This is a genomic window from Candidatus Accumulibacter sp. ACC012 (assembly GCF_907163155.1).
GTDB classification, from domain to species: Bacteria; Pseudomonadota; Gammaproteobacteria; order Burkholderiales; family Rhodocyclaceae; genus Accumulibacter; species Accumulibacter delftensis.
Genome location: NZ_CAJQUC010000019.1, coordinates 1 through 57,671, shown reverse-complemented (window position 1 = coordinate 57,671; position 57,671 = coordinate 1). Strand labels below are relative to the sequence as shown.

Below are 57,671 nucleotides of genomic sequence, written 5' to 3'. Positions count from 1 at the left end.
CTCTCCGCGGCCACGCGCAGGTCGATGTTATTGGCAATGGCCTCGGCAACGATGGCCTCGAGCAGCGGATCCTGAAAGGACTTCAGCCAGCCGTCGGCAACCGGTCCGGCCGTGCTCTCCGCCTGCCAGGCAGCGGGAATGTGCGTCGTCGCCGGCAGCGCCTGCTCGACGACCTCGGATTGCGTCAAGGGGGCCTGCAAGGCACAGCCGGCCAGGGCGACGAGTCCAAACAGCCCGCCGAGCAGGAGGATGATTGGCGCGCGCATCAGCCGTTGAAGGGGTACAGCCAGTTGAACCAGCTGTAGGCACGGATGCCGATCTTGCGCAACACGACGAAGCCGCTATCGGGGTTGGTGTAGATCGTCGCCCGGCCCTGGGTACCGATCGGAAACTTCGCTTGATCCTCGTCATCCAGGTGAATGGCCACCGCGAACTGCCCCTGTGGCACTTCGACCGGCACGTAGGAAAAATTCGGCAGCGTACCGCTCGGCAGCATCTGCCCGGCACCACTGCCCTGCCCGATGGCCGCAACCTTGCCGCGGAAGATCTGCCCGGGACAGAGATCAATCGCCGCCTCGACGATCTGGCCTGGCTTCACGTACTTGAGGTTCTCCTGGAAGAAGTTGGCCAGCAGGTAGCGATCGGCATCGCAGATGAAAGAGGCGATGGCGCCGAAACGAATCTCGCCGGCGACCATGCCCGGACGTACCTGCAGGTTGATGATGTAGCCATCCTCGGGCGCCACCATCAGCGTGTTATCGAGATAGTAGCGCGCCTGATCGAGGTCGGCCTGGATCTCGGCGACGGTCGTATTGACGCCATTGATCTCGGAGCGATAGCGCAGCCAGGCGCGCTTCTCCTCGGCCTGCGCTTCCTTGACACCGGCCGCATGGGCCGCTGCCTGGGCGCTCCATTTCTGGGCGTCTTCCTCGGGGCCGGCGCCCTGCCTGGCCAGCTTGATGGAGAGTTTTTCCTGGTATCTGGCGTACTTCAGCTCGCTACGCAACTTGACGACCTTCTCGACGCTGATCTCGATGTCGCTTTTCATCACCAGCACGTTCTGCGTGGCCTTGGCCAAGGATGCTTCGAGCTGATTGACCTTGTATTGATAGGGACGACGGTCGAACTGGAACAGCGGCTGCCCCTTCTTGATCGGCACGTTCGGAGCGACCAGCACGGCGGTCACCAGCGTCGGTTCGGGTAGCCGCGGGACCAGCTGAATGGTGTGCTGGATGAGCTTCGCCTCGGTGGCATAGGGGGCGACGAAACGCAGGCCGAGCATGAAGATGATCAACAGATGCAGGCCAACGGAGACAGACACCACCCCCCAGGCGATGTTGAACTTCATCCACTTGAACTTGAAGAACACCAGCCACACCACGAGAGCGTAGCCAAACAGCAGCACAAAACCGAATAGCATGGGGATCGCTCCTCGTCAGCTCGGCGCGCCGCTGGCGGGTGGGGGCTCGGTCCTTGCCCTGGCCGGCGCGGCGGCCGGCGTGCCGCTAAGGCGGGCGATATCCTCGTCGATGGCGCGTGCCTCTTCGCGCGGGAAGCGTCGGATGTCGATGATCTCGGTCGGTTTGAACGCCCAGATGAAGGCTTGTACCCACGGGTAGATCGTCGGCAGGAGGCCCGCCCAGCCCATCAGCTTCACCGCTTCCGCCTCGGGGTGATTGCGCGCCAGAGCAATCCGGCCGGGCAACCCGGCAAGCCAGACAAAAATCATCAGCACCGCTACACCGGCGGCAAGGGCAGTGGCGAAAGTCGCGTAATCCCAGAAATCGAGTTCGAAGCCAAGCATTCCTGATCCCTCCCAAGAGCTGTGTTCGTATCCGCAGCGGCATCATTCCTCAGTCGCAGACGCGGCTTGCACGGCAAGCCTGGGCGAATCTTGCCACGAAAAAGCCCTCGCAACCGCTACCGTCGACGCTAAGCACCGGCGCGTCATCTCTCGCCCGCTGCCTTAACGCTGGTTTCGGCAGCCTTTTCGGCACCTGGGCCGGGCAAATGCAGGTAAGCGCCCGTGCTCCGACGTCCAACAATCTCGATCGCCAACGAGTGGGCGATCTGGTGTCGAAATAATTTACACTCGCTCAAGAAATAGACAAAGAAGAAAGCGAAAACTGTTTCCATATCAATTAATTGCCGAAAAAGGCCTAAATTTTGCTTATTCCTTTCGCCGATTGTGCAACTGTCTTGAGGCTCACTCTCGGAATGACGGTGGCTGGGTTTCCGGTGCACACACCACGCCGCGGGAATTTGACGATTCAGAAGCATGCAATGATCGGTTTCACGGTGGTGACCGAGAACGCGAAACACTGCGGGACTGGTGCGCCAATCCAGCGCGATCGAATCAAACGCGTTCCTGTCAGCCGAATGGCCGAGGCATTCACAGCGTTGCCGACAGGTATCCCGTTCTCGTGTTCTCCCGACTGCCGATGGCAAGGAGTTTTTGCGATGTATAAACCGATAAATGAACAAAGCAAAGACTTGATTGGCGAGCAAGACATGCTTTCCCGCAGTGCGCTGGACGCTGCGCTGCGTGCTTATGCCGAGCAGCCCCAATTTCGCAGTGCGACCGGGGACGAGGTAATCTTCGATAACCCTTTTCACCGACCGGTTCGCGCACAGGATTTGTCTTTTCTGGATTTTTCTCGACCTGTCGATCAAGACCACGTTCATGCCTTGTGCTCACTCATGGGCAACCGCATGCTCTTCAACATCTATGAGGCGGATCTTTCCTTCGTTGGCGAGTCGCTTTCGCAGCAAGCTCACACCGACCGCGCCGCGTTCTACTCGACTGCTAACCGAGTGCTCGGCGAGCGCGTGCGCGGTGCGCTGGAGCGCCACTGTTTTGCCTGGATTGACGATGCGCTGCACGATACGGACGAAGAACCGGCGAGCCTGATCGAGCGCTCGCTCGCCGAGTTCGAGAACTCGGCGAGCGCCGTCGCCCATACGATCGAGGGATCGGCTTCCAGCACCCGCATGGCGCAACTGCTAGCGATTCAGATCTGCGGTCCGCTGCGCGCTCGCGACTTCGCACGCCAGCGCTACGTGGTCGCCGGTCTCGATGGTCACTGGAACGAGTGGATCGCCGCTGCTGCAGGGGTAGTACCCGCCTGGCGCAGAGCCTATCCGGCTTTGGCGAATGCTGCGCAGCTGAGCACAACTCCGCACGCGTATTGGCAGTTCTACCTGGGATCGCAGCTTGCCGTTGCCAACTATCTGGCTCGCACATTGAGGGCACCGAGCCGCTTCTTTGAAGCTGCGGGCGCCATCGTCGCAGATCGACTTTGCTCACTCCAACTCGCCCGCTGTTGGCGCGAGGTTTTTGTTTCGGCATTTGGCAGCGATATGTTCTGGTCGAGCGATGAGCAAGGCGGCGGCAGCGACGCTCTGTGTAGCGAAGCCCTGAAACTGCTCGAAAAAACGCCGGGAGCAGAGCAAGCGGAGTGCTTGAACGCCTTCAAGCGAGGCCTCCAGGGAATGTGCCGGGTTTGGGTCGCTGCCAACGAGGATCTCGGGCGGCAGATCGCTTGGGCGGGTCACCCCGCCGAGCATCGCGCGCTTGCCGAAGATTACATGCGCATCATCCGTGATCGGGCTTTGGCGGTAGCCATGGAAACCTACGTCGAGCCATCGAGCGAGCGATCGACAACGCACGTTCACGATACCGACCGGCTGTTGGTCATCGAATCGGGCGAGATGGATTTCTGGCACAGCTACGGCCAGCCCTTGCATTTCGAGCCCGGCGACATGATCTTCGTGCCCAAGCATCGTTTGCATGGCTCAGTCGTCACCACTGACCAGTGTGTCTATCACCAGCCGATCGTGGACGCAAAGCTGCGCGAACTCGTCGATCGACTGCGATCAACGCACTAGCGGCTTGATGCCGTGGATGCGACCCTCCTTTCGGACACTGCCGACCTGGCAACAGCGAATGCCGAACAGTGGCGGTCCAGTCCAGACTTGGCGCTAGACGCGGTATGGCTGGCAAGGCACAAGCTGCGCCCTGAGGAACTGCTGATTGCCGCATTCGGGCTCGTCGTGGCGCAGATCCACGACGCCGATTTGGTAAACCTTGGCGTCGTCCTCGATGGCTCATCAGGAACGCTGCACTCCTTACAGCTGACCACCTCGCCGTCGCAGGATCTCGTTCAGCTATGTCGCGAAATCGGGCGCCAAACTCGCCGACGCAGCAGCGACCCGGCAGCGGAAGCCTTCGACGCCCGGCTGACCATCACCCACTCGCGCCGGGCTATTCCGGCTGCCGTGCCCGCAGCATCTGGCCTTGCTCTCGAGCTTGTTCTCGATGGACTGCGCGTAAGTGAAATCGCGATTACCTACGACGATCGGATCACTGCGCCAGCGCTGCTGGAGTGGCTCGAGCGCGGATTCCTGCGCGCCATTGCCAGCATTCCGAATTGTTGCGTCAGCAAGGATATCGAGTGGCTCGCTCAGGACGAATACGATCGCATCGTCTATCAGTGGAATGCGACCAGCGCACCCTACGCCTACGAACAGTGCCTCCATTGGCTTTTCGAAGCACAGGCGCGGCGCACACCCGATGCCGTCGCACTGGAGATCGACGGGCAAGCGCTTTCCTACCACGAACTCGAGCGACGTTCGCGTCAGCTGGCCTGCGAGCTGCGTAATCGTGGCGTTGATTGCGACGTGCTCGTACCGCTGTGCGCTGAGCGCTCGCTGGCCATGGTGGTCGGAATTCTCGGGATACTACGCGCCGGTGGCGCCTACGTGCCGATCGATCCACGCTTTCCTGCCGACTACAACGCGCGCGTCGTCGAAGACAGTGCTCCGCGACTGATCGTCACCGAGTCACGATGGCAGGCCCATATGGCGAGCTTCGGGCTGCCGGTGCTGCTGATTGACGAACTTCCCGTAGCCGGCGAGCCGGCATTCTGCATGCGACTCGGGCGGCCAGAGGGGCTTGCCTGCGTGATGCATACATCGGGGTCTACAGGAGTGCCCAAAGGGACTCTCCTCGAACACCGCGCGCTTCTCAACAATCTGTTCTGGTTGCAAGAGCACTGGCCATTGAGTGCTGGCGAGGCGGTACTGCAGAAAACGCCCTTCACATTCGACGTCTCGATCAAGGAGTTCCTCTGGCCGCTTTGCTTTGGTGGGCGACTCGTCCTGGCGCAAGCGGGCAAGCATCTGGACATCCCTTATCTTGGCAAACTCATACAGCAGCACCATGTTGCCGTGGCTCACTTCGTACCATCGATCCTCCAGGCTTTCGTGGCGCTACCGGGCGTTGGCGCCTGTACCAGCCTGCGCTTGGTGATGTGTGGTGCCGAGGTGCTTCCGCCTGAATTGGTCAGCCGCTTTTTCGCCGTGCTCGAGGCCAAGCTTCTCCACCTTTACGGGCCGACCGAGGCAGCCATCTCGGTAACCGGATGGGAATGTGATCCGCGCTCAGAGCCCCTGCGCGCCGTCCCTTTGGGGCGGCCCATGGCCAATGTGCAAATCCACGTGCTCAATCGGGCGCAGCGCCCAGTTCCTCCTGGTGTCAGCGGCGAGCTTTATATTGGTGGCATCGCCCTTGCACGCGGATATTTGCGCCAGCCCGGCCTTACCGAGCAGTGCTTCGTTGTCGACCCGTTCGGCGTTCCGGGGAGTGTTGGCCGTCTCTATCGATCCGGAGACCGCGCCCGCTACACCGCTGACGGTGTCATCGAGTTTCTCGGTCGCTTCGATCAGCAAGTGAAGATCCGTGGCGCCAGAGTCGAGCCAGGAGAGATCGAGAACACGCTGCGCAAGCACCCCGCCCTGGCGCGCGTCGCGGTCACTGTGCGCGCCGACCGCAACGGACAGAAGCGCCTTGTCGCCTACGTAGTCGGCAGGGCTGGTCCGGCTCCCGGCCCCGCCGACCTGCACCAGTTTTGCCGCGCGAAACTCCCGGGTTACATGATGCCCAGTGCTTTCGTGGACCTAGCGCAGCTACCTCTTCTCGCCAACGGCAAGGTCGACTACGGCGCATTGCCGAACCTGACTTAGGCATCAAAGGAGAACGCGTATGCTTGCCACCGAACCGTCAGTAGCGTCTGACTATCGCGCACGCCTAATGCTTGGCGACAGGATCGGCAGAGCCGTTCAGCCACCCGACTGGTTTGCGGAGTCCTACGAGATCTTTCAGGCAATCGTTAGCAATCCCGCGTACCCCTGCCACTTTGGTAGCGCTGCCGAGAGCCGAGGTGAACTCTATTACACGATTGCCGATTCATGCCCCGGACAAACACTGGCGCGAACCTTGCAGAATTTTCTTGCCAGTGCCAGGCTCGCCGCGCGCCAGAGGCGAAACCTGACGATATTCTTTCCCCCCGACGAACGGCCCCTTGGCATTACAGACTACCAGGAGCGATTTTGGTCCACGCTTGAGGCGCTATCCGAAGCCGATCCAAGCCCTTGGCCAGAGCATATTTCGTCGCAGCCCGACAGCCCGGATTGGGAGTTTTGCTTCGCTGGCGAGCCAATCTTCGTTTTTTGCGGTGCCCCTTGCTACCGGCTGCGCTCCAGTCGCAATCTTGGCCCCGGAATGATTATCCTCATGCAACCGCGCAGCTCGTTCTTCGGTATCGAAGGCGACTCGCGCGCTGGAATTGAAGCGCGGAAGAAGACCCGCGAACGGCTGGCGCAATGGGACCAAATGCCGGCGCACCCCGACCTCGGGGTCTACGGCGATGCGGCGAACCGCGAATGGAAGCAATACGCACTGCCTGACAGCAACTCGCGGGTGACCGGCAAGTGTCCCTTTCTCAACACGGGAGCAGGAGGCCTGGGAAACCCTGACGTCCACATGGGTGATACCGCGCCGGTTAATGGCTGCGAAAGCGGCCATTGGTAGACCTTTGGCAGGGGCTATTCTCCAGAACACCCTGCTGGGCGTGATTGACCATTCGCCATGCCTCTCCTGCGTCCACGAGTTGCTGAAACGCCACCGAAAGCCCGCTTTGAGCAAGGCCGGACAAAACACCTCAGAACATCAGCCGCGCCAGCAACAGGCCCGTGGACACGGCGGTAGCGGTGGCCACGAGGCCCGGGATCATGAACGAGGGATTGAGCACGTACTTGCCGATCTTGGTGGTCCCTGACAAGTCGAAGTTGATCGCCGCAATCAGGGAACCATAGGTCGGAATGAAGAAGTCGCCATTGACCGACGGAAACATCGCGATCAGGAATTGCGGTGGAATCCCGAGCACGATCCCCAGCGGCATCAGCGCCCGGGTCGTCGCCGCCTGACTGTAGAGCAGCACCGATGAGAAGAAGAGGCCAAAGGCAAAGGTCCACGGCGCGACTTCCGCCAGATGCCCGATCGCCGGCACGATGACCTCCTTGTTGGCAGCGATGAAGCTGTCACCCAGCCACGCCAGACCGAAAATCCCGATGACCGCCACGACGCCGGCGCGGCGCGTCGCCGTCTTGGGAACTGCGTCGACATTCACCCTGGTCAGCATCAGCATGATCGCCGCGACGGACATCATCACCACTTCGATCACGATCGGCATGCCGATGGCGCCCTTGGCGCCGCACAGCTGTCGCAAGTCGGGGAAGAAGCCCAGCAAGACGACCAGCGCGACACCGCTCAGAAACAGGTAGGCGGAGATTTTGGCTGCTGGCTTGTGCGGCTGTCGATCGGCGGCCGCCTGCGGTGCGGGTATGTCGCCAGCCGCCAGGCGCGCCCGGTACTCGGGATCGTCCTTCAGATCCTTGCCGAGAAACATCGAGACCAGGGCGCCGGCCACGACACCGGTCAGCGTGGCCGGAACGCAAATCATCAAAATCTGCGGCAACCCCCATTGCGTCATCCCCTTTTCGGCGAACAGACCAATCATCGCCGCCGTCGCAGCCGCCACGGGACTGCCGGTGATCGCAGTATAAACGGGCCCAGAAACGATGATCCGCCAATGGTCGGCTCTCCCAAATCGGCGACAGGGAGTTAACGACTAGGCCCGTGTCGACTTCGACGACGGGTTCCCGTCGTGGAAGTGCCTCGGCCAGTGGCAAAGACCAGTCAAGGTCAAACCTAGGTGATGAACGTAACCGACAAGAAAGTTGCTGCGGCCTTATTGGCCTAGTCACTTCCTACTGAGCATGGCGAACAAAGGAGGCCGGGTGCGCGCTTCCGTTGGACTTTCGATAGAGCAGGCAGGAGTGCTAGCAAACGCAGGCGCGCCGCTCTTCTGAACCGCTGGTCCTCTTCGACCACGCGGCCAGGCAGGATTCGCGCGACGCCGGCCGCTAATCAAAACACAGGCAGCACAAGGCTGCTTTCAGCCGGTCAAGCCTGGAGGCGGACTGAATACTGAACCGGTGTCGGCTCGTTCGATCCTCTCATTTGGCGACCGTGTTCGCCGGATGCCGATGCCCCTTGGTCAGGTGTTGCACGATGCCGAGCAGGGACGCACTGGTCAGGCCGAGCATCAGGATGCCATTGAGCGCCTCGAGCGGGCCGAGGAGTTTCCGGTCGGTGCTCATGACCACGTCCCCATAGCCAAGCGACGTAAAATTGACGCCCGAGTGGTAAACCGCCTGATGGAAATCCGCGAACTCTCCGAACCACAAGAACAGGGCGCCCCACAGCATGATCTGCAGAAAATTGCCCAGCATCATGACCACCATCGCCATCAAAAGCCTGCGTGTACCCGTGAGCAGTGCACTGCCGAACCCCGGCTCGTCCGAGTGGCGCACCACGTAACGGACGCTCCAGAGAGAGAACATCACCTGCAGGGCCAGGCACATCATCATCGTCAGCAAGCCGATTGCCAGGTTAATCAGTATCATGCCGAACATCTCCTTCAGCTGTGGTGGAAGAACAGGGCCTCGCTTCTCGACGCGCGCCAGCGCTCGAGCAGCCAGACGGTCGCCCAGGCATAGAGCGCGACGCCGACGAACAGGCAGACACGAACGGCGGACGCCGCGAGCACACCCTTGCCGCTGGCGCTGTCCTCGATCGCCGGCCCGAGCAGGATCAGCATCGTTATCAGCGCGTTGCTCCAGAATGAGGGCGAGAAGGGCGTCGCCTTGACGCGGAAGAGCCGCGCGCCGGCCCACAGGGCGGCCGCCATTATCCACAGCATCAGCATCCACAGGTTCGGCCACAGCGACAGGCCGAACCATACGAGCAGAGCCATCCCCGCCCCCATCAGGGTCGATCCCAGCAGTTCCCGACCGGCGGAACGGGTATCTGTCGAACCGGCCTGCTGGCCCAGAGACACCGTCTTCATGATCGCCGCCAGATAGAACGAGGGGTCGGTGAGGGCCAGAACGAACACTGGCAGCACTACCAGCGTGCCGCGCAGGGCGATCCAGCTTGCCGTCTCACGGCTGGGGCGTGGTGGCTTGGCTGCCTTCGCGGCCGGCTCTTGCGCGTCGGGAAAGAAGGCATGCGAAAAACCGCCGACCAGGCTGCCAACGGCGATGCCAACGGCCAGCGCCACGCTGATCGCGGTGACGAGCGCCTGGTCGGCCACCCCGGCGACCGGGATCAGCGTGAAGGCCACGACCAGAATCATTGTCAGCGGGTTGCCGGTGCGGATACCGAAGAAGAACAGCGCGTAAAGGATGACCCCCGTCAGAAGCACGCCGGCCAGCGCGTAGTTCTCCAGCAAGGGGACCATCAGCACCCCCATCACCAACAGTCCGGCAAACAGCAGGGCGATGACCACGGCCTTGGCCGGCGGGATCGGCGGGCCCGGCTTGCACAGCACCACCATTGCCATCAGGCAGACGATGTACGGAAGCGACAGGGCCAGGCCGTAGGCAATCAGGACGGCCAGACCGAGTCCGACGGCCAAGCGCAGAACCGCCTTGTCAGCCGGAGCGATCATGATCGGCTCAGTAGAGGTAGGAGAGCCAGCTCATCAGGCGGATGTAGGCCGCGCCGAGCGTGTTCATCAGGAAGTTGTCGCCGGTGTAGACCATCACCTCGGCCTGACCGCCGATGCGTACCTTGCCCAGACGCTTTGCCTCCGTCGCATCGAACTCGACAGCCACCGGGAAGCGCTGCGCCTGGCGCAGCCAGTCGCGACTGTTTTCGATCGTCGGCAGCGTTCCCGGCGGCGCCTGCTGGGCGGAGCTGACGCCGCTGCCAACGCTGCGCACGCGGCCTTTCAACACTTCGCCGGGGAGCATATCGAGAACGATTGCCACTTCGTCGCCGGGTTCGAGGTTGCCGAGGTTGTTCTCGGTCATGTCCGCGCTGATCCACAGGTCGCGGATCGCAATCAGCGTCATCACCGGCGCACCTGCCTGTGCGAACTGACCGACTTCGGTGCGCAGATCGGCGACACGGCCGCCGGCGGGGGCGACCACTTTCGTGCGCGCCAGGTCGAGCGCGGCCTTTTCGATCGCCGCGCGCGCGCTGCGCAACTGTGCGTTGTTGTCACCGGCCTCGCCGGCGGCTTCCTGCGCCTTGCGCACGTCGGCTTCGGCAGCCTTTGTCCGGCTGCGCGCCTCGACCCCTGTCGCCTGTGTGACCTCCAGTCGGCGCACCGATATCGCGCCGGGATCCTCGGCGTAGAGCGCCTCGTGCCGCGCCGCGTCCTTTTCGGCCTTGACTTCATTGGCCTGCGCTGCCTGCAGCGAGGCGCGCGCGGCGGCCACGGTCTCCACCGCGGCATTGACTGAACTGCGCACCGATTCGAAGTCCGAGCGGCTGCGTTGCAGCGCGATCCGGTATTGCTCCGGGTCGATGTCGAAGAGCGCTTGCCCGCGCCCCACGTCGTCGTCGTTCCTGACGTGAACCGCGAGCACCTTGCCCGCCACCTCGGCGGCCACCGGCACCACAAAAGCCTGGACGCGGGCCTGCGAGGAGTACGGAGTGACGCGATCGGCGGCAAAATACCAGAGCAGGCTGCCGCCGATCAGCGCCAGCACGACCGTCGCGCCGATACGGCTTGCCTTCCCCGCTTGCGGCGCTTCGCTGGCGGCTACGGTCGACGGGTCCTGGCTGGACGATTCCTGGCTCATCGTGCTTCCCTCTCTGGTGTGATCTGTGGCGGACCGGCATCGGGTGGCGGCAGAGGCACTGCCAGCATCTCCCGCCAGGCGCTGCGCTCGGCCATCGTCTCGCGCGTCGCGTCGTCAACCAGCGGCCGCTTGCGCCCCTGCTGCCAGCCACCGCCCATCGCCTTGTATAGCGTGACCAGGCTCTGTGCAACATTTCCCATGGTGTTGACCTGCCGCTCCTGCTGGCTGAACAGCGCGCGCTGCGAATCGAGTACGCGCTCGAAGCCGGCCATCCCCTCGCGGTACTGGAGGGTGGCGATAGCGAGCGAACGCCGCGCCGCCTTGACCGCCTCCTCGAGCAGGGGCAGCTGGTCGCGGTTGGCGACGAAGCCGGCGGCGGCGTCATCGACTTCGCGCGCCGCCGCGAGCACCGTCCCCTGGTACTGCTCATAGAGTTGCTGGAAGCGAGCGTCCTGGACCAGCACCTCGTTGCTCAGGCGGCCGTGGTCGAAGACGTTCCAGACCAGGCTCGGGCCTATTCCCCAGGCGAGTGTCCGCGGCGAACCGGACAGCGACGTGGCCGAAAGGCCGAGCGATCCCAGCAAGGCAATCGACGGGTAGAGGTCGGCGACGCTGACGCCGATCAGCGCCGACTGCGCCGCCAGTTGCATCTCCGCTGCGCGCACGTCAGGGCGGCGGCGCAGCATCCCTGCGGGCATGTCGGCGACGACCGCGAGCCCGGTCTGCGGGATGCGTTGCCGGCCTGCCGCCATTTCCGGCAGGGGTCCCGGCGAGCGGGCGAGCAGTACGGAGAGCGCGTTTTGCGTCTGGCGCAGGCTGCCCTCCAGTTGCGGGATGGAGGCAAGCGTGCTCAGGTACTGCGACTTCGCCTGCTGCACGTCGAGTTCGGAATCGTTGCCGTGCTTGAACAGCCGTTCAGTGATCTCCAGACTGCGCTTCTGTAGTGCGGCGTTCTCGTGCGCGATCGTCAGGCGCAACTCAAGGGTGCGGATCGCAGCGTATAGAGAGGCGGTCTGCGCTGCCACCAGCACCTGCATGTCGTCGTACTGGGCGATGCTGGCGAAGTAAGCGGCGTCGGCGGCCTCGATGCTGCGCCGGAACTTGCCCCAGAAATCGATTTCCCAGCCGACGCCAAAGCCGATGCTGTACGCCGTCAGCGCGCTGTCCGGCCCGCTGCTGGCCTCGCTTCCCGTGCGCAGTACCGCGCCGGTCACCTGCTGCTGTTGCGGATAGAGCAGGCTGCCGGCGATCGCCAGTTGCGCGCGCGCCTCGAGGATGCGCATGCCGGCTGTGCGCGCGTTCGGGTTGGCGCGCTGCGCCTCGGCGACCAGCGCATCAAGCACCGGGTCGTCGAAGTTGCGCCACCATTCATCGCCCTCCGGCCGCGGACGCTCGCGCTTTTCCGCTACCAGCGTCGCCAGCGAGCCACCCGACCAGCCAGCCAGCGCCGGCACTTCGGGCCGCTTGAAGTCCGGCCCGACCGCCACGCAGCCGCCGAGCAACAGCGCAGCAGCGAGAGCGGGCAGGCGCGGGCCGGTGGCGCCGGCGAAGCACCGCCGCATCGGCTCAGGCGGTGGTGGAGGAGGAATCGGCAGCAGGCCGTGTCGATGTCCGTTCCGGATTGTCAGCCACCCAGCGCATGAAGATCTGGTAGCCCAGCGCCAGCAAGGTCGCGCCGATGAACATGCCGAGGATGCCGGTCGTGGCCATGCCACCGAGTGCGCCGATCAGGATCACCGGCATCGGCGCATCGACGCCGCGGCCGAGCATCAGCGGTTTCAGGACGTTGTCGGCCATGCCGCCGACGAACAGCAGAACGGAGTAGGCGGCGGCGGCAACGGTACCGTAGTCGCCGCTCGTCCAGATCCAGCCGATCACCGGCAGCGTGACGAGCAGTGCTGGCAACTGTGCGATGCCGAGCACGAGGACGACCACGGCCAGCACGCCGGCGAACGGGACGCCGGCGATCATCAGCGCGACGCCGATGATCAGCGCCTGAATACAGGCGATGCCGATGACGCCCGAGGCGACGGCACGCACCGTCGCCGTCGACAGCGTGGTGAACTCCTTGCCGCGGGCCAGCCCGGCGATACGTTCGAAAATCTCCAGCATCGCCTTGGCGCCCGCTTCGCCCCAGGCCATCATGATGCCGGCGACGATGAACGAGAAGATGAACATCAGCAGGCCACCGCCGAGGCCGGCGACCATGCCCAGTGCCTTGCTCGCCAGTTCGCCGATCTTCGGCTGCATGGTCTTGACCAGTGCCGGCAGGTCGGCGTGCGCCTGCGACCAGAACTCATGCACTTTCTCGCCCACCACCGGCCAGGAAGCCACCTTGTCGGACGGCGCCGGCACCTGGATCGTGTTGTCGCGCACGCCGTGGACCACGCCTTGCACCGAGTCGCCGAACTGGCTGGCCAGCATGACGGTCGGCGTGATGATGACCGCGACGGCGAGCAGCACGATGAGCGTCGACGCGAGCCCCTGCTTGCCACCGATCCGTGCGGCGAGCATCTGGTGCAGCGGATAGATCGTGATCGCCAGGATCAGCGCCCACAGCATCATCGACATGAATGGCGAGAAGATTTTGTAGCACAGCAACACCAACGCCAGGACCAGGCCGGCGCGGATAAAGACGTCGAGCAGGCGACGTGACAGACGGTCTTCCAGTTCGTGGTCGGGTTCGCGAGGGGCGGTCATCGGGGATCTCCTTCTATGCGGCGGTGAATGGGGCCGGCAACGGTGCTGGCGGCACGCCACCCCATGTGGCGGCGGCGTGAATGTAGCACACCACAGCGTCGCCACGCATGACATGCCAGCTGACGCTATGAGCTTGATTCATCGGCGAATTCGAAGCGAACGACGAGAACGAAGAGCAACGGGAGCGGCCTGGCGACCTGCCGGAAATGCGGCGAGGATTTGGACGAAGCGAACCTATCGAGCAGAGGAGACGGTCGAAGCGTGCTCTGCAGCTGGCGAGCACGGCATTCGACCGCTACTGTCAATCAATACTTGATGTCCCGCTTCTCCTCGCGGCCATCCTGTTTCGTTTCGCGCTTGTCTTGCCGGCACGCGGCGTTGCTCTGCTGGTTGGTGGCCCGGCAGTCGACCTTCTCCGAGCGCGCGTCCTGTTTGGCTGACTGATTGGTATCGCGACCTTCCTGGCGTTGTTGCGACTGGTCGGTAGCCAGGGCGGCACCGGATAGCGCCAGGAGTCCGACGGCGGTCAGCGTCCCGACGGTGCGGCGCCAGATTCCGATTCTTGATTCGCTCATGTTCACGCTCCTCACTTGTCGACGTTGCCACTGATCAGGTTGTCGAAGGAGAACAGCTCGTCCCATTTTTCCTGGCTCAGCAACTTGCGTTCCTCGACGACGATTTGCTGCAGCGACTTGCCCGTCTCGTAGCCCTCGCGCGCTATTTCAGAGCACTGCTTGTAGCCCAGCGACTGCTTGAGCACGGTAACAATGCCCAGCGAGTTGAGAACCATGTCGCGCGAATGCTCGGCGTTGGCGGTGATCCCGCGCACGCAGTTCACGCGCAGGCTGTTGACTGCATGTTCCATCGTGAAAATGGACGTAAACAGTGCGAAGGTGATCACCGGCTCCATGACGTTGAGCTGCAACTGGCCGGCCGAGGCGGCCAGCGTGACGGTCAGGTCGAGGCCGATGACCAGGAAACTGGTCTGGTTCACAACTTCCGGAATCACCGGATTGACCTTGCCCGGCATGATCGACGAACCGGGCTGCATCTGCGGCAGATTGATCTCGTTGAAGCCGCAGCGCGGCCCCGAGGCGAGCAGGCGGATATCGTTGCAGATCTTGGTCAGCTTCGCCGAAGTGCGCTTGAGCACGCCGGAAAGCTGCACATAGGCGCCGGTGTCGGAAGTCGCCTCGACCAGGTCGCCGGCCAGGATCAGCTTGACGCCGGTGAGGTCCGACAGGCAGCGCGTCACCTGCTCCGGGTAACCGCGCGCGGCGGTCACCGAAGTGCCGATCGCCGTCGCTCCGAGGTTGACCTCGTGCAGCAACTGGCGCACGTCGGCGATGCGGTGCACCTCCTCGCCAATGGTCGTTCCCCAGCCGTGGAATTCCTGTCCGAGCGACATCGGAACGGCATCCTGAAGGTGCGTGCGACCCATTTTCAGGACCCCCTCGAACTCCTTGCCCTTGGCGTGGAAAGCATCCTCCAGGCGGCGCAGCGCATCCATGTAGCTGCTCAGCCGCAGGATCAGCGCCAGCCGGAACGCCGTCGGATAGACGTCGTTGGTCGATTGCCCGCAGTTGACATGATCATTGGGGCTGACGAACTCGTACTCGCCCTTCTTGTGGCCCAGGCTTTCGAGTGCCAGGTTGGCGATCACCTCGTTGGCGTTCATGTTGGTCGAGGTGCCGGCGCCGCCCTGGATGAAGTCGGTCACGAACTGGTCGTCCATGTCGCCAGCGATCAGGCGGTCACAGGCTCCGATGATCGCGTCGGCGATCCTGGCATCGATGACGCCGAGATTGCGGTTGGTCAGCGCCGCCGCCTTCTTCACGTACCCGAACGCCTTCACGAAGAACGGCTCAGCCGACATCGGGATGCCGGTAATGTGGAAGTTGTGCAGGCCGCGCAGCGTCTGCACGCCGTAGTAGGCGTCGTCGGGCAATTCCTTCTCGCCCAGGAAATCCTTTTCGATTCGTGGCATTGCGTTTCCTTTCGCTTGCGTGAGAGGCGACTGCCACAGCAGCTTGACAGCCGTGTTGGAGAAAACCGATCCGGTGCGCCTGCGAAGCCAACCTGCCAGGACACGCCTGCTGCAAGCTTACGCCACATTCCGGCCCGCGAACGCAGCACTCAGCGGAGTCTGCCCGCCACGACCGCCTTTATTCCAGTCACTGGCTGGACAGGCATAACTTTCCGGATCGTTTCCAGCACCTCGCGGCTCTCGGAGAGCGGCATTCTCAGCGTGCGCGAAGCAACCGAGACGAATTCGATGAGGATCGACACGCCGATGATGCCGCCCGCCTTGATGATCTCCTTAACTCGCCATGCTTTCGCTTCGTCGGATGAAAGCAGGTACAACGTACCCTGCCGGGTAGGCAAGAATCGCTTTTGGCTGACGTCTGTCTGCCTGAAGCGGGGCACTGTCGCCGCTGTAGTCAGCCGGGCAGAAAGCTGTCACCATCGTTGCGGACCGTCGCGTCGCAGGCGATGCAGTGACCTTGCAGCCGCTCAGCGGTGTCTCGCCGGCAAGCTTGCATGAAATCACTGAGGGTCCTTGCTAACGATCATGACACTCGAGAGACCCCGGATGATGAAAGTCATGACCGTCCCCCCGGCCCTTCTCCCGCGAGGGGAGAAGGGAGTTTCGTGAGTCGCTTGCGCGACTTTCACATTGACAGTTGAACAGGCTCACGCGCACCGCCTACTTTGACTGACTCGGCGTACGACGACTCTCGTGACCTCAACGACGCGAACCGCCCGTGCGGACCCGCATGCCTGATGATGTCGGACCGCTCGGGCAGGAAACGGGCCGACCCTAGCCCGGTTGCACGTGGCGAATTCTCAGCGACCCTGCAATCGTTGTAATGCCTGCTGAGCAGCCGGGTAATTCTTATCCAATGTCAGGGCCTTTTCGAATGCCACCGCTGCTTCCTGAGGTTTGCCCATTTCCTGTAATACCACGCCCAAGTGATAGAACACCGAAGCAGGCACGTGTTGTAGACGAGTGGCTCGTTGCAAGGACAGCTCGGCGTCCTTTAAATTGCCTCGCGCACGATAAACCCAGGCGAGGGTGTCATGGTAGTCGGCGATATCTGGCGACAGTTGCACCGCCTTTTTGGCCCACACCTCAGCCTGTTCGAGGTTTTTTCCATTTTCTGTTTCCATCCAGGCGAGGTTGTTGTAGGCGGCTGACAGCTTGAGATCAAGCTTGATGGCCGCCAGATAGGATTTCTTGGCCTCCTCGTACTGGCCTAACTGTTGCTGAATAATCCCCTGCTTCAGCCATGCGGTAACCAGGTCGGGCTGAGCAAGAACAGCGGCGGAATAGTCTGCCAGGGCTTTGTCCGGGCTGCGACGTGCTTGCTGAATGTCGCCACGCAATTCCAAAGCGTCGGCCAGTGTCGGCTGGATTGTCAGGGCGCGCTCAAGCAAGATCAGGGCTTCATCCAGTTCCTTCTGTTGCAGGCTCAAACGCGCCAACGCCAGCAGTGGTAGCGGATTAGCTGGCGCCAGACGGGCGGATGTTTCCAAAGCAGCCCGCGCCTTGGTCAAGTCGCCCACACGCATCAGAGTTACCCCATAGGCGTAATTTGCGCCGGCGTGATTTGGGTCAATGTCCAGCACCTGTCCGTACAGGGATAAGGCCGCACTCGGCTTGCCAAGCACTGTGGCATAGAGATCGGCCAGATCCATGCGCGGCCTGATCAGTTTCGGATCCAGTTCAGCCGCTTTTTTCAACGCTTTCTCGGCCTCTGGATACTTCTTCTGCACAGCCAGCAGGCGGCCCAGCGAGGCCTGCGCATTAGCGTTGTCCGGTGCGGCTTTGACGGCCTGTTTGATCAGCTTGGCGGCCAACTCCGGATGCTGTCTCTGGTGGGCAATTTCCGCCAGGCCGAGAAGCGAGTTGGCATGGTCAGGCTGCTTCTTGAGAGCACGATTGAAGGCGAGTTCCGCACCCTCGGTGTCGTTTGCCGCCAGCTTTTTGATGCCTTCCGCATAGTCCTGGTCTGCCGGCGAGGCGGTCTGGTCCGCAGGGAGGGTCAGGCGCGGGGCAGAGCCAAGTGCCTGCGGAGTGGCATTCGCCAGACAGGAAAAAAGCGACGAGACGAGCAGGAGAATCAGCGGCCGAATGAATATCATGATTGAAAGCCCGTAAAAAGAAAAACCCACCGCAGCATCTTACGCCACGGTGGGTTTTCCTTCAACGAGCGCTTACCTGCCTCGCCCGCACTGCTACATTGTCGAGAGTGCTATCGATCAGGCTTTCCGGCGGCGGGAAAATCCCAGACCGGCAAGGCCCAGACCCAACAGCGCAAAAGTGGCTGGTTCAGGAACGTCGCAGGGAGGTTGTCCCGGCAGGCCGCACTCAATAGGTTTACCGCCTACGCCCGCGAAACCGAAGATGAATGTGGGTGCATCATCATCGGCACTGCCTCCGCTATTGCTCTGCCCAAGCGAATACAGCTCAATGCTTTCAGCGGCGATGGCAGCGATGGCTGCGGCTTTTCCGCCCGCGGCACCGTAGAAAATATCAAATTCGTACGTTTCGCCATCGGCGATGGAGCCGAAGTTGAAACGGAAGTAGGCGCCATGGTCCGATGGCCCGAATGCTTCACAGTCCGAGTCATGGCAGCCGTAACCGCTGTCGGAATAGGGCGCGAGCGGATTGGCGGTGTTGAACCCGTTGGCGCCTGATTCCTCGAGCAGCGTGGTAGTGGCGGTTCCCTTGATGGTCACAAATTCACTGAACTCGGTCGGCGGGACGTCCCAGTCCATGACGCGTACGTACTTGACGTCGGAGACCGCAGCACCGGTCGTGTTGGTGATCGTGACGTGATCGCGGAACAATGCGCCCGGCGCATTGGTTGAAGGTTGATAGGCTTGCTTGACGACAAGTCCGGGCAGGCTGGTGAGGCTGGTGGTGGTGGTGACCGTGCTGCCTGTAACAGCGGTTGCAGCGCCGAAGGTCAGGTTGTTGGGCCCAGAATCAGTGGTAACGTTGGCATAGCCGCTATCCGTGCCATTCACCGATACCCCCCAGCCTTCGCAAAAACAGCCGGGCGAGGTGGCGTCACGCCAGTCCGACGCGGTAGCGCTGCCAAACTGATAGGCCAAACCAGTCACACTAGAATTCACAACGATGTTGGGCGTAGTGTTCAGCGAACCATCATCATTGACCCCCAGCGCGACGGCGGCGGTAGCGGCAGAGCCGGTGTTGTAAATGACGGTACCGGCCTGGGCCGCACCGGCGGCGAGAAGCAGCGCGGCAGCAATGGCGCTTGTCTTGAACATGTTTTTCATTTTGGTCTCCAGGGAAGAAAGGTAGAACGGCGATCGACTTTGATTGGGGAGCTACGCCAGATACAAAGCATGATCTGTGCCACATTTATTACTACACAACAAAACAATAACTTAAGAACTTAAGGGAGGTCTTTACGCGGGGGGAGTGTAAAAAAGGTCGACACACTCGCGATCAAGGACAGGGAATTCAAGGGCCTCAACCAGAGCAACCGTGCTCAGCTTTGATTTGGGTCCTTGTCGTTTCGTGAGCGTTGAGGGCGCGGTCAAGGACGGGCAGCCGCCCGGCGAATCGAACCTTGGTAGCGTCAGAAACGCCACTACAATCAATGATTTGTGGCTGGTTGCGATCTTTCGCGCCTCCACCAGCGCGCAAGCGCGTCGCCGCGGCTCTTCCCTGCTTACCGCGTCAGCGCCATGAACAGCTCCGGCAGACGCTCCGGCAGACGCTCGATGTTGTCGATCACCGTATACCGGCGGCCAAAGATGTCCCCGACGTAGTCGTCGGCCTTGCGGTCGAGGTTGATGCAGTAGCTGAAAATGCCTTGCTGGTCGAGTTCCTCGACCGACTTGCGGGCATCCTCGATCAACAGGCGCTCGTCATGGACGTCGACGTCGGCGGGCTGGCCGTCGGTGAGCAGCAGCAGCAGTTTCTTGTCGGCTTTCTGCGCCGCCAGGTAGTGTGCAGCGTGGCGCATGGCGGCGCCCATGCGCGTCGAATAACCGGCCTGCATCGCTGCCAGGCGGGCCTTGACGACATCGCCCCAGCGCTCGCTGTAGCCTTTCAGGTGCAGGTAGCGGACGTCGTGGCGGCTGTCGGAGTGAAAACCGGCGATGGCAAAAGGGTCGCCGAGTTGCTCGATCGACCAGGCGAGCAAGGACACCGCCTCCTGACTCAATTCGAGAATGCTCTGCTCGCCGCCGCTGGCGCCGACCTTGACCTTGTCGGCCAGCGACTGCGAGAGGTCGAGCAGAACCATTACCGCCAGGTTGCGACCGTCTGTGCGGTGGCTCATGTTGATACGCGGGTCGGGGCTGGCGCCGCCCTTGAAGTCGATCAGCGAACGCAGGGCGACATCGAGGTCGAGTTCGCTGCCCTCTTCCTGGTAGCGGATGCGGACCTTGTCCTGCGGCTTGAGGATGTCCAGCAGACGCTTCAGGCGCCGAGCCAGGACGGCGTGTTTTTCAAGCAGGCGATCGATCTTGCTGGCCTCGCCGGCGGGGTGCAGCGATTCGTAGAGGCTGACCCAGTCCGGCCGGTAGCTCTGGCTCTGGTAGTCCCACTCGGGATAGTGGCGCGGCGGCAGGCGATCGACATCGGCGGCGGCTGTCGTCGGACGCTGTTCGTCGAACATTTCCTCGTCGTCGCTGAGTTCGTGGAAGCGCCACAGGTGGCGGTTGTCGTCGCGATAGCCGACCTCGCTGTCGGCGAAATGGATATTGGCCAGCTGGTCGCTCTGGCGGCGGGTGCGGGCGATGTAGGCCAGAGCCAGCTCGGCGATTGCTTCGCTGCCGGATTCGCCCTGGGCCATCGTCTCGTGGAAGTGACGCACGAACTTCAGCAGTTCGGCGTCCTGGTAGCCATGTTCGGCATCGAGCAGCGCGCGCGAGAGCATGCTCAGGCGATGCCGCAGGCAGGAGGTGGTTTCGGGGTCGCAGGCGCCGGCGCGCGGCGTCGGGTGCAGGGCCAGGAAGATGCGGCGCATGCCGGGGTAGGCGCGCATGACCAGCGTCTCGATGCGGCTGTCTTCGAAAACCTCGATCGCCAGGCGCTGCATCGGGCTGCAGTTGTCGGCGAACATCGGCGTGCTCCAGCGGCGATGGCCGGCAATGTGGGCCAGGGTTGCGCGGTAGCGGTCGATGCCGGAAACGCCGTGCGCATCGTCAAGGACGTCCGGCAGGCGGATGCCCGAAGCGTCGTAATACGGCAGCGGTCGCTGCTGCGGTTCGTCGGGATCGGCCGGATACGGCACCAGTTGCGTGCTGTCGCCCCACAGCCCGCGCAGGTAGAGGTCGAGCAGGCGCTCCTTGTCGACCAGCAGCGTGCCGCGGCGCTCGCGCTGCAGCACGGCGCGGCTGTCCGCCGACTTGAGGCTGAAGTAGTCGCGTTGCCGCTCGGGATGATTCGGGTAGTTGCGGATGCCGTAATCGACCCAGTTGCGCAGCCCGGAGATCGACAACTGATTGAGCAGGGTCGGGGCCTGCGCAAGGAAATCGGGCAGGCCGGGGCTGGCGAAAGTTTGATGAATGCCGTGGATCGAACCTGTGGTGCGCGCGGTGAACTCCTGCGTCAGGTCCAGGTAGCGCTGCAGCTGCTGGCGCGACGGCAGCCGCCGGGCGACGGCGGCCAGGCTCTGCAGGAAGGGGGTTATTGCCTTGGCATTCGGTGATTTCCAGAGCGCATGCATGCTGGCGGTAACCGCCGGCAAGGCCGCTTCGCCGACCAGCTTGGCAATCGGCGGCCACTCCTCGAGGAATGCCAGTAGCGGCTCGACGCCGCGGCCCATGCCGCCGAGGAAGCGCGCCGTATCGAGATAGCCGGCGACGCCTTCGGCCGAGAGGACGGCCAGCGCTTCGCGCATGCAGTCTTCGAAGACTTCGCCGACCTGCGGGAAGCCGCAGGCGAGCTGCTCGCGGTAGCCGCGCAGGCGCTCGTCCCAGGAAGGGGCGGCGGTATCGTCGGGAGGGGTCATTGCCTGAACCTCTACTCGGCAAGCGCACTCAGGTGAAAGTGGCGTCGATCGCGTGGTCCAGCGTGTCGCGAATGTCGCGATCGTCGGTGATCGGGCGCACCAGCGCCATGCGACAGGCATCGACGGGAGCGACACCGCCCTTGATCAGGGTTGCAGCATAGACCAACAGGCGCGTTGAAACCCCTTCGTCGAGGCCGTGCCCCTTGAGGCGCCTTGCCGCGGCGCCGATACTTACCAGCTGCGCAGCGGTCGCTGCGTCGATACCGCTTTCGCTGGCCAGGATGGCGATCTCCAGCGCCGCATCGGGGTAGTCGAACTCGAAAGCAGTGAAGCGCTGCTTGGTCGACTGCTTGAGGTCCTTCATCAGGCTCTGGTAGCCGGGGTTGTAGGAGATCACCAGCTGAAAGTCGGCATGCGCGCGCAGCAACTCGCCCTTCTTGTCGAGCGGCAGGGTGCGCCGATGGTCGGTCAGGGGGTGGATGACGACCGTCGTGTCCTGGCGCGCTTCGACGACTTCGTCGAGATAGCAGATGGCACCAATGCGCGCCGCGGTGGTCAGCGGTCCGTCGAGCCAGCGCGTGCCGTTGGCTTCGAGCAGGTAGCGCCCGACCAGGTCGGACGCGGTCATGTCTTCGTTGCAGGCGACGGTGATCAACGGCCGTTCGAGCTTCCAGGCCATGTATTCGATGAAACGCGATTTGCCGCAACCGGTCGGCCCCTTGACCATCACCGGCAGACGCGCCGCGTAAGCCGCTTCGTAGAGTGCGACTTCCCTGCCCTGCGGTTGATAGAAAGGCTCGTCGCGAACCTTGAACTGCTCCTTGTCGGTCATGGCCTGTTCCTGTTCCTGTGGCTATCGCTGTTCTGAAATCGGTCGGTCGGCCGGCCGGCGGTGAGTTGATGAGCGACGGGTCCGCAAATGCAGCCACCTTAGTCCCCGCCCTGCCCGCCGCACCTGCTTGTGTCTGCTGCATTCTTGATGAGACTTTTCGGCAACCGCTCCCCCCTTTCCCCACTCACCGTCATTGCGAGGAGGCGAAGCCGACGCGGCAATCCAGAGGTATGGCTTTTCGCGTTGCCAATGGGTCAATGCGGCGAGAAAGTGAGACGATGGAACTGGATTGCCGCGTCGGCTGCGCCTCCTCGCAATGACGTGCGGGCTGGTGTGGCGCCGCATTCCGCATCCCGCATTCCTTGCTTCCCATTCCTTGCTTCCCATTCCCCATTCGCCATTCCCATGCAGACTTTCAGGAAGCCTGCCCGCGGCGCGCGATTTCTACATTAGCGATGGGCGGCGAGTTTGTCGCGCCAGCCGGGATAGAGAGTATCGGCGTCGCCCGGGAAGGACGCAAAAGCACGCGCAAATTCCTGGTGCTCGCGAGCCCATTCGATCGGGTCGGCGCCGGCTTGCCAGCACTCGTAGGCCTGGCGCAGTGAAATCGCGCCGGCGGCGGGGCTGTCGATGTGGCCGTAGGAACCGCCCCCCGAGGTGTTGATGACGTTGCCGTGGCCGAGGTTGGCGAAGAAGCCGGGCAGGCGCAGGGCGTTCATGCCGCCGGAGATGATTGGCGTCGTCGGCTTCATGCCGTACCACTTCTGGAAATAGGCCGGGCCCTGATATTCGTCGCGTTCGATGATGTAGGCGATCGCCCGGTCGTCGGCCGTGCCTTCCATCTTGCCGTAGCCCATGGTGCCGACGTGAATTCCCGAGGCACCCTGCAGACGTGCCATCTTGGCCAGCACGTAGGCATCGTAGCCGCGCTTCGAGCTTGGCGAGGTGACCGCGCCGTGCCCGGCGCGGTGGTAATGCAGGTACTGGTTGGGGTACTGGCGGCGAGCGGTGGTGACCATGCCCGGACCGCCGACATAGCCGTCAACCAGGAACGCGACCTTGTCGGCGTCGGGCCCGAAAGTTTCGAGGATGTAGTCGGCACGGGCGCACATTTCGTAGTGATCGTCGGCGGTGATGTTGGCCGAGAACAGTTTCGCCTGCCCGGTCTCGTCCTGCGCCCGCTTCATCGCGTCAGCGACCAGCGGCATGACTTTCTTCATCGGCGCGAACACCTGGTTGCCCTGCGGCTCGTCGTTCTTGATGAAGTCACCGCCGAGCCAGAACTGGTAGGCGGCCTTGGCGAAGGGTTCGGGGCGCAGCCCTAGCTTGGGCTTGATGATCGTCCCGGCAATGTAGCCACCGTCCTTTAGCGGGCGACCGAGGATCCGCCACATGTCGGAAATGTCCTTGGCCGGACCGTCGAACAACTGCAGCGCGCGCTCGGGCACGTAGAAGTCATAAATCTTGGCGTGCTCGATGTCACCCATGCCCTGATTGTTGCCGATCACCAGGGTCAGGAAGGAAACGATCATCATCCGTCCGTCGGTGACGTTGCGATCGAAAAGGTCGACCGGATAGGCGATGCGCATCTCTTCGCTGGCTTCGTCGATCAGGTAGACCAGGGCATCGACACCGCGGGTGAAATCGTCGGTGGTACACACCTCGACGTTGGTGCCGGTGGACGACTCGGCGGCGAAATGTGCAGCCGCCTGCAGATAGTCGTAACCGGCCTTGGGCTTCATCTTGTAAGCCACCAGGATATGCTTGCCGCCACTGATCAGCTCGTCTTCCCTGAGGCTGAGGTCGGCGTAACGATTCGATTGGTCCATGCTTGTCTCCGTGTCGAGTAATGGTGAAGGGCAACTTGCCGCAGGTGACGACCGACCACTCCCAGTCCGGGCCAAACTGCGCAAAGGCGCGGTTGAAGGCCAGGCGGTGAGCGTCGCGTTCCGTCTCGGCGAGTGCCCCGTCAACGTCGAAAATGAGCGCCTGCCGCTTGACCGTTTGCCGCCGCGCCGCGCGGAAGAGGAGGCTGCTGCTCATGGGGCGTTCGGCCGGCGGGTTGTGCATTCGGGTCGCCTGGCGTCGTTCAATGCTGGCCAGTGTAGGCGGCGCAATAGATAATTAAAAGTTAAACTTTTTTCTGTTTATGGTTAGCTTTTACTATTCAAAAGAGAGCAGCGTAAGAGCAATGCCTATCTGTAGTGACAAGCAGACCCCTCCTCGCGCTGCGTCACAAGGGGAGGTGGCAATGCCCGCTGTTTTGGCGGATAATTTGCCCATGCTACCCATCGCCCCACTCCTGATCGGTTAATTATCGTGCCTCTTGCATCCAGCGACCTGACCAACGTCATCCGTGCACTTGCCATGGATGCGGTGCAGCAAGCCAACTCCGGCCACCCTGGCATGCCCATGGGAATGGCCGAAATAGCCGAAGTACTCTGGCGTCGCCACCTGCGACACAACCCGGGCAATCCCCACTGGCCAGACCGCGACCGTTTCGTCCTTTCCAACGGTCACGGCTCAATGCTGCTCTACGTGTTGCTGCATCTCACCGGCTACGACGTCTCCATTGACGACCTGAAGAACTTCCGTCAGTTTCGCTCGAAGACGCCCGGACACCCGGAAGTGGGTCATACCCCCGGAGTGGAAACAACAACCGGGCCGCTCGGCCAGGGTCTCGCCAACGCCGTCGGCATGGCCATTGCGGAGAAGGTTCTGGCCGCCGATTTCAATCGTTCCGGTCACGCCATCGTCGACCACTCGACCTACGTATTCCTTGGTGACGGTTGCCTGATGGAGGGCGTTTCACACGAAGCCTGCTCGCTGGCAGGCACCCTCGGACTGGGCAAGCTGATCGCCCTCTACGACGACAACGGCATCTCCATCGACGGCCATGTCGAAGGCTGGTTTACCGACGACACCCCGCAACGCTTCGCCGCTTACGGCTGGCAGGTCATCGCCGCCGTCGACGGACACGACAGCGACGCCGTCGACCAGGCACTGCTCGCGGCACGCGCCGAGCGCGAGCGCCCGACGCTGATCTGCTGCAAGACACGCATTGGCGAAGGTTCGCCAAACAAGGTGGGTAGCCACGACGTTCATGGCGCGCCGCTCGGCAGCGCGGAGATCGCCGCCACGCGCGCACATCTCGGCTGGCAACACGCGCCCTTCGCAGTCCCCGCAGCCGTCTATGAGAGCTGGGACGGCCGCGTCCGCGGCCAGGCCTTCGAGAACAACTGGCAGGCGAGCTTTGCGGCCTATCAGGCCGCTTTCCCGGAATTGGCCGCCGAGTTTTTGCGCCGCATGCGCGGCGAGCTACCGGCCGACTGGAACATCTGCTGCGCACAAGCCTTGGCCGAGGTCGCGGCCAAGGCCGAAAACATCGCCACCCGCAAGGCGTCGCAGAACGCGATCAGTGCCTTCGCGCCGCAGCTACCCGAACTGCTTGGCGGTTCGGCCGACCTTGCCGGCTCGAACCTGACGCTGTGGAAAGGCTCGCAGGGCATCAGCCGAACCCGGGGCGGCAACTACCTCTATTACGGGGTGCGTGAATTCGGCATGACCGCAATCGCCAACGGCCTCGCCCTGCACGGCGGCCTGATCCCGTACACCGCGACCTTCCTGGTCTTCTCGGACTACGCGCGCAACGCGATCCGCATGGCGGCGCTGATGAAGCTGCGCCAGATCATGGTCTACACGCACGATTCGATCGGCCTCGGCGAAGATGGCCCGACCCACCAGCCGGTCGAGCACATCGCCAGTTTACGCCTGATCCCCAACCTTGACGTCTGGCGCCCGGCCGACGCCAGCGAAACGATGGTCGCCTGGATCGCCGCTCTCGAACGTGCTGACGGCCCGACAGTTCTGGCGCTCTCGCGGCAGAATCTGCCGACGCTCAGCACCGGCATCGCGCCCGACATGATTCGCCGTGGCGCTTATGTTCTGGCAGACTGCGCGAACCCGCAGGCGCTACTGATCGCCACCGGCTCGGAGATCAAGCTGGCACTCGACGCACGCCAGGCGCTCGCCGACGAGGGCGTCGCCGTGCGCGTCGTCTCGATGCCTTGCGCCGAGGTCTTCGACCGCCAGGACCGGGCGTACCAGGAAGCAGTTTTGCCGCGCGCGCTACCGCGCGTGGCCATCGAAGCGGGCGTGAGCAATTTCTGGCGCAAGTACGTCGGACTTGACGGCGCCGTTATCGGCATCGATCGTTTTGGAGAGTCGGCACCCGCAGGCCAGGTGTTCGACTTTTTCGGTTTCACGGTGACCAATGTGGTCACGACCGTGAAATCAGTGTTGTAATTTCTCAAGGAGACCGTTTCATGACCATCAAAGTAGGGATCAATGGCTTTGGCCGTATCGGACGGATGGTGTTTCGCGCTGCTGTGCAAGATTTTTCGAACGAGATCGAAATCGTCGGTATCAACGACCTGCTCGAACCCGATTACCTGGCGTACATGCTCAAGTATGATTCCGTGCATCGTCGTTTCCAGGGCACGGTTGCGGTGGATGGCAATTCGCTGATCGTCAATGGCAAGAAAGTCCGCCTGACCGCAGTCAAGGATCCGGCCGAGCTGAAGTGGGACGAAGTTGGTGCGGACATCGTGGTTGATGCAACCGGTCTTTTCCTGACCACCGAGTCGTGCCAGAAGCACATCGCCGCCGGCGCCAAGAAAGTCATCCAGAGCGCACCGAGCAAGGACGACACGCCGATGTTCGTGTTTGGCGTCAATGACAGCACCTATGCCGGCCAGACGATCATTTCGAACGCTTCCTGCACCACCAACTGCCTGGCCCCGGTGGCCAAGGTGTTGAACGACAACTGGGGCATCAAGCGTGGCCTGATGACCACGGTTCATGCGGCAACCGCGACCCAGAAAACCGTTGATGGTCCGTCCAACAAGGACTGGCGTGGCGGCCGCGGCATCCTCGAGAACATCATTCCGTCCTCGACCGGTGCTGCCAAAGCCGTCGGCAAAGTCATTCCCGAGCTCAACAAGAAACTCACCGGCATGGCCTTCCGCGTGCCGACGTCGGACGTCTCGGTCGTTGACCTGACCGTCGAGCTGAACAAGGACGCCACCTACGAGGAGATCTGCGCAGCGATGAAGGCGGCCTCGGAAGGCCCGATGAAGGGCGTTCTCGGTTACACCACCGACAAAGTGGTGGCCACCGATTTCCGCGGCGAGACCTGCACCTCGGTCTTTGACGCGGATGCCGGCATGGCGCTTGACGGCACCTTCGTCAAGGTCGTCTCGTGGTACGACAACGAGTGGGGTTATTCCTGCAAGGTGCTGGAAATGATCAAGGTCATGGCCCGCTAAACTGCCGTTCAGGGGCGCCTTCGGGCGCCCCTCGTGTTTTCTTCCCTTCTCTTTCCCCGCTTCCTCGATCGACGCTTTCCTGTGCTTGTGCTTTTTCAGTGCAGGTTTTTTGCGCCACTTCGGCGCTTGATGGATCTGCTCGGTGCAGCCCTGACCCTGCAGCCGTCGTCTTCGCCGTCGCCGTCGATCGCCGACAAGATCAGAAATCCTCGTTGAACCTGATGATGCCCATCGCTGTCCCACGCAGCGGCAGGAAAGCCTGCTCGTGCCCCTGGTCAGCGCCCTGAAACAGGCCCCAGACAAAACCACTGTCTGTACAAGAATAATAGGAAGCTCATGCCCCGCGATACCAAGATCGTCGCCACCCTCGGTCCGGCCTCGTCGGATCCCGATATACTCGAACGAATGATCCGCGCCGGCGTCGACGTCGTGCGCCTCAATTTTTCCCACGGCAAACCGGCGGATCATGTTGCGCGTGCGCAACTGGTTCGCGAAGTAGCCGCCCGCGTCGGACGCCCGGTAGGCATCCTCGCCGATCTGCAAGGCCCGAAGATCCGTGTCGGCAAGTTCGCCGAGGGCAAGATCCGGCTGGAGCAAGGCGCGCCCTTCATCCTCGACGCCAAGTGCGAGTTGGGCAATTCCGAACGCGTCGGCCTCGACTACAAAGACCTGACGCGCGACGTCTCACCTGGCAGCGTCCTCCTGCTCGATGACGGTCGCATCGTGCTTGACGTGCAGCGCGTGCTCGGCTCCGAGATTTTCACGGTTGTTCGCCATGGCGGCGACTTGTCCGACAACAAGGGTATCAACCAGCAGGGAGGTGGCCTTTCGGCACCCGCACTGACCGCCAAGGATATGGAGGATATCCGCACGGCGGCCGCCATCGACGTTGACTATGTAGCCATCTCGTTTCCCAAGAGTGCGGCCGACATGTACATGGCCAAGCAACTGATCCATGCCGCGAACGGACATGCGCAGACCATTGCCAAGATCGAACGCCTCGAAGCCGTGGCCGCACTCGCCGAGATCATCGCCGCTTCGGACGGGATCATGGTCGCCCGCGGCGACCTCGCTGTCGAAGTCGGCGACGCCGCCGTACCTGCGCTGCAGAAGCGCATGATCCACATGGCACGCGAGAACAACAAGCTGGTGATTACCGCTACGCAGATGATGGAGTCGATGATTGTCTCGCCGAACCCGACCCGTGCCGAAGTCTCTGACGTCGCCAACGCCGTTCTCGACGGCACCGACGCGGTGATGCTCTCGGCTGAAACCGCTGCCGGCAGGTATCCGGTGGAGACTGTTGAAGCGATGGCGCGAATCTGCCTGGAGGCCGAAAAATCCTCGGAAGTGACTCTCGAGCGTGAGTTCCTCAATCGAGTTTTCACGCGCATCGACCAAACGATTTCGCTGGCCGCCATCTGGGCGGCTCACCACCTCAAGGTCAAGGCCATCGCCGCGCTCACCGATTCCGGTTCGACGGCTCTCTGGATGAGCCGCCTGAACTGTGGTGTGCCGATCTACGCGCTGACGCCGCGGGCTGAGGCGGTAACCAAGATGAGTCTCTATCGGGCCGTTTCCCCGGTACACATGAGCCATCAGCCAAGCTCCCGCGATGAACTGCTCGACGCGGCGGAGCAACAGTTGATCAAGGAGGGCGTGGTCGAAAAGGGAGACTTCATCGTCATCACAGCCGGTGAGCCGATGGGCAATAGCGGCGGCACCAATACGATGAAGATTGTTCGCGTCGGCGAAAAGAAGGGTCCCGCGGCCTGAGCGGAAGGCGTGCCGCAGAACCCGTCACGGAAATCGCCCGGGCCGTTCCGGTTGGCGAAACGCGGCGGACCGACGCCGCGCTCGTGGCAGCCAGGATGTGTCCTATAATCCCAACGCTCGACTTTCGCACTGGCGACGACCCATTTCCTAACCGGATCAGCAACGTGACCGATGCCCTCTTTGAATCGACGATCAAGAGCCTGCCCCTGCTAGGCCGCGGCAAGGTGCGCGACATTTACGCCGTCGGCGACGACAAGCTGCTGATCGTCACCAGCGATCGCCTCTCGGCCTTCGACGTCATCCTGCCCGACCCGATTCCCGGCAAGGGCCGACTGCTCACCCAGCTGGCCTGCTTCTGGTTTGAAAAACTTGCGGCCATCGTCCCCAACCAGATGACCGGGATCGACCCGGAAAGCGTGGTCGCGGACGACGAGCGCGCCCAGGTCCGTGGCCGCTCACTGGTCGTCAAGCGCTTGCGGCCACTACCGATCGAGGCCGTCGTGCGCGGTTATCTGATCGGTTCGGGGTGGAAGGATTACCAGGCCACTGGGGCCGTCTGCGGCATCCCGCTGCCGCCGGGGCTGTGCCTCGCCAGCCGCTTGCCGGAGCCGATCTTCACGCCGGCGACGAAAGCCGCCATCGGCGATCATGACGAGAACGTGTCGTTCGAGCGCGCGCAAGCCGACTGTGCGAGCGCGCTCGCCGACCTCCTTGCCGTCGCCGGCAAGAGCGGCGCCGAGATTGCCACGCAGACACGCGCCGTGGCGATCGCACTTTACACCGCCGCCGCCGAGCATGCTGCTACGCGCGGCATCATCATTGCCGACACCAAATTCGAGTTCGGCCTCGATGCTGCCGGCACGCTACACCTGATCGACGAAGTACTGACTCCGGACTCGTCACGCTTCTGGCCAGCCGATGACTACCGCGAGGGCAGCAATCCGCCCTCCTACGACAAGCAGTACATCCGCGACTATCTGGAAACACTGCCCTGGAACAAGCAGGCACCCGGCCCAAGCTTGCCACTGGCGGTGATCGCCGGAACGCGTGCCAAGTACGCCGAGGCCTTGCAGTGCCTCACCGGAGAGAAGCCTGTCCAGTGACCGCCGCGCAGGCGCGGCGCATGACATTCGGCCGACGCCCCGTCAGCAAGGAGACCGCATGGGTCTAGAAGCCACGTCATCCGAGCGGCGCCAAGCACCGCTGAAGGTTCGCAGCGTCGCCGTCGGCCAGCCCCTGGTATGGTTGGCCGCGGGCTGGCGCGACATGCGCGCCAATCCCATCGCCAGCCTCTCGTATGGCCTTCTGTTCGCCATCTTTGGCGACCTGATCACCATCTTTGCCTGGCGGCAAGGCCACCTCTTCATTGCCGCCACTTCCGGCTTCCTGCTCATTGCGCCGATGCTCTGCGGCGGACTGTACGAGATCAGCCGCCGCCGCCAGGCCGGCCAGTCTTCGACTTTTCTCGAATCGCTGGCGGGTGGCCGCCGCAACGCCCGCGAACTGATCAAGCTCGGGCTGCTCCTGGCCATCATCGGACTGTGCTGGGAACGCGTTTCGACGCTGCTCTTCCTGGTCCTGGCACCACATATCCCGCCTGACCTGCTGATCTTGCTGGCCGAGATGCCCAAGCTGCCGGAAAATCGCGATCTGATGATCATCTGGTTGATGAGCGGTGGCAGTCTGGCTTTACTGGTCTTCGCCATCACCGTCGTCTCGGTGCCGCTGCTGCTCGATCGCCAGGTGGACTTCATCGTCGCCATGCGCACCAGCCTGAGTGCCGTCGATGCCAACATACGCTTGATGGTCTTCTGGGCGACACTGGTTGCAACGCTGACCGTGCTTGGCATCGGCACGCTGTTTTTTGGCTTGATCGTGCTCATGCCCTTGATCGGGCACGCCTCCTGGCACGCCTATCGCGACCTTGTAGAACAGCGAGCTGCCAGCGACCATCCGGACAGCCAGACAGCCAGACGCTAGCCCTGCCCGGAACAAGCGCTCTGCGCTCGGCGAGCACCCTCCCCTGCACCCACGGAACCCTTGATGACTGCCACCACCCCGTCCGACAACCCTCTTCTTGACCTGTCCGGCCTGCCGCGCTTCGACGCCATCGCGCCGAGCGACGTGCAGCCGGCGATCAGCCAGCTGCTCGATGACTGCCGGGCGCTGATTGTGCGGCTGACGTCGCCAGGCGCCGCGACGACCTGGAACGACTTTGCCGCCGCCCTGACCGACGGCCTCGAACCGCTGTCGCGCGCCTGGGGAATTGTCGGCCATCTGCACGCGGTCAATGACGTCCCCGAATGGCGCGCGGCGTATAACCGCATGCTGCCTGAAGTGTCACGCTTCTACGCCGAGTTCGGCCAGAACCTAAAGCTCTTCGCCGCCTACCAGGCAATCGCCGAGAGTGCTGAATACGCACGCCTTTCGCCGGTGCAGCAGCGCATCATCGACAACGAGATTCGTGATTTCCGACTTGCCGGTGCGCAGCTGCAGGACGATCAGAAGCCACGCTTCCAGGCGATTTCCGAGGAACTCTCGCAGCTCTCGGCCAAGTTCTCGGAAAACCTGCTCGACGCCACCAACGCCTTTGCCGAGTGGGTAAGCGACGAGGCCGAACTTGCCGGCCTGCCCGAAGACACTCGCCAGGCGGCGCGCGAGGCGGCCGAGAAAGACGCTCAGAGCGGCTGGAAGTTCACTCTGCACATGCCCTCCTACTTGCCGGTAATGCAATACGCCGACAGTCGCCGCCTGCGCGCACAGATGTACCGTGCCTACACCACCCGCGCCGCCGAATTCGGGCCTGCCGAGCTCGACAATACGCCGCTGATCAGCCAGATCCTCCGCCTGCGCCGCGAAGAAGCGCAAATGCTTGGCTACGCCAACTTCGCCGAAGTCTCGCTGGTACCGAAAATGGCCGTGTCGGTGCCACAGGTCCTCGACTTCCTGCGCGAGATGGCGGTCAAGGCCCGGCCTTTTGCCGAACGGGATATCGCCGAGCTGCGCGCCTTCGCGCGTCGCGAGCTGCAACTCGAAAGCATGGAAGCCTGGGATATTGGCTACGTTTCCGAAAAGCTCTTGCAGAAGCGCTACGCCTTCTCGGAGCAGGAAGTAAAGCAGTATTTCACCGAAGAGAAAGTCCTCAGCGGTCTCTTCAAAGTCATCGAAACGCTGTTTGGCGTCTGCCTGAAGCCTGACAGCGCAGCGCTCTGGCACCAGGACGTCCGCTTTTTCCGCATCGAAACGCCGGCCGGCGAACTCCTTGGCCAGTTCTACCTCGACCTTTACGCCCGCGAAACGAAACGTGGCGGCGCCTGGATGGACGAAGCAATCACTCGCCGCCGACGACCGCCGGGATCAGTGGCGAGCGACAACATCCAAAAACCGGTGGCCTATCTCAACTGCAACTTCTCGCGGCCGATCGGCAGCAAGAATGGCCAGGCACGGCCGGCCCTGTTCACGCACGACGACGTGATCACCCTTTTCCACGAGACGGGTCACGGCCTGCACCACTTGCTGACCCGCGTCGATGAACTGGCGGTCGCCGGCATCCACGGCGTCGAGTGGGACGCCGTCGAACTGCCGTCGCAGTTCATGGAAAACTACTGCTGGGAGTGGAGCGTCGTGCAGGGGATGAGCAGCCATGTCGACACTGGCCAGCCGCTGCCGCGCGCGCTGTTCGACAAGATGCTGGCCGCCAAGAACTTTCAGAGCGGTATGCAAACGCTTCGCCAGATCGAGTTTTCGCTGTTCGACCTGCTGCTGCACAGCGACTACGACCCGGCTGACGAGCGCAGCGTCCTCGACCTGCTCGGCGACGTGCGTCGCGAAGTTGCGGTTCTCGTGCCGCCCGCGTGGCATCGCTTCCCGAACAGTTTCGCGCACATCTTTGCCGGTGGTTATGGTGCCGGCTACTACAGCTACAAGTGGGCGGAGGTCCTTTCGGCCGACTGCTACGGCGCTTTCGAAGAGGCCGGCGACCCCTTCGACCAAGACACCGGCCAACGCTTCCTGAACACCATTCTGTCGGTCGGCGGCAGTCGTCCGGCGATCGAAAACTTCCGCGCCTTCCGCGGTCGCGAGCCGCAAGTCGACGCGCTGCTCAGGCACAGCGGCATGGTTGGCGTGTAACGGTCATGCCATGTCGATGCTCTCCACATCATGAAAGCCACGACCGTCCCCCTCTTCCCCGACCCTTCTCCGGCACGGGGAGAAGGGAGTTTCGTGAGTCGCGTGCGCGACTTTGCCAGCAAAGGAAACTCAGCCATGGACACGACAAGCGCCCTGCGTTTCGCCTGCATCGCCACGGCATTGCTTGCCGCGACCGCCGTCAGCGCACAAACCACTTACCGCTGGGAGGACCCGCGCAGCGGCATCACGGTGATCTCCGACCGGCCCCCGCCACCGGGAACGCGCGACGTGACCGTCACTGAAGGACCCAGCATCGCCGCCGAACAGCAGCAAATGCCCTACACCATTCGCCAGGCGAGCGAAAAATTTCCGGTGACCCTGTTTACCAGCGCCGACTGTGGCGCCTGCGAGCAAGCACGCGCACTGCTCAATGGCCGTGGCGTTCCCTTCTCGGAAAAGCTGCTCACCAGCCAGGAAGAGCTGACAGCGCTTGGCCGCCAATTGGGCGGCGACGCCGTACTGCCCAGCATCAGTGTCGGTCGGCAGCATGCGACCGGCTTTGCGCCCCCCAAATGGAACGAGCTGCTCGACTTCGCTGGCTATCCGGTCAGCGCGCCCTACGGCTTCAAACCTGCCGCTCCGCCCAGCCAATGAAAATCGCCAGCTGGAACGTCAATTCACTCAAGGTCCGCCTGCCGCAGCTGCTCGACTGGTTGGCGGCGCGGCAACCCGATGTCGTCTGCCTGCAGGAAACCAAGCTCGACGACCCTTTTTTCCCGGCGCAGGAGCTCGCGGCCGCCGGTTATCACGTCGCCTTCTCCGGACAAAAAACCTACAACGGCGTTGCTCTGCTGAGCCGCGACGCGCCGACAGATATCGTTTGTGGCAACCCCCTTTACGCGGATCCCCAGAAGCGCCTGCTGGCGGCAAGCGTGAACGGGATTCGTGTCATCTGCGCCTACGTGCCGAATGGCCAGGCGGTGGGCAGCGACAAGTACGCCTACAAGCTCGCCTGGCTGGAGGCGCTGGTCAACTGGATAGGCGCTCAACTGGCCGACAACCCACGTCTGGTCCTGGCCGGTGACTTCAACATCGCCCCCGACGACCGCGACGTGCACGACCCGGCGGCCTGGGCCGGACAGATCCTGTGCTCCGAACCCGAGCGAGCCGCTTTCCAGCGCCTCCTCGGCCTTGGCCTGGAGGACAGTTTTCGCCTTTTCGAGCAGCCGGAGAAGAGTTTTTCGTGGTGGGACTACCGAATGCTCGGCTTTCAGAAGAACCGCGGCCTGCGCATTGACCACGTCCTCCTCTCGAACGCACTCGCCGAGCGCTGCACGCTGGCCGGCATCAGCCGCGAAGTACGCAAGCTCGAGCGGCCATCGGACCACGCACCGGTGACCGCGGAACTGGCTGACTGGGCCGACTGATGCCTGGCACGCCAGCGGGCAGCCTGCCGCCATCCCTGCTCGCGCTCTATCCAAGCCTGCGTTCGCTAGCGGCCGAACAACTGGCGGCCCTCGGCCAGCAAATCACTCAGCGCGACCTGCCCGCCGGCACGCAACTGTTCAGCGAGCGGCAGGACTGTATGGGTTTCCCGCTGCTTCTCGCGGGCACGATCAAGGTCGTGAAAAGTACCGCCGGCGGTCGCGAAATGCTGCTCTACCGCGTCGAACCGGGCGGCTCGTGCATCATCAGCTCGAGTTGCCTGCTCGGTCACACGCCGTATTCGGCGCGTGGCATTGCTGAAACCCCCCTGTCGCTACTCCTCTTGCCGATCGCGACTTTCGAAAAACTACTCGCCGAACATGCGAGCTTCCGCAGCTTCGTCTTCCACCTGTTTGCCGAACGCATCGCCGAACTGATGCAACTGGTCGAAGAAGTCGCTTTCCACCGCCTCGATCAACGCCTGGCAAAACTGCTCCTCGCCAAGGGTGACACTATCCATGCCACCCACCAGGCACTGGCGGAGGAACTCGGCAGCGTCCGCGAGATGATCAGCCGTTTGCTCAAGGGCTTCGCCCTACAGGGACTGGTCAGGCTGGGTCGTGAACAGATTACGGTGATCGACCCGAGCGGGCTGCAGCAACTGGCCGACGGCTCTCGCTGACAGCGTCTGGCCGCGTGCGTGCTTGCCAGGCCGCACGCTCTTTGCCGCGCGGCCCCTGGACTCCCTATCCTTTGTCTCCGCTTGCCTCTGTGACTGCAGTTACATACAGCTAGGCCGCCGCGACGTACGCTGTCGCCTTCACTCAACACGGTTAACGGAGCCAATCATGAAAACAAACGTCGGTGGAATCGACAAAATCCTGCGTATCGTCGTCGGTATCGCGCTCGTCTCGATGGCTGCTCTGGGCGTCGTCGGCGCCTGGGGCTGGATCGGTGTGGTACCGCTGCTGACCGGTCTGTTCGGCGTCTGTCCAGCCTACTCGCTGCTCGGAGCCAATACCTGTGCGGTCAAGAAAAGCGGCTGAACGGCGAGCAAACCGAGCGCACGGCGTAGCCAGTCTCGGTACGCCGTTTTCATGTCAAGGTGTTGGCCAAGCGAACATAGTCGGCAACCGACAGTTCCTCTGCCCGGCAGGTCGGCGAAACGCCAAGCGCCGCCAGCTGATCCTCGTCAAGCATGCCCCTGAGGCTGTTGCGCAGCATTTTGCGGCGCTGCCTGAAAGCAGCGGCGACCAGCGCAGCGAAGTGCGCTTCGTTCACCACCGACAAGGCTTCCGGGGGACGCGGAATCAGGCGCACCAGCGCCGAGTGCACCTTGGGCGCCGGATCGAAAGCCTCTGGCGGCACGTCGAGCAGGCGCTCGATGACGAAACGGTATTGCAGCATCACCGTCAGCCGGCCGACGTCGCCACTTCCCGGCTCGGCGACCATGCGCTCGACGACTTCCCTTTGCAGCATGAAATGCATGTCGCGCACGCAAGTACCATAGCCCGCAAGATGAAAGAGCAGCGGCGTCGAGATGTTGTACGGCAGATTGCCGACAATGCGCAGCTGGCCACCAGCGGCGCTGGCCAGGCGGCCAAAATCGAAAACCAGCGCATCGCCCGCGTGCACCGTCAGTTGCTCGGTCGGATAGCTTTTCGCAAGCCGGGCAACAATGTCGCGATCGATCTCGACGACGTGCAGGTGATCAAGCCGTCGCGACAGGGGCGCGGTCAGGGCGGCCAGCCCCGGGCCAATCTCGACCACCGTCTCGTCACGCTGCACCGCCAGCTGGTCGATGATCGCCGCGATGACCTGTTGATCGACCAGGAAATTCTGGCCAAAGCGCTTGCGCGCGACATGCGTCCTCATGCGCTCACTTGCTTGCTGCCGCCGGGTCGAGCGAGCGGAGCCACCGGAGCCGCCCTAGCCACCATCTCGATGGCCTGCTCGATGGCCACCAGCAAGCTGCCGGGATCGGCTCGTCCGCTGCCCGCCAGTTCCAGCGCTGTGCCATGGTCAACCGAGGTGCGAATGATCGGCAGGCCCAGCGTGACGTTGATGCCCTGGCCAAAACTCGCGTATTTGAGCGCCGTGAGACCCTGGTCATGGTACATGGCGAGAACGCAGTCGCCGCGTTCGAGGAGCGGCGGAGAGAACATCGTATCGGCTGGCAACGGCCCGAGCAGGGTCATGCCTTCGGCACGCAGGCGCTCGAGGACCGGCGTGATCACTTCGATCTCTTCACGGCCCAGGTAGCCTCCCTCGCCAGCATGTGGATTGAGACCGGCAACCAGAATGCGTGGGCGGGCAATCCCGTACTTCGCCGCCATCTCGCGATGCAGAATGCGCAGGGTTTCCTCGACAGCGCCTTGGGTAACCGCCGCCGGCACGTCCCGCAGCGGCAGATGCGTGGTCACCAGGGCCACCCGCAAACCGCCACCAGCGAGCATCATCACCACACGTGGCGTTGCCGTCTTTTCCGCCAGATACTCGGTGTGCCCGCTGAAGGGAATCCCGGCATCATTGATGATGCCCTTGTGCACCGGCGCGGTGACCATGGCCGCAAACTCACCGCTCTGGCAGCCGTCCAGGGCCCGGTCCAGCAGCGCCAGCACGTAAGGGGAATTGGCCGCATCAAGTTGACCGGGCCTGACCGCGGCAGCTAGCGGCAGATGCAGAACGTCCAGGGTGCCGACCTGTGGCGACCGGGCCGCTTGCCACTCACGCAGTGTGCAGGGAAAGTGCAATGCCGCCGCCCGCTCGGCGAGCAGCGAGCGATCCGCCAGAACAACGATTCGCGCCGCAAAGCGAGCGTCCAGCGAGCAATCGGCGAGGCGTAGACAGATCTCGGGACCGATGCCGGCCGGTTCGCCACTGGTGACGGCAATCACCGGCGGGCACGACATGGCGCTCATCTTTCCTCCAGGCGAAGCTCCACGTAGGCGCGGTCTCGCATCTGGCGCAGCCAGTCCTGATAGGCCTCATCCCGCTTGCGCTCGCGTAGCACCTGCCGTGCCGCAGTGCGCTGACGATCACTCGACACATCCTGGACGCGACGCTCGGTGACCTCGATCAAATGGAAACCAAAAGGCGATTTCACCGGCTCACTGAGCTGGCCAGGAGCCAGTTGATTCATCGCCCCCTCGAACTCCGGTACCGTATCACCGGCGTAGATCCAGCCAAGATCCCCACCTTTCGACGCCGAGCCGTCCTGCGAGAAAAGCCTGGCCAGATCGGCAAAGTTCTCGCCGTGCTTGATGCGCTGGTGCAGGGTTTCCACGGTATGTCTGGCCTCCGGTTCCGAGACCACTTCGTTGACCTTGATCAGAATGTGCCGGGCGCGCGTCTGCTGAACGGCCGGCAAGGCACCACCGCCCCGCTTGCCGAGCAACTTGACCAGATGAAAGCCGTTCGAGCTGCGCATGACCGGCGACACCTCGCCCACCTGGAGCTTCGCGGCCACTTCGGCAAACATCGTCGGCAGGCGATTGAGTGAACGCCAGCCAAGATCGCCGCCACGCAGACCATCCGGCGCATCCGAATAAGCAGCAGCCAGTTGGGCGAAGTTCTCGCCTTGGCGCAGCCGCTCAACGATCTGATCGCTCTTTGCGCGTAGCTGTTGAATCTGCTCCGGGCTTGCCGACTCGGGGGCACGCAGCAGGATGTGCGCCATCTGGTACTCTTCACCACCGGCCTGCCCCGCCTCGCCCGCCAGATAATTGTCGATCTCACCTTCGGAAATGAAAATCCGGCTGTCAACCTCGCGCTCACGCAAGCGCGCGATAGTCATTTCGGCGCGAATCTCCTCGCGAAAGCTGGCAAACGCAATACCGTCTTTTTCCAGCGCCACCCGGAACTGCGCGAGCGTCAGTTTGTTATTGCTGGCAATACGTTGCAGCGCCTGGTCAAGCTGTGCATCGTCGACGCGCAAGCCCACCTCGCGGGCAAACTGCAACTGTACCTTGTCGATGACCAGGCGTTCGAGCATCTGCTTTTCGAGCACCTCCCGCGGCGGCAGGGCGGTCCCCTGTCGCTGCAGTTGCCCCAACGCGGAATCGAGACGCGAACGTAACTCGTGATGCGTTATCACCTCGTCATTGACGACGGCAACGATACGGTCGGCAGCCAGCGGCTGGCTGCTTGGCTTTGCAGCGCCTTGTGCCGCCGCCACCCCGACGAGAACAAGGGAGAGCAGCAACGCGCGAAATATAAGCATCATGGTCACCCTTACTGTTCGGCCAGAGCCGAATCGGTCTGCGGCTGATTAGCGACGCCGTAACCGGGAATCCTGCGCTGCAGGAGGTTGATCGGACTCGATCCCAGGCGCGAAAAATCGCTCAGTTCAAGTTGCACAAAGGCTCTCGTCGTCGCGTCCGCCTCGGTGGTCTGCAGACGCTGACCGACGACGCGCACCACCCAGCAACCCGCGTTGTATTCCAGGCCACCGATAATCTCGATCGGCTGCTTCTGAAGAAACGAGTAGTTGTAGCGACCTACCGCCTGCAAGCGGCCGTTGATCGGCCACTGCCCCGAAATGTCGACCTGTTTGATCGGCGTCACCGCCTGCGGATTGTAGCTGTAGGAGGCGTTGACCAGCTTGCCGGCTGCCGGGAAATAGCGCGTCCCGATCGAAAAGCGGTCGGTCTGCTGATTGTCCACGTCGTACTGTAGCGCCGCGTCGGCATAGACTCGAGGCAACACCTGCCCGGTAAAACCGGCCAGAAAATCAGATCGGCCCCACTCGCGAGTGGTCGCTCCCGGCAGCGCTACCTTGTCGTCGGTGAAGTAAAGTCGCTGCCCGATCATGCCGCGCATGATCTCACTCCCGGAGGCCGGATCGATCAGGCGCGAAGACAGAGCGGCGGTCAATTGATTGGCGTTGTTGATACGATCCCAGCCGGAGAACTGGTTGTCGGCAAAAATCTGCGCGAAGTTGAAGTCGGCCAGCGCGGTATCGAAGATCGGGATGTCATTCTGATCTTCGTACGGGATGTTGAGATAGTAGAGACGTGGCTCGAGGGTCTGCGTGTAGTCGCGACCGAACCAGTTACTGGGGCGCTCGAAAGTCATCCCCGAATCGACGCTGAAGATAGGCAGGTTGCGATTGATCGAAGTCGGGAGGACGTTCGCCGAGCCCGGATAGGACAATGCATAGTGCGTGACGTTGACCCCGAGCCGCGGCGTGACATACCACCCTGGCGTCACATAGGGAATTGAAATCTGCGGCTGCATGACTGTCCGCTGTCCCTCGACGGTCGACGCATCGGGACGAACAAAATCAGTGTACTGCCCGAAGAAGGCGCTGTCGGTCGAGTAGAAGTCCGGTTGCCGCGCGTTTAATGTGATTTGCGGCATGAGCTGATAGGGTGGCGTGACCGGATTCTGGGGGTCCGGCTGCAGCGTCTGAAAGGACTGCACGTTGGCCGTCGCGGTCCACCACCCCCCACCGCTGTAGGTCACCAAGCCTTGCTGCAGAAGCTGCGTTTCAGACGTCTGGGTGATCTCGCTCGACAGGTCAGTGTAGTAGTCGCTGTCCGAGACCCGGTTGTAGTTAACCGCGCCAGAAAAGCCGTTGCCCGCGACCTGGCTATGCGTCAGCGCCACACCCCAGCGATCCCTGTCCGCCACGCGATCATTAGGAAGATACTCGGCGCGCAGGTTGCCGAAATAGGTCCCACCATACGCGGCGTTGAGGTAGCGGAAGTCGGTGCCCATCAGCAGGCCACGTTTGGTGAGCAGCGTTGGCTCAAACGTGGCGTCCATGTTCGGTGCAATATTCCAGTAGTACGGCAGCGTAAACTCGAAACCGCTGTCACTACTGGAACCATAGCTTGGCGTCAGAAAGCCCGATTTACGCTGGTTGTTGAGCGAAAAGGAAAACCACGGCGCGTAGAGAATCGGCACCCCGAGGAAATGGACGGTGGCGTCGTTACCGCTGCCCACCTCATTGTCGTAGTCGAGATGCAAAGCGGCGGTACTCAGATACCAGTCGTCATTGCCGGGCTTGCAGGTGGTGTAGGTGGCCGAGTTCAAACGGATCTGGTTCTCGCCTTCGAAGTCGATGCGCTGCGCCGTGCCGCGTGCTTCCGTCGTGCCACCATTTGCGCCATCGCGATACTTGAGCGTGGTCTGCCCGGGCGCCACGCCATAGAAACGGGGTGCCGCAAAACCGCTGGTGAATTCGCTGCCGAGCTCGGTTGACGCCTGGTCGTGAGCCCCCGCGCCGCCAGATTCCGCGCCCGCCACCGGGCGGGGTGGGCGCTTCACGAGATAGGAAGCATCGTCGAAGAAACCAAATTGATCTTCGAGCCGCATCCGCATCCTGGTACCCGAAACGACGTCATCACGCTGCTGAAAGCGCGCACTCCCGACCGCCTCGACTTCGTCGTCCACCGGCCAGTAGGTCATGCGGTCGGCGGTCAATACCTTGTCGAGCTGGCGCAATTCGGCATTGTCCTGAGCAATGAGCTCCCGGTCGACAATGCCCGATATCCTCTGCGCGCTCAGAAAGGTCGCTTGCGACCCGGCTTCCGTTTCAGCTGACTGCGGCCTGACGCTTTCCGGCGCCGACGGCGCGGCAGCTGCTTCGGCTTGCGTGGCCGGCACCGGTGCGGGCGCAGGCAAGGACATCGTCGTGGTGCTCATGGTGGCCGCCGCTGCGTCGGGCGCGTGCGTCGGCGCCACGCTCGCCCGGACATCAGCCGCACCGGCCTCCGGCATCTCCTCGAGCGGCTCGGCCAGGCGTTGATCGGGCTGGCTGATAACCGGCAGCGGCTGTTCGGCATCCTGCACCAGCGCTGGTTCCGGTTGCACTTCCGGCTGCACTTCCTGCCTGGACGCCGTGTCAGGCGTAGCGACGGTTTCGACCGACGGCTGCTTGCTGACTTCGGCCGCAGCTGGCAGCGGCTCTGCCGTGCTTGTCGGCGCAGGCACGGGTTGCGCCTCGATGAGCGGAGTCAACTCCGGCTTGCTCGCCGCAGGCACGCTCTTTACCTTCGCCACCGGCGGCCGCTCGAGCGGCACGGCGGGTGCCGCTGCCGGCAAGCCAAGCAAGGCGGGATCGACGCGCAGCGCTGGTTCGGTCTGCGCCTGTGCGAAGCCAGGCAAGCTGCCGACAAGCGCACTGGCGACACTGCAGCAAAAGATCAAGGTCAGCGGCTTGCGCCGAAAGGGAAACGTCATTCCAGAGTCGTCAGTGGAGGAGGATGCGACGGATTGCTCGGGTGCCAGGCTGTGGAGTCATTGGCTTCTTGCCTGTGACGGCGCTTCAAGCCGTACCCGGATGGTAAAATCGATCGCACATTTTAGCATCATCGTTCAAGGAGAAGCGGCATGCCGCGTACCACCCTGCTGCGCAACTGGCTCGGCCAAGTCTTCGCGCCGGCTTTCCCCGGCTGGGATGTGCACCTCGAAGCGGCCTCGGCCGACGCCAGCTTTCGGCGTTATTTCCGCGTTCTGCTTCCCGATCAAACGACGCGCATCGTCATGGACGCGCCCCCAGAGAAAGAAGACTGCCGCCCCTTTGTCCAGGTCGCCGCGCTGTTTCGCGAGGCCGACGTGCATCTGCCCGAGGTCCTCGCCAGCAATGTCGAACAAGGCTTTCTGCTGCTCTCCGACCTCGGCAGCACCACTTACCTGAGCGCCCTGCAGGATAGAAGCGTGGCGCCACGACTCTACGCCGATGCCAACCGGGCACTGCTCGCCATCCAGCTCGCCAGTCGCCCCGACGTCCTGCCGGCATACGACCGCGGGCTCCTCAGCCGCGAGCTGGCTTTGTTTCCCGAGTGGTACCTGCGCCGCCACCTCGGAGTGAGCATCGACGAAGGCATGCAAGGCACTTTGCAAACGGTGTGCGAAGCGATCCTGGTGAATAACCTGCAACAACCACAGGTATACGTCCATCGCGACTACCACTCGCGCAATCTGATGCTCGTCGGCGAGCCGACGCCCGCTTTTCCGAGCAACCCCGGCATTATCGATTTCCAGGATGCGGTCTACGGGCCGCTGACCTACGATCTCGTCTCGCTTTATCGTGACGCCTACATCGACTGGCCGGAAGATCAGGAGCTCGACTTCGTGATCCGCTACTGGGAAGGGGCGCGCCAGGCCGGACTGCCGGTACAGACCGATTTCCACGACTTTTATCGCGACTATGAATGGATGGGCGCGCAGCGCCAGCTCAAGGTGCTCGGCATCTTTGCCCGCCTCTGCCATCGCGACGGCAAGAGCGATTACCTGGCCGACATGCCGCGCGTGCTGAGCTATCTGCGTCGTACCTGCGAGCGCTACAGCGAACTGCGGCCGCTCGCCCGCCTGCTCGACGTGCTCGAGAAGCGCCCGGTCAGCGTCGGCTACAGCTTCTGATGAAGGCCATGATTCTCGCCGCCGGCCGCGGTGAACGCCTGCGGCCGCTCACCGACAGCACCCCCAAACCACTGCTAATGGCTGGCGGCAAAGCGCTGATCGTCTGGCATCTGCAAGGCCTGGCAAGAGCCGGCTGGCGTGAAGTGGTGATCAACCACGCCCATCTCGGCGAACAAATCGAGGCCGCACTGGGCGACGGCAGCGATTTCGGCCTGCGTATCGCTTACTCGCCCGAACCGGTCGGAGCGCTGGAAACCGCCGGTGGCATCGCCACGGCACTGCCACTGCTTGGCGAGGAAGCCTTTCTGGTGGTCAATGGTGACATCTGGTGCGACTGGGACTTTGCGCAGGCCAGGCGCATCGCCAGCGCAGTCGACCAGCGCCGCGCCCACCTGCTGCTGGTCGACAATCCAGCGCACCATCCCGGCGGCGACTTCTGCCTCGACGGCGAAGACCTGCGCACGGCAGTCGGAACGTGCGACGGAGCGCTCACCTACGCCGGCATTGGCGTTTTCTGGCCCGATTTCTTTGCCTCTGTGGCGGCCGGCGTGAAGATGAAGCTGCGCCCCTTGCTTGACGCCGGTATTGCCGCAGGTACCGTCACTGGCCAACGCCATGAAGGCCGCTGGGTGGACGTTGGCACCAGCGAGCGCCTTGCCGAACTCGACCTGGAGCTGGCGCAAAACCGATGAGCCACACAACCCACGCCAAACGTCGCCAACGCGTACTCGACAGCCTCGGTGACGGCGTCGCTGTCCTGGCCACGACACCCGAGCGTCTGCGCAACCGCGACTCCCATTATCCCTACCGCTTCGACAGCTACTTCTGGTACCTGAGCGGCTTTGCCGAGCCCGATGCGGTGATGGTCCTGGTGGGCGGCGAGAGCGCGAAAGCGATTCTCTTCTGCCGCGAGAAAAATGAGGAACGCGAAACCTGGGACGGTTTCCGCTACGGACCTGACGCCGCCGCCGCGGCCTTCGGCTTTTGCGAAGCGCACCCGATCGGACTTCTTGACGACATGCTGCCCAAGCTGATCGCCAACCGCGCGGCCCTGTGGCACTCGCTGGGTCACGACAGCGAATGGGACCGGCGCATCACCAGCGCGCTGAATACGGTTCGCACTCAGGGGCGCAGTGGCACGCGCGCGCCCGGAGAAATCCGCGACCTGCGCGGCTTGCTCGACCAGATGCGACTGATCAAGGATGGGCACGAAATCGAGCTCATGCGCCGTGCCGCCGACATTGCTTCGGCCGGCCACAGCCGCGCCATGCGTGCCTGTCAACCGGGCATGGCCGAGTACGAACTCGAAGCCGAATTGAGTTACGAATTTCGCCGCCGCGGTGCCGACGGCCACGCCTACACGCCGATCGTGGCCGGCGGCGCCAATGCCTGCATCCTGCACTACGTCGACAACAACAAACTGCTGGCCAGTCAATCGCTGGTCCTGATCGATGCCGGCTGCGAGGTCGCTGGCTACGCCTCGGACATCACCCGTACTTTTCCGGTAAGCGGACGCTTTAGCGCCGCCCAACGCGAGGTCTATGAAATCGTCCTCGCAGCGCAGCAGGCGGCGATTGCCGCGGTACGCCCGGGTGCCTCGTTCGCCGCCTATCACCAGGCAGCGCTGCGCGTCCTGTCACAGGGGCTGATCGATCTCAAGCTGCTCAGCGGCAGCGTGGACGGCGCCATCGAGAGCGAAGCCTACAAGCCGTGGTACATGCACCGCACCGGCCACTGGCTCGGCCTGGACGTTCACGACGCCGGCGAATACAAGACTGGCAGCGCAGACGACGACTGGGTCAGGCTGCTTCCCGGCATGACCCTGACCGTCGAGCCGGGCCTCTACTTGCGGCCCGGCAGTGCCGTCCCGGAGCATCTGCACGGCATTGGCGTGCGCATCGAGGACGACGTCCTGGTGACCAGCGACGGCTGCCTGACCTACACCAACGCGCCACGAACGATCGCCGAAATCGAGGAAGTGATGCGCCATGAGTGAGCAGCTGAAGGATACCGAAAGCACCACCGGCGCCAGCGATGAGAGCAGCGTCGACGTCGCCATCATCGGTGCCGGGCCGGTCGGCATGGCGCTCGCCCTGGCGCTGGCGGCGGGGCCGCAGCGCGTACTGCTGCTCGACAGCCGCGCGCGTGCTGCCTGGTCCGGCGATCCGCGCGCCTTGGCGCTGGCGCATGGCAGCCGCCAGCTCCTCGAACACCTCGGCGCCTGGAACACCGCTGCGGCGACGGCAATCGAGAGCATCCACGTTTCGCAGCGCGGTGGCTTCGGCCGCACGCTGATCGACGCCAGGGAATATGGGATTGCCGCACTCGGCTACGTGATGCGCTACCGCGATCTCGCGGCCACCCTCGATGCGAGCATCGATGCGCACAGCACGGCAACTCAGCGCCTGTACAGCCGTACCGTGCTGGGCATCACCACCGACAGCGAGGCTGCCGAGATTACTCTGGCCGAGCCAGCCGCAGCAGCCGGCAACACCGCCGCACCACGCCGTATCCGGGCCAGACTCGTCGTCCATGCCGAAGGCACTCCCGCCAGTGACCCCGCGGTGCGCGTGTACGATTATCGGCAGCACGCCATCGTCGCCGAGGTTCGCCCCGTTCCTGGCCACCAGCATCGGGCATGGGAACGCTTCACTCCCAACGGTCCGCTGGCGCTGCTGCCGCTGGCCGAGGACTACTCGCTGGTGTTTACCGTAGCGCCGGAAAAAGCCGCTCGCTTGCTCGACCTCGACGAGGAGGCTTTCCTCGCCGCCTTGCGTGCACAGTTCGGCAGCCGCCTCGATTTTGTCGCCAGCAGCCCGCGCGCCAGCTTTCCTCTTGCGCTGCGCGTCCGCGAGCAGCTGGTCGACCCACGCCAGGTATGGATCGGCAACGCCGCACAAAGCCTGCACCCGGTCTCCGGCCAAGGCTTCAATCTCGGCTTGCGCGACGCCTGGGCGCTCGCCGCCGCGCTGCTTGCCAACGCCAGCGGCGACGCGGGTGATGCCGCCACCCTGGACAGCTACGCGCGCGCGCGCCGCCTTGACCGCAAGGGCAGTATCGCTTTCACCGACGGCATCGTGCGCGTCTTTGGCAATGACCTGGCACCGCTACGCATCGCTCGTGGCCTCGGACTGCTGGCGCTCGACGTCTTGCCACCTCTACGCCACTTCGTTGCCAGGCGAATGATCTGGGGCGCCCGCGCCTGGCCCTAGACCATCCCCGGAGAACTAGTAGCGCCGACTGAGCGCTCGCGCCAGCCACCGCAGGCAAGGAAAATCTCGTCGCTTCAGTTCGCTTTTGCGGGTGATTCCGCTAGACTTCGTCGCTTCCCCAGTCCCTGCCAAAGCGCCCTGACGATCCCATGCCGCAAAACAACATTACCCCACCGCTGATAGAGTTCAAGGGAAGCACCCTGCCGGTCGTCACGGTCAGCCTGCGATCCCTGCAACTGGGCGAACTCGGCGAAGCAGCCAACGCCCTGTTCGGTGACGATCCGTTTTTCGATGGCGAGGCGGCGGTGCTCGACTTGTCACAGGCTGGCGCGGTGTCGTCGGCGAAATGGCAGTTTTTGAAAGAGCTTTTCCGAGCCCACGGGCTGAATGTGATGGGTGTACGGGGCGGCAGCGACGAGCTTCGCCAGAGTGCCCGCACTGCCGGCCTGCCGACCTACGCGGCGGTCGACCGTTCGGCACGCGCACTGCCGCCAGCTGATGAGGAGCGTTCAGGGCCCGCGCCAACCGGCGCGCCGGCAATGGCGGCAGCAGCGCCGCCGCCAGCGCCTCCGGCAGCGAAACCCGAGCCCACTGCCAGTACGCTTGCAAGCACCAAGTCGGCGACACTGTTCCTCACCCGGCCCTTGCGTTCCGGGCAACAGATCTATGCTCGTGGTGGCGACCTGGTCGTTCTCGCCGCGATCAACTCTGGTGCCGAAGTGATCGCCGACGGCCACATCCACATCTACGCCCCCTTGCACGGTCGCGCGCTGGCAGGCGCCAGCGGCGACACCGAGGCGCGCATTTTCAGCACCCGTTTCGATGCTCAACTGGTCTCGATTGCGGGCCTCTATCGGACTTTCGACAGCGGCGTTCCGGCCGACCTGGCAGGCCAGACGGTACAGGTCAGGCTCACTGAAAAAACTGGCGACAGCTTAGGGAAACTCATCGTCGAGCCGATCTAGACGGATTAACAACGATGCAGGCACTGGCAATAGCATTGCAACGACGGCGCCAGTCAACAGAACTCCCATTCTGCGGGTAGAATCCCAGCTTTAACCTGCGGGGAAAGATCTGTGACACGTATCGTCGTCGTAACGTCCGGCAAGGGTGGGGTCGGCAAGACCACCACCAGCGCCAGCTTCGCATCAGGCCTCGCTCTGCGTGGTTACAAAACTGCGGTCATTGATTTTGACGTCGGCTTGCGCAACCTCGACCTGATCATGGGCTGCGAGCGCCGTGTGGTCTATGACCTGGTCAACGTCCTCAACGGCGAGGCAACGCTCACTCAGGCGCTGATCAAGGACAAGCATTGCGAGAACGGCAATCTCTTCGTCTTGCCGGCTTCACAGACTCGCGACAAGGACGCGCTCAGCGAAGAAGGAGTGGAGAAAGTTCTCAAGGAACTCGAACACATGGCCTTCGATTACGTCATCTGCGATTCACCGGCGGGCATCGAGCGCGGCGCAGTTCTGGCCCTGACCTTTGCCGACGAAGCGCTGGTGGTCAGCAATCCCGAGGTGTCCTCGGTACGCGACTCAGATCGTATCCTGGGCATCATCCAGGCCAAGTCACGCCGCGCCCTGAGCGGCGGCGAGCCGGTCAAGGAGCATCTGCTGATTACGCGCTATTCGCCCAAGCGCGTCGAGGACGGGGAAATGCTCTCGTACAAGGACGTGCAGGAGATTCTGCGCGTGCCGATCATCGGCGTCATTCCCGAGTCCGAGGTGGTACTGCAATCGTCAAACGCTGGCTCACCGGCGATCCACCTTGCCGGTAGCGACGTTGCCGGCGCTTACCTTGACGTGGTTGGCCGTTTCCTCGGCGAAACCATCCCGCTACGTTACGTCGACTACGAGAAGCCCGGCCTGTTCAAGCGATTCTTCGGGGGGAAATAAGGATGTCCCTGTTCTCCCTGATCTTCGGCGGCAGCAAGCCCAGGACGGCGTCCATTGCCAAGGAACGCCTGCAACTGATCATTGCCCACGAACGCAACGGCAGCAACAACACGCCGGACTTCCTGCCAGCCTTGCAGCAGGAATTGATGGCCGTGATTTCCAAGTACATCTCGGTCAACCCCGACGACATCAAGGTGTCAATCGAGAAGCAGGGAAACATGGAAGTTCTCGAGGTGAACATCGTCATGCCGGACACCGCCAGCAAGACCTAGGTTGAGGCTCAACGGCCAAGCTGGGCGCCACGGCGCCAGAATGAGAGCCGGAGGCTGCCGCCTCGCACCCCGAAAACGGGGCTTGACTACCTTGCCTGAGAGTGCCGCTTGGTGATTGGTCTGCGGGCCACGCGATATCGGGAAACCCGACTGATGAATCTCGTCGGCAGGCAAGATCGTCTGTTTTTCGGGCGCCAATCGCGGTAGAATTCCGATCTTGCCTTGCGCCCCGGCACCTCACCGCCATGGAATTCCTCGGATTTACGCTTCGCAACAACCTGTTTGTCGCGCCGATGGCAGGTGTGACCGATCGACCTTTCCGGCAACTTTGCAAGAGCCTGGGCGCCGGCCTCGCGGTCTCCGAGATGGTGACCTCGAACTCGCTGCTCTACGGTAGCGCGAAGACTCGCCGGCGCGCCAATCATGAAGGCGAAGTGGCCCCGATCTCGGTGCAGATCGCTGGCGCCGACCCCGCAATGATGGCAGCTGCCGCACGCTACAACGTCGATCGCGGAGCACAGATCGTCGACATCAACATGGGCTGCCCAGCCAAGAAGATCTGCAACGTCATGGCCGGCTCGGCCCTGCTCCGCGACGAGCCGCTGGTGGGAAAGATCCTCGCGGCGGTAGTCAATGCGGTCCCGCAGACGCCAGTGACCCTGAAGATCCGAACCGGCTGGGACACCAGCAACCGCAACGCCCTGAGCATTCTGAAGATCGCCGAGCAGTCGGGTATCCGGGCACTGGCGATGCACGGGCGGACACGCGCCTGTGGCTACAGCGGACACGCCGAGTACGACACCATCCGCGCGGTGAAGGCCGCGGCCCGCATTCCGCTGATCGCCAACGGCGATATCGTCTCACCGGAAACGGCAAAGTTCGTTCTCGACAGCACCGGTGCCGACGCTCTGATGATCGGCCGTGCGGCCCAGGGCCGCCCCTGGCTGTTCCGTGAGATCGAGCATTTCCTGAAAACCGGCACACATCTGCTGCCGCCCCGAGTCACGGAAATTCATCGCATTCTGCTTGCCCACCTGGAAGACCTTTATCTCTTTTATGGCACAGAGACCGGCGTGCGCATCGCGCGCAAGCATATCTCCTGGTACACCAAGGGTCTGGTCGGATCGGCCGCATTCCGCCACATGATGAACCAATTGCCGACCATCGCCCTGCAGCGGCAAGCGGTCAACGACTTTTTCCTGACGCTCGCCGAGCATCACGAGCACCTGCCCTACGTCAATAGCGATCCGGCCGCGCCGGTGCTAAGCAACGCCCATTGTGAGGATCTCGCCGCATGAAGCGACATCACGACGAGGAAGAAGATATTGCCAGTTTCGTCCGCAAGGCACTGGAAAGCTATTTCCTGCACCTTGACGGCGAAAAGCCGGCGCCGGTTTACGAGATGGTGATCAAAAGCGTCGAACGCCCGATGCTCGAAGTCGTTCTCAAGCAGGCCGGCGGCAACCAGACTTTCGCTGCCGAGATACTCGGAATCAACCGCAACACGCTGCGCAAGAAGCTGGTCGATCACCGGCTAATCGCCTGAACGATCATCGCCTGAACGGCCTTCTTGCTCCAATCCTCCTTCCCCTGCCGCAAACCTGCCCACCATGAAAATACGTCAAGCCCTGATCAGCCTCTCCAACAAGAATCATGCTCTCGAATTTGCCCAGGGCCTGGTCGCCCACGGTGTCAAACTGCTATCGACCGGCGGCACGGCAAAAATCCTGCGTGATGCCGGGCTGGAGGTGACCGAGGTCGGTGATTACACGGGCTTTCCGGAAATGCTCGACGGCCGCGTAAAGACACTGCATCCGAAGGTGCACGGCGGCATCCTGGCCCGCCGCGATCTGCCAGAACACCTGACGACCATTGCGCAACATGGCATTCCGACCATCGATCTGGTTTGCGTCAATCTCTATCCTTTCCGGGAAACGATTGCCAAACCCGAGGTGACGCTCGCCGAGGCAATCGAGAACATCGACATCGGCGGCCCGGCAATGCTGCGTTCAGCGGCCAAGAACTACACCGGCGTAGCCGTGGTCACCGATCCTGACGACTACCCGGCGCTGCTCTCGGAAATGGCGGCCAACGAAGGCGGTCTGACGGCGGCCACGCGCTTCGCCCTGGCCAAGAAGGCCTTCGTACACACCGCGCGCTACGACGCGGCAATCGCCAATTGGCTGACTTCTCTCGACGAAAACGAGCAGGTACAAGCCTTTCCCGAGCGCCTGCAACTCGCCTTTGATCGCGGCGAAACGCTGCGTTACGGCGAGAACCCACACCAGCAGGCCGCTTTCTACCGTGATCCAGAACCAGTTTCCGGTTCGATCGCCAACTACCAGCAGCTGCAGGGCAAGGAGCTCTCGTACAACAACATCGCCGACGCCGATGCCGCCTGGGAGTGCGTCAAGAGCTTCGCGACCCCGGCCTGCGTGATTATCAAGCACGCCAATCCCTGCGGCGTCGCGGTCAGCACCGATCTGCTGTCGGCTTACGAAAAAGCTTTCCAGACCGACTCGACGTCGGCTTTTGGCGGCATCATCGCTTTCAACGGCACGGTCGACACCGACGTCATCCTGGCCATGAACTCGCGCAAGCACTTCGTCGAGGTCCTGCTCGCTCCCGCGTTCACGGCTGCGGCCCGGGAACTGCTGTCCGGAAAGCAGAACCTGCGCGTCCTGGAGTTGCCACTGGCCAGGGTCTACCACGGCTTCGAGATGAAGCGCATCGGCGGCGGCCTGCTGCTACAGACGCCCGACAAGTTCAACGTTCAGGCGTCCGACCTCAAAGTCGTCAGCACCCTGGCGCCGAGCGAGTCGCAAATTGAAGACCTGCTTTTTTTCCTATCGCGTCGCCAAATTCGTCAAGTCCAATGCCATCGTCTTCTGTGGCCATGGCATGACCCTGGGCGTTGGTGCCGGCCAGATGAGCCGCGTCGACTCGACCCGAATTGCCGTAAGCAAGGCGCAGAGCGCCGGCCTCGATCTGGCCGGCTCGGTGGTCGCTTCGGACGCTTTCTTCCCGTTCCGCGACGGTATCGACGTTCTCGCGGCCGCCGGTGCCAAGGCGGTCATTCAGCCCGGGGGATCGATGCGCGACGAGGAGGTGATTGCCGCCGCCAACGAGCATGGACTGACAATGGTGTTCACCGGCGCCCGCCACTTCCGGCACTGAGCAAATTTCAACGAAGGCGGCGGCAGTGAAGGGTATGCCAGGCTCTTTTGAGCCAACCTGGATATCCGAAGCCAGATGGCAATCGTCCTGCTGCGGACCAGCAGCAGGCCGCCATGACCACTCTGAGGGGAGAGGATTTTTATGAAACTACTGGTCATCGGTTCAGGCGGTCGCGAGCATGCACTCGCCTGGTGTCTGGCGAAGACGCCTGGCCTGCAGAAGGTCTTTGTCGCGCCGGGCAACGCCGGCACGGCTGCGGACCGAGCGCTTGAAAATGTCGCCATCACCGATCTCGACGCCCTCGCCGATTTCGCCGAAGAGCAAAAGGTGTCGCTGACCATCGTCGGCCCCGAAGCGCCCTGGCTGCCGGTATCGTCAATCTCTTTCGCGCCCGTGGCCTGAAAATCTTCGGCCCAAGCAAGGAAGCCGCGCAGCTCGAAAGCTCGAAGGACTTCGCCAAGCGCTTCATGGCCAGGCACGGCATTCCGACGGCGTGCTTCGCCACCTTTAGCGAGCGCGCTCCGGCGCAACGCCTACATAGACCAACAGGGTGCGCCAATCGTCATCAAGGCCGATGGTCTAGCCGCCGGAAAAGGGGTGGTGGTGGCGATGACTCGCGACGAAGCGCACGCCGCGCTTGACCGCATGCTGCCGGCCGAAAGTACGTACCGCCGACGGGCAGCACGCCAGCGCAGGTGGTCATCGAAGAGTTCCTGGAAGGCGAAGAAGCCAGCTTTATCGTCATGGTCGACGGCAAGGACGTACTGCCACTGGCATCGAGCCAGGACCACAAGCGTATCGGCGACGGCGACAGCGGCCCCAACACCGGCGGCATGGGTGCCTACTCGCCGGCCCTGGTGGTGACGCCAGAGGTTCACGCCAAGGCGATGCGCGAAATCATCCTGCCGACGGTCCGGGGAATGGCTGCCGAGGGCACCCCCTACACCGGTTTCCTCTACGCCGGACTGATGATCGGCAAGGACGGCTCGGTGAAAACGGTGGGAGTTCAATTGTCGCCTGGGCGACCCGGAAGCCCAACCCATCCTGATGCGCCTGAAGTCCGACCTGTTCACGCTGCTCGACCACGCGGTCGCCGGCAAACTCGACCAGGTCGAAGCCAGTTGGGATCGCCGCGTGGCACTGGGCGTCGTGCTTGCCGCAGCCAACTACCCGGGTACACCGCGTACAGGGGACGTCATCAGCGGTCTGCCGAAAGTCAGCGAATACAGCGAATACAGCGAAGATAGCGAAGACAGCCACATTTTCCCACGGCGGGAACGACGCGAACGCCCGATGGTCAGACGGTCACCGCGGTGGCCGCGTACTTTGCGTCACGGCGCTCGGCGACAACGTCAAGCGAACGCAGAAACGCGCCTACGACCTGATTGTCGTGAATTCACTTCGACGGGCAGTGCAATATCGCCACGACATCGGCCACCCGCGCCGTACCGCGATGAGCAATGCAGCAAGGCAGGGCGGCTCCGGCCAGCGAAAGCTTGCGATGATCGACACGGCACTCCTGAGGAGCTACTTCACCGGCCTGCAGACGCGCATTGTCGCGGCGCTCGAAGATATCGAGGGCACTCCTGGGCCAGCATTCCGTGCCGATGCCTGGCAAAAGCGGAGGGCGAACCGCTTGCCGGCCATGGCTGCACCAGCATTATCGAGGCTGGCCGCGTATTCGAGCGCGGTGGGGTTGCCTTCTCGCAGGTCAGCGGTTCCGCGCTACCCGCTTCGGCGACCGCAAGCGCCCGAACTGGCCGGTCGCGCTTTTGAAGCCATGGGTGTTTCCCTGGTATTACACCCGGAAAACCCTTACTGCCCGACCGCGCACATGAACGTGCGCGGCGCTGGTGGCGAGCAAGGCCGATGCGCCAGCCGGTGTGGTGTTCGGCGGCGGCATGCACCTCACCCCCTACTATCCGGTCAGTGAAGACATCCGGCATTTCACGCCACCTGCAAGAAGCCGTGCAGCCTTTCGGCGATGACGTCTACGGCCGGTACAAGAAGTGGGTGCGACGAATACTTTTTCCTCAAGCACCGCAAAGAGCCCCCGCGGGGTCCGGTGGCGTATTCTTCGATGATCTGAGCGAGGGCGGCTTTGAGCGCTGCTTCGGCCCTGACACAAGCCGTCGGCGAAGCGTTTACCGAAGCCTACCTGCCGATCATCGACAAGCGCCGGGACCTACCCTACGGTGAACGCGAGCGTGACTTCCAGGCCTATCGGCGCGGGCGCTATGTCGAGTTCAATCTGGTCTGGGACCGCGGCACTCTTTTCGGCTTGCAGTCGGGCGGGCGAACGGAATCCATCCTGATGTCACTGCCGCCGATTGTCAAATGGCGTTACGACTGGCAACCCACCGCCGGCAGCCCGGAGGCCGAACTCTACGAGATGCTGCAACCGCGCGACTGGGCCTAGCTAGCCTAAGGTGCAAGTCGTAGACGCGGGTTCACGAACGTCCTTCTCCCGCATGCGGGAGAAGGGACTTAGCCGGGCAATCGAGGTACTGACTGTGACTGCTGAGCTGAGCTGACCGCCAGTCGAAAGCGAGCGTCGCAGGGCGCAGGGCGACCTGCTCGGCAGCTGCCCGGTAGTGCGGCATGGCCTCATCCCAGCGTTCGGTCTGTTCGAAGAGGCGGGCGAGTTCCAGCCTGACCGCGCGCTGATCGACCAGCGATAGCGAAGCCTCGAGGTAGATTTGCGCCTTGCCCCACAAGCGCTGCTGCAAGCACAGGCGGCCCAAAGTGAGTAGTAGTTGTGCGTCCTCGGGATGCTGCGGCAGCCATTTCTCGGCGCGCGCAATACAGGAGGTCAGGTCGCGGCCCCGCACCTGGCCATAGAGTTGTATCAGATCCGAATCCCACTGCGTGTCGAGTTGCTTCTCGATCATCCGCTGCGCCTCATCGTCAACCCCGGTGTTCGAGCAAGGCTTGGCAAGAGGTTTGCGTCAGCCGCAGGCTACGTTCCTTGGCCGGAAATAGCGCGCAGGTAGGCCAGCAATTGGCCCTCGTCCGCCGCCTGCTGCTGGCGGATGGTTTCCTGATGTGCCTGGGTCTTTATTTCCTGCACAGTTCAGGCGGCAAAGCGTCGCGCTTCTCGAGTACGCGCGCCAGTTGCAGGACCTCCGGCCAGTTTCCGCAACCCTGCGGGCACGCAGTTCAAGGCGCAGTGCTGCGATGTGCCGACCAGAGAGTGTCTGCAGCGCCTGCAACACGCTTACGGCCTCACCGTATTGCTCATGGTCAATGGCCATCTCTGCTTCCAGCATCAGCCGTGCAGGGTCGAGACGCGGGTTGTTAACGCGACCGAGCCACTCCTGCTCTTTCTCGGGTTCGCGCAGACCATGCGCCGCTCGCGCTGCCAACAGCGCTGCCAAGCCCGGATCCTGCCCGGCAGCGTAGGCCTCACCGGCTTTCTTCAAGGCCTGCGTGAAACGCCCTTCTAAAAGCAGGCGAATGGCCTCGTGGAAAAGACGCCGTGGCTTTCTCACGACGGCGACGCGCGCGATAGCCAGAAACCCGACTTGGCAGGGAGAGCGTCAGGCCAATGGTGCGCAGCACCAAGAACAGCAGTACGAAGGCGAGAACAAAGAGGATGATCGCCAGACTGAGGGCGACCTCAATACGATACGGTGGTACGATCAGCAGCACATAGCCGTCGTTGGACCCGTGCTGTCAGCGAAACGCCGACAGCCATGGCAGCAAGTGCCAGTAGCCAAAGTAGTCCCTCTCACTGGCGCTCCTGACCAAGCTGACGGCTTGACTGCAGACCTGCTTTCGTTTAAGCGTCGGCATCTCGATGTTGATCTCGGTGGCGATGAGCTGTTCGAGATTGGCTTGCGCGGTCTGCAAACGAGGCAGCGCTGGAATCGAAATAGCGATTCATCCACGCCTGAGCATGCTTGAGCTCGTTCTGGAAAGTCCATTGATCACGGGCCAGCAGAGCGAGGCGTAGCATTCAGCAAACGCAACTTGAGATTTTCGCGCAGAAAGAACGCCTGACCGGGCGTCAGCAAGGCCGGCTCATCGCGGTCAAAAACGCTGGATGCGGACCAGGGATTTCACTTCGCCCCAGACCTCGCGGCCCAACCGCTGCCACAGCTCGGCGCTGACCAGTTTCTGCCAGAAGTTCGACACTGGGTCAGCGCAGGCCATTCGGCAGGCAACTGGCGCTGGGGCGGCCTGCGCGGCATCTTTTCGCGTCGTCGCCATGCGCCGGGGAACGCCCATCGACGGCCAGAGGAATCGTATCGAGCGCATTGATGACGCTTTCCAGGCGCAAGCTCATGGCCGCAACATCGATCTGCGGCAGGCGCGCAGAAGTTCGAGATCGCTGCTCAAAACCTGGCGCAGACTGACGAACTGTGGTCGGCTGCTTGCCGCCAACCGGGTTTCGGCACTTTGCAGGGCGAGGGACGGCGGCCTGCACATTACCTGCCAGCTGCAACTGCTGAGCAGCCAGGGTCAGGCTTTGCTCGACCTCGGCCAGCGCCAACATCATCCCGGCTGCGAGCCACATCCTGGTATAACTTCTCGAGCATCGCCTGCTGGCTCTGCGATTCGCCAACCTTCGCCTCAAGCGCAGCGAGGCGCCCGAGGAGGCCAGCCATCTGATCGCTCGCCCCTTGGACAGGGCGCGGACTTCCGCGCCACTCGAATCGCTATCGGCCAGGCGGCGAGCCAACTCCTGCTGCGTATCGGCCATCTTCTGCCGGGGTTCGAACCACTGCCAGGCCACCAGACCAAGGACTATCAGCACCACCAGCAACCAGGGATTGCGCCAGTCAGGCGACTGCTGACTCGCCGCGGCCGGATTAGCCGCTGGCCCGCTTGCCGCCGGCTGCTCGCTAGCAACTGACGCACCGTCAGACACCGGCTCACTAGCCACGGCTGGCGTCGCTGCAGGATCCTCGACAGCGGCGGGTGTCGCTGCGGGCGGGGGTGGAGCCATCGAGCGTTGCCTGCGCGTCCGGCAAGGGCTTCTGTTGGGCCAGGGGCTCGGCTTCCGATGCCGCTTGTTCGGCCTCCGGCAAGGAGTCCTTTTCGGGCAGCGGATCCGTCTCCGGCCGCTGCTCACTCGCGGGGAAGAAAAGGACTCGCTTTCCAGCGATGTCCGAGAACCCGGCGGCGGCTCGTCTGCTGGCGGCTTGCCAGCCGACTCAGCGGCAGCCTGCTCGGGGAGTGAAGACCTTGGGTCGATTTTTTCTTTCATCATGACCGCCAATTATATACGTTCAGAGCAGCAATGATTCCCAGCATCTGCCGGTTCGGTCAGAATCACCCGCTGCAAACCAAGTTTTCCGCGCCAGCTCGGCAATTCGTGGGTGTGGCACGAACACCGGAGTAGTGCGCGAGACCGCACGGCGCTGGGGCGTCGACAGGTCGACCAGGTACCGCACCCTCCGCTGGAATGAACTGTGAGCCGTCCAAGCTGTCTCGCTGCTCCACAGCGCTTCAAGCACTGCCGCTCTGATCGGGCGCGGAGCGCTGATAACACTTACATAGGCGACCTCGGCCCCGCTTTTCTTTCTCGCAAGCGTCGGCCAGTAACTTCACGAC

The 57,671-nt window shown here is 62.9% G+C and carries 50 protein-coding genes and 3 pseudogenes (1 of these 53 running past the window's edge); 26 read left to right on the top strand and 27 right to left on the bottom strand.

Going from position 1 to position 57,671, the window contains the following annotated elements; all coding sequences use genetic code 11:
- The 4 genes from QZ648_RS18240 to QZ648_RS18225 form a co-directional block, all read right to left on the bottom strand.
- A protein-coding gene (locus QZ648_RS18240; protein ID WP_169065463.1) for an efflux transporter outer membrane subunit crosses the window boundary here: on the bottom strand, positions 1-266 show its start. The gene continues 1,192 nt to the left of window position 1, outside the view; the window shows 266 of its 1,458 coding nt (coding positions 1-266); the start codon lies at positions 264-266; its stop codon lies beyond the left edge, outside the window.
- Positions 266-1,420, bottom strand: a complete 1,155-nt coding sequence (locus tag QZ648_RS18235) for an efflux RND transporter periplasmic adaptor subunit (protein ID WP_169065464.1) — start codon at positions 1,418-1,420, stop codon at positions 266-268. Before QZ648_RS18235 ends, QZ648_RS18240 begins: the two co-directional genes overlap by 1 nt.
- A 15-nt stretch (positions 1,421-1,435) precedes the next feature.
- Entirely contained in the window at positions 1,436-1,804 is a 369-nt protein-coding gene (locus tag QZ648_RS18230) for a DUF3302 domain-containing protein (RefSeq protein ID WP_169065465.1), read from the bottom strand.
- 143 nt (positions 1,805-1,947) lie between these two features.
- Positions 1,948-2,685 carry a hypothetical protein gene (locus tag QZ648_RS18225; RefSeq protein ID WP_169065466.1) on the bottom strand — a complete coding sequence of 246 codons (738 nt, stop codon included), beginning with the start codon at positions 2,683-2,685 and terminating at the stop codon, positions 1,948-1,950.
- A 27-nt stretch (positions 2,686-2,712) separates the two neighbouring features.
- On the opposite strand from QZ648_RS18225, the gene QZ648_RS18220 reads away from it, so the two are divergent.
- The 3 genes from QZ648_RS18220 to QZ648_RS18210 are packed head-to-tail and all read left to right on the top strand — an operon-like array spanning position 2,713 to position 6,871.
- Positions 2,713-3,888, top strand: coding sequence for a cupin domain-containing protein (locus QZ648_RS18220; RefSeq protein WP_169065467.1), 1,176 nt, complete (start codon positions 2,713-2,715; stop codon positions 3,886-3,888).
- 12 nt (positions 3,889-3,900) lie between these two features.
- A complete protein-coding gene (locus tag QZ648_RS18215) occupies positions 3,901-6,024 on the top strand; it encodes an amino acid adenylation domain-containing protein (RefSeq protein ID WP_169065468.1) in 2,124 nt (707 codons plus the stop codon).
- 19 nt (positions 6,025-6,043) lie between these two features.
- The gene (locus tag QZ648_RS18210) at positions 6,044-6,871 is read left to right on the top strand and encodes a YqcI/YcgG family protein (protein WP_169065469.1); all 828 of its coding nucleotides are present in this window, start codon (positions 6,044-6,046) and stop codon (positions 6,869-6,871) included.
- Between the two features lie 130 nt (positions 6,872-7,001).
- On the opposite strand, the gene QZ648_RS18205 is transcribed toward QZ648_RS18210, so the two are convergent.
- From QZ648_RS18205 to QZ648_RS18135, 15 genes and pseudogenes are all read right to left on the bottom strand, one after another.
- Positions 7,002-7,895: an anaerobic C4-dicarboxylate transporter family protein gene (locus QZ648_RS18205; protein ID WP_291998013.1), complete on the bottom strand. Its 894-nt coding sequence runs from the start codon at positions 7,893-7,895 to the stop codon at positions 7,002-7,004.
- 463 nt (positions 7,896-8,358) lie between these two features.
- Positions 8,359-8,808, bottom strand: coding sequence for a two pore domain potassium channel family protein (locus QZ648_RS18200; protein WP_211203634.1), 450 nt, complete (start codon positions 8,806-8,808; stop codon positions 8,359-8,361).
- 14 nt (positions 8,809-8,822) lie between these two features.
- Complete coding sequence (locus tag QZ648_RS18195) at positions 8,823-9,854, bottom strand: DUF2955 domain-containing protein (protein WP_211203635.1); 1,032 nt, start codon at positions 9,852-9,854, stop codon at positions 8,823-8,825.
- Between the two features lie 7 nt (positions 9,855-9,861).
- Positions 9,862-10,995: an HlyD family secretion protein gene (locus QZ648_RS18190; protein ID WP_169065471.1), complete on the bottom strand. Its 1,134-nt coding sequence runs from the start codon at positions 10,993-10,995 to the stop codon at positions 9,862-9,864.
- Positions 10,992-12,557: an efflux transporter outer membrane subunit gene (locus QZ648_RS18185; protein ID WP_169065472.1), complete on the bottom strand. Its 1,566-nt coding sequence runs from the start codon at positions 12,555-12,557 to the stop codon at positions 10,992-10,994. Before QZ648_RS18185 ends, QZ648_RS18190 begins: the two co-directional genes overlap by 4 nt.
- Before the next feature lie 4 nt (positions 12,558-12,561).
- On the bottom strand, positions 12,562-13,695 hold the full coding sequence (locus tag QZ648_RS18180; protein ID WP_169065473.1) for an AI-2E family transporter: 1,134 nt from the start codon (positions 13,693-13,695) through the stop codon (positions 12,562-12,564).
- A gap of 305 nt (positions 13,696-14,000) precedes the next feature.
- Positions 14,001-14,270, bottom strand: coding sequence for a hypothetical protein (locus QZ648_RS18175; protein ID WP_169065474.1), 270 nt, complete (start codon positions 14,268-14,270; stop codon positions 14,001-14,003).
- 11 nt (positions 14,271-14,281) lie between these two features.
- Positions 14,282-15,682, bottom strand: a complete 1,401-nt coding sequence (locus QZ648_RS18170) for an aspartate ammonia-lyase (RefSeq protein ID WP_169065475.1) — start codon at positions 15,680-15,682, stop codon at positions 14,282-14,284.
- Between the two features lie 149 nt (positions 15,683-15,831).
- The gene (locus QZ648_RS18165) at positions 15,832-16,059 is read right to left on the bottom strand and encodes a hypothetical protein (RefSeq protein ID WP_169065476.1); all 228 of its coding nucleotides are present in this window, start codon (positions 16,057-16,059) and stop codon (positions 15,832-15,834) included.
- A gap of 483 nt (positions 16,060-16,542) precedes the next feature.
- Positions 16,543-17,871 (bottom strand): tetratricopeptide repeat protein, encoded by a 1,329-nt coding sequence (locus QZ648_RS18160; RefSeq protein ID WP_291997891.1) that lies wholly within the window; start codon positions 17,869-17,871, stop codon positions 16,543-16,545.
- 87 nt (positions 17,872-17,958) lie between these two features.
- Entirely contained in the window at positions 17,959-19,002 is a 1,044-nt protein-coding gene (locus QZ648_RS18155) for a PEP-CTERM sorting domain-containing protein (protein WP_248595234.1), read from the bottom strand.
- 398 nt (positions 19,003-19,400) lie between these two features.
- Positions 19,401-21,692 (bottom strand): VWA domain-containing protein, encoded by a 2,292-nt coding sequence (locus QZ648_RS18150; RefSeq protein ID WP_291997890.1) that lies wholly within the window; start codon positions 21,690-21,692, stop codon positions 19,401-19,403.
- Between the two features lie 28 nt (positions 21,693-21,720).
- Positions 21,721-22,524 (bottom strand): CbbQ/NirQ/NorQ/GpvN family protein, encoded by an 804-nt coding sequence (locus QZ648_RS18145; protein ID WP_291997889.1) that lies wholly within the window; start codon positions 22,522-22,524, stop codon positions 21,721-21,723.
- Positions 22,525-22,973: 449 nt separating this feature from the next.
- Positions 22,974-24,353: a ribulose-bisphosphate carboxylase gene (locus QZ648_RS18140; RefSeq protein ID WP_291997888.1), complete on the bottom strand. Its 1,380-nt coding sequence runs from the start codon at positions 24,351-24,353 to the stop codon at positions 22,974-22,976.
- 31 nt (positions 24,354-24,384) lie between these two features.
- Positions 24,385-24,567, bottom strand: a pseudogene (locus QZ648_RS18135) (hypothetical protein); the annotation flags it as partial.
- 276 nt (positions 24,568-24,843) lie between these two features.
- Between QZ648_RS18135 and tkt the strand changes: the two are divergent.
- From tkt to QZ648_RS18085, 10 genes are all read left to right on the top strand, one after another.
- Positions 24,844-26,829 (top strand): transketolase, encoded by a 1,986-nt coding sequence (gene tkt / locus QZ648_RS18130; protein ID WP_291997887.1) that lies wholly within the window; start codon positions 24,844-24,846, stop codon positions 26,827-26,829.
- A 20-nt stretch (positions 26,830-26,849) separates the two neighbouring features.
- A complete protein-coding gene (gap, locus tag QZ648_RS18125; RefSeq protein ID WP_169065482.1) occupies positions 26,850-27,851 on the top strand; it encodes a type I glyceraldehyde-3-phosphate dehydrogenase in 1,002 nt (333 codons plus the stop codon).
- A gap of 336 nt (positions 27,852-28,187) precedes the next feature.
- Positions 28,188-29,627, top strand: a complete 1,440-nt coding sequence (pyk, locus tag QZ648_RS18120) for a pyruvate kinase (RefSeq protein WP_291997886.1) — start codon at positions 28,188-28,190, stop codon at positions 29,625-29,627.
- A 164-nt stretch (positions 29,628-29,791) separates the two neighbouring features.
- The gene (locus tag QZ648_RS18115) at positions 29,792-30,730 is read left to right on the top strand and encodes a phosphoribosylaminoimidazolesuccinocarboxamide synthase (protein WP_169065484.1); all 939 of its coding nucleotides are present in this window, start codon (positions 29,792-29,794) and stop codon (positions 30,728-30,730) included.
- 58 nt (positions 30,731-30,788) lie between these two features.
- Positions 30,789-31,607 (top strand): DUF2189 domain-containing protein, encoded by an 819-nt coding sequence (locus QZ648_RS18110; RefSeq protein ID WP_169065485.1) that lies wholly within the window; start codon positions 30,789-30,791, stop codon positions 31,605-31,607.
- Positions 31,608-31,670: 63 nt separating this feature from the next.
- Positions 31,671-33,758, top strand: a complete 2,088-nt coding sequence (locus QZ648_RS18105) for a M3 family metallopeptidase (protein WP_291997885.1) — start codon at positions 31,671-31,673, stop codon at positions 33,756-33,758.
- Between the two features lie 135 nt (positions 33,759-33,893).
- The gene (locus QZ648_RS18100) at positions 33,894-34,412 is read left to right on the top strand and encodes a DUF4124 domain-containing protein (RefSeq protein WP_291997884.1); all 519 of its coding nucleotides are present in this window, start codon (positions 33,894-33,896) and stop codon (positions 34,410-34,412) included.
- The gene (xth, locus tag QZ648_RS18095) at positions 34,409-35,185 is read left to right on the top strand and encodes an exodeoxyribonuclease III (RefSeq protein ID WP_291997883.1); all 777 of its coding nucleotides are present in this window, start codon (positions 34,409-34,411) and stop codon (positions 35,183-35,185) included. Before QZ648_RS18100 ends, xth begins: the two co-directional genes overlap by 4 nt.
- Entirely contained in the window at positions 35,185-35,865 is a 681-nt protein-coding gene (locus QZ648_RS18090; protein ID WP_291997882.1) for a Crp/Fnr family transcriptional regulator, read from the top strand. Before xth ends, QZ648_RS18090 begins: the two co-directional genes overlap by 1 nt.
- A 166-nt stretch (positions 35,866-36,031) precedes the next feature.
- On the top strand, positions 36,032-36,229 hold the full coding sequence (locus tag QZ648_RS18085) for a DUF2892 domain-containing protein (protein WP_169065490.1): 198 nt from the start codon (positions 36,032-36,034) through the stop codon (positions 36,227-36,229).
- Positions 36,230-36,278: 49 nt separating this feature from the next.
- On the opposite strand, the gene rsmA is transcribed toward QZ648_RS18085, so the two are convergent.
- Genes rsmA through lptD form a run of 4 tightly spaced genes read right to left on the bottom strand, consistent with a single transcriptional unit; the run spans position 36,279 to position 42,371 of the window.
- Complete coding sequence (gene rsmA / locus QZ648_RS18080) at positions 36,279-37,058, bottom strand: 16S rRNA (adenine(1518)-N(6)/adenine(1519)-N(6))-dimethyltransferase RsmA (protein WP_291997881.1); 780 nt, start codon at positions 37,056-37,058, stop codon at positions 36,279-36,281.
- Positions 37,055-38,095 (bottom strand): 4-hydroxythreonine-4-phosphate dehydrogenase PdxA, encoded by a 1,041-nt coding sequence (gene pdxA, locus QZ648_RS18075; RefSeq protein ID WP_291998012.1) that lies wholly within the window; start codon positions 38,093-38,095, stop codon positions 37,055-37,057. The genes rsmA and pdxA overlap by 4 nt, the downstream gene beginning before the upstream one ends.
- Positions 38,096-38,100: 5 nt before the next feature.
- On the bottom strand, positions 38,101-39,408 hold the full coding sequence (locus QZ648_RS18070; protein WP_169065492.1) for a peptidylprolyl isomerase: 1,308 nt from the start codon (positions 39,406-39,408) through the stop codon (positions 38,101-38,103).
- Between the two features lie 8 nt (positions 39,409-39,416).
- On the bottom strand, positions 39,417-42,371 hold the full coding sequence (gene lptD / locus QZ648_RS18065) for an LPS assembly protein LptD (protein ID WP_291997880.1): 2,955 nt from the start codon (positions 42,369-42,371) through the stop codon (positions 39,417-39,419).
- 150 nt (positions 42,372-42,521) lie between these two features.
- Between lptD and QZ648_RS18060 the strand changes: the two genes are divergently transcribed.
- From QZ648_RS18060 to QZ648_RS25125, 13 genes and pseudogenes are all read left to right on the top strand, one after another.
- A complete protein-coding gene (locus QZ648_RS18060; RefSeq protein ID WP_169065494.1) occupies positions 42,522-43,553 on the top strand; it encodes a phosphotransferase in 1,032 nt (343 codons plus the stop codon).
- Complete coding sequence (gene murU / locus QZ648_RS18055; RefSeq protein WP_169065495.1) at positions 43,553-44,245, top strand: N-acetylmuramate alpha-1-phosphate uridylyltransferase MurU; 693 nt, start codon at positions 43,553-43,555, stop codon at positions 44,243-44,245. The genes QZ648_RS18060 and murU overlap by 1 nt, the downstream gene beginning before the upstream one ends.
- Entirely contained in the window at positions 44,242-45,549 is a 1,308-nt protein-coding gene (locus tag QZ648_RS18050; protein WP_291997879.1) for an aminopeptidase P N-terminal domain-containing protein, read from the top strand. The genes murU and QZ648_RS18050 overlap by 4 nt, the downstream gene beginning before the upstream one ends.
- Positions 45,542-46,765, top strand: coding sequence for an FAD-dependent monooxygenase (locus QZ648_RS18045; protein ID WP_291997878.1), 1,224 nt, complete (start codon positions 45,542-45,544; stop codon positions 46,763-46,765). Before QZ648_RS18050 ends, QZ648_RS18045 begins: the two co-directional genes overlap by 8 nt.
- A gap of 149 nt (positions 46,766-46,914) precedes the next feature.
- Complete coding sequence (gene minC / locus QZ648_RS18040; protein WP_291997877.1) at positions 46,915-47,730, top strand: septum site-determining protein MinC; 816 nt, start codon at positions 46,915-46,917, stop codon at positions 47,728-47,730.
- A 111-nt stretch (positions 47,731-47,841) separates the two neighbouring features.
- Positions 47,842-48,663, top strand: a complete 822-nt coding sequence (gene minD, locus QZ648_RS18035; RefSeq protein WP_169065499.1) for a septum site-determining protein MinD — start codon at positions 47,842-47,844, stop codon at positions 48,661-48,663.
- Between the two features lie 2 nt (positions 48,664-48,665).
- Positions 48,666-48,935, top strand: a complete 270-nt coding sequence (minE, locus tag QZ648_RS18030) for a cell division topological specificity factor MinE (RefSeq protein WP_169065500.1) — start codon at positions 48,666-48,668, stop codon at positions 48,933-48,935.
- A 245-nt stretch (positions 48,936-49,180) separates the two neighbouring features.
- Positions 49,181-50,233, top strand: a complete 1,053-nt coding sequence (gene dusB / locus QZ648_RS18025) for a tRNA dihydrouridine synthase DusB (protein ID WP_169065501.1) — start codon at positions 49,181-49,183, stop codon at positions 50,231-50,233.
- Positions 50,230-50,481 carry a helix-turn-helix domain-containing protein gene (locus QZ648_RS18020; RefSeq protein ID WP_169065502.1) on the top strand — a complete coding sequence of 84 codons (252 nt, stop codon included), beginning with the start codon at positions 50,230-50,232 and terminating at the stop codon, positions 50,479-50,481. Before dusB ends, QZ648_RS18020 begins: the two co-directional genes overlap by 4 nt.
- Before the next feature lie 64 nt (positions 50,482-50,545).
- Positions 50,546-52,112 (top strand): annotated as a pseudogene (purH, locus tag QZ648_RS18015) (bifunctional phosphoribosylaminoimidazolecarboxamide formyltransferase/IMP cyclohydrolase).
- 141 nt (positions 52,113-52,253) lie between these two features.
- Positions 52,254-53,496: pseudogene (purD, locus tag QZ648_RS18010) on the top strand (phosphoribosylamine--glycine ligase); the annotation flags it as partial.
- Between the two features lie 69 nt (positions 53,497-53,565).
- Positions 53,566-54,045: a coproporphyrinogen III oxidase gene (locus QZ648_RS25130; protein ID WP_366144200.1), complete on the top strand. Its 480-nt coding sequence runs from the start codon at positions 53,566-53,568 to the stop codon at positions 54,043-54,045.
- A 168-nt stretch (positions 54,046-54,213) separates the two neighbouring features.
- On the top strand, positions 54,214-54,531 hold the full coding sequence (locus tag QZ648_RS25125; protein ID WP_366144184.1) for a coproporphyrinogen III oxidase: 318 nt from the start codon (positions 54,214-54,216) through the stop codon (positions 54,529-54,531).
- A gap of 31 nt (positions 54,532-54,562) precedes the next feature.
- On the opposite strand, the gene QZ648_RS18000 is transcribed toward QZ648_RS25125, so the two are convergent.
- The 4 genes from QZ648_RS18000 to QZ648_RS17985 all read right to left on the bottom strand — a co-directional run bounded on the left by QZ648_RS18000 (position 54,563) and on the right by QZ648_RS17985 (position 57,063).
- Entirely contained in the window at positions 54,563-55,003 is a 441-nt protein-coding gene (locus QZ648_RS18000) for a hypothetical protein (RefSeq protein ID WP_291997876.1), read from the bottom strand.
- Positions 55,004-55,517: 514 nt separating this feature from the next.
- Entirely contained in the window at positions 55,518-55,763 is a 246-nt protein-coding gene (locus QZ648_RS17995; protein WP_291997875.1) for a heme biosynthesis HemY N-terminal domain-containing protein, read from the bottom strand.
- Positions 55,764-55,787: 24 nt separating this feature from the next.
- Complete coding sequence (locus tag QZ648_RS17990) at positions 55,788-55,964, bottom strand: hypothetical protein (protein WP_291997874.1); 177 nt, start codon at positions 55,962-55,964, stop codon at positions 55,788-55,790.
- Between the two features lie 289 nt (positions 55,965-56,253).
- Entirely contained in the window at positions 56,254-57,063 is an 810-nt protein-coding gene (locus QZ648_RS17985; RefSeq protein WP_291997873.1) for a hypothetical protein, read from the bottom strand.
- Between the last annotated feature and the right edge of the window lie 608 nt (positions 57,064-57,671).

What these genes read in the sequence shown, in the direction of transcription:
- QZ648_RS18235 (WP_169065464.1), bottom strand. Translation starts at nt 1,420, where the DNA reads ATGCTATTCGGTTTTGTGCTGCTGTTTGGCTACGCTCTCGTGGTGTGG.
- QZ648_RS18230 (WP_169065465.1), bottom strand. Translation starts at nt 1,804, where the DNA reads ATGCTTGGCTTCGAACTCGATTTCTGGGATTACGCGACTTTCGCCACT.
- QZ648_RS18225 (WP_169065466.1), bottom strand. Translation starts at nt 2,685, where the DNA reads ATGAACGTGGTCTTGATCGACAGGTCGAGAAAAATCCAGAAAAGACAA.
- QZ648_RS18220 (WP_169065467.1), top strand. Translation starts at nt 2,713, where the DNA reads ATGCTCTTCAACATCTATGAGGCGGATCTTTCCTTCGTTGGCGAGTCG.
- QZ648_RS18210 (WP_169065469.1), top strand. Translation starts at nt 6,044, where the DNA reads ATGCTTGCCACCGAACCGTCAGTAGCGTCTGACTATCGCGCACGCCTA.
- QZ648_RS18200 (WP_211203634.1), bottom strand. Translation starts at nt 8,808, where the DNA reads ATGATACTGATTAACCTGGCAATCGGCTTGCTGACGATGATGATGTGC.
- QZ648_RS18195 (WP_211203635.1), bottom strand. Translation starts at nt 9,854, where the DNA reads ATGATCGCTCCGGCTGACAAGGCGGTTCTGCGCTTGGCCGTCGGACTC.
- QZ648_RS18190 (WP_169065471.1), bottom strand. Translation starts at nt 10,995, where the DNA reads ATGAGCCAGGAATCGTCCAGCCAGGACCCGTCGACCGTAGCCGCCAGC.
- QZ648_RS18185 (WP_169065472.1), bottom strand. Translation starts at nt 12,557, where the DNA reads ATGCGGCGGTGCTTCGCCGGCGCCACCGGCCCGCGCCTGCCCGCTCTC.
- QZ648_RS18180 (WP_169065473.1), bottom strand. Translation starts at nt 13,695, where the DNA reads ATGACCGCCCCTCGCGAACCCGACCACGAACTGGAAGACCGTCTGTCA.
- QZ648_RS18175 (WP_169065474.1), bottom strand. Translation starts at nt 14,270, where the DNA reads ATGAGCGAATCAAGAATCGGAATCTGGCGCCGCACCGTCGGGACGCTG.
- QZ648_RS18170 (WP_169065475.1), bottom strand. Translation starts at nt 15,682, where the DNA reads ATGCCACGAATCGAAAAGGATTTCCTGGGCGAGAAGGAATTGCCCGAC.
- QZ648_RS18155 (WP_248595234.1), bottom strand. Translation starts at nt 19,002, where the DNA reads ATGAAAAACATGTTCAAGACAAGCGCCATTGCTGCCGCGCTGCTTCTC.
- QZ648_RS18150 (WP_291997890.1), bottom strand. Translation starts at nt 21,692, where the DNA reads ATGACCCCTCCCGACGATACCGCCGCCCCTTCCTGGGACGAGCGCCTG.
- QZ648_RS18145 (WP_291997889.1), bottom strand. Translation starts at nt 22,524, where the DNA reads ATGACCGACAAGGAGCAGTTCAAGGTTCGCGACGAGCCTTTCTATCAA.
- QZ648_RS18140 (WP_291997888.1), bottom strand. Translation starts at nt 24,353, where the DNA reads ATGGACCAATCGAATCGTTACGCCGACCTCAGCCTCAGGGAAGACGAG.
- gap (WP_169065482.1), top strand. Translation starts at nt 26,850, where the DNA reads ATGACCATCAAAGTAGGGATCAATGGCTTTGGCCGTATCGGACGGATG.
- pyk (WP_291997886.1), top strand. Translation starts at nt 28,188, where the DNA reads ATGCCCCGCGATACCAAGATCGTCGCCACCCTCGGTCCGGCCTCGTCG.
- QZ648_RS18110 (WP_169065485.1), top strand. Translation starts at nt 30,789, where the DNA reads ATGGGTCTAGAAGCCACGTCATCCGAGCGGCGCCAAGCACCGCTGAAG.
- QZ648_RS18105 (WP_291997885.1), top strand. Translation starts at nt 31,671, where the DNA reads ATGACTGCCACCACCCCGTCCGACAACCCTCTTCTTGACCTGTCCGGC.
- QZ648_RS18100 (WP_291997884.1), top strand. Translation starts at nt 33,894, where the DNA reads ATGGACACGACAAGCGCCCTGCGTTTCGCCTGCATCGCCACGGCATTG.
- xth (WP_291997883.1), top strand. Translation starts at nt 34,409, where the DNA reads ATGAAAATCGCCAGCTGGAACGTCAATTCACTCAAGGTCCGCCTGCCG.
- QZ648_RS18090 (WP_291997882.1), top strand. Translation starts at nt 35,185, where the DNA reads ATGCCTGGCACGCCAGCGGGCAGCCTGCCGCCATCCCTGCTCGCGCTC.
- QZ648_RS18085 (WP_169065490.1), top strand. Translation starts at nt 36,032, where the DNA reads ATGAAAACAAACGTCGGTGGAATCGACAAAATCCTGCGTATCGTCGTC.
- rsmA (WP_291997881.1), bottom strand. Translation starts at nt 37,058, where the DNA reads ATGAGGACGCATGTCGCGCGCAAGCGCTTTGGCCAGAATTTCCTGGTC.
- pdxA (WP_291998012.1), bottom strand. Translation starts at nt 38,095, where the DNA reads ATGTCGTGCCCGCCGGTGATTGCCGTCACCAGTGGCGAACCGGCCGGC.
- QZ648_RS18070 (WP_169065492.1), bottom strand. Translation starts at nt 39,408, where the DNA reads ATGATGCTTATATTTCGCGCGTTGCTGCTCTCCCTTGTTCTCGTCGGG.
- lptD (WP_291997880.1), bottom strand. Translation starts at nt 42,371, where the DNA reads ATGACGTTTCCCTTTCGGCGCAAGCCGCTGACCTTGATCTTTTGCTGC.
- QZ648_RS18060 (WP_169065494.1), top strand. Translation starts at nt 42,522, where the DNA reads ATGCCGCGTACCACCCTGCTGCGCAACTGGCTCGGCCAAGTCTTCGCG.
- murU (WP_169065495.1), top strand. Translation starts at nt 43,553, where the DNA reads ATGAAGGCCATGATTCTCGCCGCCGGCCGCGGTGAACGCCTGCGGCCG.
- QZ648_RS18050 (WP_291997879.1), top strand. Translation starts at nt 44,242, where the DNA reads ATGAGCCACACAACCCACGCCAAACGTCGCCAACGCGTACTCGACAGC.
- QZ648_RS18045 (WP_291997878.1), top strand. Translation starts at nt 45,542, where the DNA reads ATGAGTGAGCAGCTGAAGGATACCGAAAGCACCACCGGCGCCAGCGAT.
- minC (WP_291997877.1), top strand. Translation starts at nt 46,915, where the DNA reads ATGCCGCAAAACAACATTACCCCACCGCTGATAGAGTTCAAGGGAAGC.
- minE (WP_169065500.1), top strand. Translation starts at nt 48,666, where the DNA reads ATGTCCCTGTTCTCCCTGATCTTCGGCGGCAGCAAGCCCAGGACGGCG.
- dusB (WP_169065501.1), top strand. Translation starts at nt 49,181, where the DNA reads ATGGAATTCCTCGGATTTACGCTTCGCAACAACCTGTTTGTCGCGCCG.
- QZ648_RS18020 (WP_169065502.1), top strand. Translation starts at nt 50,230, where the DNA reads ATGAAGCGACATCACGACGAGGAAGAAGATATTGCCAGTTTCGTCCGC.
- QZ648_RS25130 (WP_366144200.1), top strand. Translation starts at nt 53,566, where the DNA reads ATGAGCAATGCAGCAAGGCAGGGCGGCTCCGGCCAGCGAAAGCTTGCG.
- QZ648_RS18000 (WP_291997876.1), bottom strand. Translation starts at nt 55,003, where the DNA reads ATGATCGAGAAGCAACTCGACACGCAGTGGGATTCGGATCTGATACAA.
- QZ648_RS17985 (WP_291997873.1), bottom strand. Translation starts at nt 57,063, where the DNA reads ATGGCTCCACCCCCGCCCGCAGCGACACCCGCCGCTGTCGAGGATCCT.